Origin of the sequence: Paracoccus nototheniae (assembly GCF_004335005.1) — a bacterium.
Taxonomy (GTDB): domain Bacteria; phylum Pseudomonadota; class Alphaproteobacteria; order Rhodobacterales; family Rhodobacteraceae; genus Paracoccus; species Paracoccus nototheniae.
Map to the genome: position 1 here is coordinate 1 of NZ_RQRT01000036.1, position 43,090 is coordinate 43,090.

Consider the following 43,090-nt stretch of genomic DNA (forward strand, 5'->3'; position numbering starts at 1 on the left):
CCGGCGGTCAGGTGGGTCACGCGGCTGCGATCGGCCAGAGTCACATTCAGCGCCGGGGCCACGACGCCTGCCAGCGTGCGGGCTGCCTGATCGCGGCTTTGGGCGCGCATCAGGCCCATCAGCGCCGACATGGTGGTGTCTTGCCGCGACAGGCCCGTCCAGCGCAGCGCCGCCACATGGCCGATGGGTGTCACATCGCCCAGACCCGGATCAAGGCCCGGAACGACCGGCCCGTTGGCCGTATCGCGAAGCGTGATGGTGCGGGCGGGGGCGTCCAGCACGCGGATCACCTCGGTCCGGGTCTGGAAGCGGGTCCAGCCCTGCACGCCGCGATAGCGGTCGGGATTGCCGGGCTGAACCTCTTCGATGGCGATGTCGGCATTGTCCAGATCCAGCGGCGTCACGCCCCATGACAGCCGGGGATTGCGTCCCGACAGGACCAGCGGCAGGCCGGGCACGGTGGCGCCGATCACGCCGCCGCCCTGCAATTGCAGCCGCGCCAGGTAGAACAGCGAGGGCACCGTCAGCCCGACATGCAGATCATTGGCCAGAAGCGACGCGTCCGCCGCGGTGCGCTGCGGCTCGGCGGCGAAGGCATTGCCGCCGATGGGCTGGCCGGGATCGAGAAAGGTGAAGGGATCGCGCAGGGCTGCCGGGTCCAGCCGCCGTTCGGGGGCGCCAAGCCGTGCGCCCGGGAACAGACTGTCATAGGCGGGCAGTTCGGCAGGCAGACCTGCGCGGGCCACGATCTGCGGCCCCTGATCCGGCCAGGCCAGCGACAGGCGGGCACGCAGGATCTCGTCCGCGGCGGCGCCCGAGCCGGTGGCGGCCAGCAGCTTGAGGATCGCCAGCGAATCGGTCGGTTGCCAAAAGGTGATCACATCGGGGAACAGGAAGAATTCGGGTGCGCCCCGGCCCATCGCATCGGCATTCACGATGCCGATCCATTGGTTCACGCCTGCGGCATAGGCGTCCATCGCGGAGCGGGTGTCCGCGTCCTGCGCGTCCAGCGAGGCGCGGGCGCTGCTGTAAAGGCCCAGCCTGCGGGCCAGATCGTCGGCGGCCACGGCGCGGGGGCCCTGCACCTCGGCCAGCCGCCCCTGGGCCGCGCGGCGCAGCAGGGTCATCTGGAACAGCCGGTCCTGCGCATGGGCAAGTCCAAGGGCAAAGAACACGTCCTCGTCGGACTGGCCGAAGATATGCGGCACATTCTCGGTCGAGCGGACGATCTCGACCGGCGCCGCGATGCCCTCCACCCGATAGCTGGCGGTGTAATCGGGCAGCGACCGGATGGCGAAATACCAGATCAGCCCCGCCGACAGCACCATCAGCACGATCAGGCCGATGGTCAGCCGCAGAAGCCAGCGAAACAAGATCAGCATGCGGGGCAGGTCCTCGGGCGGCGGGAGGGCGGCGGCGCGGGTTGACCCCGCAGCGCGTGGATGGTGGTGTGTTGCATAGGACAGCCGCGCGGCCAGTTCAACGCATCCGCGCCTGTGAAAAAACTGAGGGAGACTGATGTGGCCAAGACGGCATTTCTGGGACTGGGCGTGATGGGCTTTCCGATGGCCGGGCATCTGGCGGCGGCGGGCCATGAGGTGAGCGTCTATAACCGCAGCGCCGCCAAGGCGGAGGCTTGGGTGGCCAAGCATGGCGGCGCTGCCGCGCCGACCCCGCGCGAGGCGGCGGCGGGCGCGGATCTGGTCATGGCCTGCGTGGGCAATGACGACGATCTGCGGCAGGTCTGTCTGGGCGATGACGGGGCATTCGCGGGCATGTCGGCGGGTGCGGTCTTTGTCGATCACACCACCGTGTCCGCGGCGGTCACGCGCGAACTTGCCGAAATCGCGGCGGCGGCGGGCATCGCCTATGTCGATGCGCCGGTGTCCGGCGGGCAGGCGGGGGCCGAGGGCGGGCAATTATCCGTGATGTGCGGCGGCGAGGCTGCCGATTTCAACCGCGCCGCCCCGGTGATCGACGCTTATGCCAAGATCTGTCGCCGGATGGGGCCGGTGGGCGCGGGACAGATGACCAAGATGTGCAACCAGATCGCGATCGCGGGGTTGGTTCAGGCGCTGTCGGAATCGCTGGCATTCGCACAGAAGGCGGGGCTGGACGTGACCGATGTCGTCGAGGTGATCAGTCAGGGGGCGGCGGGAAGCTGGCAGATGGTCAACCGTCATGCCTCGATGGCCGATGGGACGTTCGGCCATGGATTTGCGGTCGATTGGATGCGCAAGGATCTGGCGATCTGCCTGAAGGCAGGGGATGAACTGGGCGCCGCCCTGCCGGTCACGGCCCTTGTGGATCAGTTCTACAAGGACATTCAGACGATGGGCGGGGGCCGGTGGGACACCTCGTCGCTGATCGCGCGGTTGACCCGATAGGGGCACCGCAAGGATAGGACGGCCTGTGCGGCGCGGCGACGCGCCTTCCCGCAGGTCTGCGTCCCGCGCGGAGTGCCGCGCGGGCGCGAAGCGGAAAGGAAGCAAGGCATGTCGGAACGCATCATTCGCGGCCAGATCGAATTCGAAATCACCGGCGTCAACGAACATGAGGCCGAGGGAGAGATGCTGATCGCCGAGGGCGTTGTGAACTCGCTTGGCTCGGTTCAGGCGGGGGCGCTGATCTGGTTCGCGGATGTCGTCGCCATGAGCCTTGTGCTGGGCGGCGAGCAGCCGCAGGAGGGGATGGACAATTTCCCCGTCGCCCTGACCCTGAACGCGCATCTGCTGGCCAATCGCCGCGAGGGGCATCTGGTGGCGCGGGCGCGGTGGGTGCTGCGGGGGCAGGCGATGTCCACCGTGCGCACCGAAGTCCGCGATGATGCGGGACAGCTGCTGCTGGATCTGACCTCGACCCATGTGAATATTCGCTGATCCGGGCGCGGTTCGGCGCGCTGATCGGGAAGGTGGTCTGCGGGTGGAGGGAAGGGGGCCGCCTGCCCCCCTCTTGGCCTGCGGCCAATTCACCCCCCGGGGATAGTGTCGCCAAGCTGAAGGGTCAGACGGCGCTGCACCGCGTCGATCACGAACAGCCGCAACGCGGTCGCCAGTCCCACATTTGGGGGGCGGGCATGGTCGATGCGGCCGATCAGCGTGCTGCGGGTGATGTCGAGAGCCATGGCCTCGACTGCCAAGGCCTTCCAGAACGGATCTTCGAGCGAGACCGAGGTGCGGTGGCCGTCGATCGTCACCGAACGCTTGAGCGGCGGGGTCATCGCCGGCAGATCAATCATCGCCATCCTGCGGTGTCTGGTGGGCATCGAGGATCCGGTCGGCGCGGCGGGCTTCGGCCAGCCTTGCGTCGCGCAGGGGTTTCGGTTCGCCGTGGCGGGCAGCGTTGGTATCGCCCTGCTGGCGTTTTTCGGTGCGGGCGCGCTGTTTGCGGGCCTGACGCAGGTTGATGATCCGGGTCATGGCGTGCTTTTTCCGGGGATGCCCTTGGGGGTTGCAGGCATTCTGGGCGCGGAACCGGAAAGTGGCAAGAGGGCGCAATGGACAGGCCGGAACCGGGACCGTCCTGTCAGCCGGGTTTGTCTTTCTGCCTGTGCGCTGGCGGCGCGGCCCATGCCGGGCGATCTGGTTTTCGCTATTACGGGTCGGGAGGCGGCGCGCCGGGGTGTCCGGCGCGCCGCCCTTGGACGTCAGCCTTTGGGGCTGATCATGTCTTCCGGGCGCACGACGCGGTCGAAGGTCTCGCCATCGACGAAGCCCAGGGCGATGGCCTCTTCGCGCAGCGTGGTGCCGTTCTTATGCGCCGTCTTGGCGACCTTGGTGGCGTTGTCATAGCCGATCGTGGGCGCCAGCGCGGTCACCAGCATCAGCGATTCGCGCATCAGCTGGTCGATGCGTTTGACGTTGGCCTGCGTGCCCACCACCATATTGTCGGTGAAGCTGCTGGCCGCGTCGCCCAGAAGCTGCATCGATTGCAGCACGTTATAGGACATCATCGGGTTATAGACGTTCAGCTCGAAATGGCCCTGCGATCCGGCAAAGCCCACGGCGGCGTCATTGCCCATGACATGCGCGCAGACCATGGTCAGCGCCTCGGCCTGGGTCGGGTTGACCTTGCCGGGCATGATCGACGATCCGGGTTCGTTTTCCGGCAGGATCAGCTCTCCCAGACCGGACCGGGGGCCCGATCCCAGCAGGCGCATGTCGTTGGCGATCTTGAACAGCGATCCCGCCACCGTCTTGAGCGCGCCCGAGAACATGACCATCGCGTCATGGGCGGCCAGCGCCTCGAACTTGTTGGGCGCGGTGACAAAGGGCAGGTCGGTGATCGTGGCGATTTCCGCCGCGATCGCCGTGTCCCAGCCCTTTTTGGTGTTCAGCCCGGTGCCGACGGCGGTGCCGCCCTGCGCCAGTTCATAGATGTCGGGCAGGCAGGCGCTCACCCGCTCGATCCCCTTGCGGACCTGATGGGCATAGCCGCCGAATTCCTGACCAAGCGTCAGCGGCGTCGCATCCTGCGTATGGGTGCGGCCGATCTTGATGATATCCTTGAACTCGGCCGATTTCGCCTCGAGCGCGGTGGCCAGCTTGTCCAGACCGGGCAGCAGAACGTCCCGGGCCTGCATGGCGATGCCCACATGCATCGCGGTCGGGAAGGTATCGTTGGACGACTGGCCCATATTACAGTGATCGTTGGGGTGGACGGGCTTCTTGGACCCCAGCTGGCCACCCATGATCTCGATCGCGCGGTTCGAGATGACCTCGTTGGCATTCATGTTCGATTGCGTGCCCGATCCGGTCTGCCAGACGACCAGCGGGAAGTTGTCGTCGAACTTGCCCTGAAACACCTCGGTCGCGGCCTGTTCCATCGCATTCGCCAGATCCCCGGGCAGATCGCCGGTGGCGCGGTTCACGCGGGCGGCGGCCAGCTTGATCGCACCAAGCGCGCGGATGATCGGGACCGGCTGGCGTTCCCATCCGATGGGAAAGTTGATGATGGAACGCTGAGTCTGCGCGCCCCAGTATTTGGAGGCGTCAACCTCCAGCGGGCCGAAGCTGTCGGTTTCGGTGCGGGTCATGGTCATCGGGTCGCTCCCTCACGGTTTCGTGGGGGTTGTAGCGGTCGGGGCGGCAATAGGCAATTCGCATACCATGGTATGCTGGCGCAAACAGGCGCAGCCCTAGCCGTCCAGCGCCCGCATGGCGGCACGCAGGCTGGGGGTCAGGCTTTCCGGCAGGGGCAGGATCGGGCGGGGTGGCTGCGCATCGGTCAGGTCCATCAGTCGGGCGCAGGCATGGACCACGCGCAGGCTGCCATGGGCCTGAAACAGATCCCACATCGGGCGAAAGCGGGCCTGCCAGCGTCCGGTCTCAGAGCGGTCGCCCGATCCGGCCGCGCAGGACAGGGTCAGCGTCTGGTCGGGCCACAGGCCCGCCGCGACGCTGAACCAGCCATCCGCGTGGTTCAGCAGCGCATCGGGACAGCCCCAGTCCCCGCTGTATCCGATGATGAAGCCCTGGGGCAGATCGGCGCGCAGCTCCGCCAACTGGTTCGTGAAATCGCCGTTTGCCGGCAGGGGCATCTTGACCGCCGTGACCGTGGGCAGGCGGGCCAGACGCGCCAGCAGCGCGTTCGAAAAGGTGAAATGCGTGGTCGAGGGGTTGTTGTAGATGCAGATCGGCAGATCGGATGCGTCCGCCACGGTCTGAAAATGGTGAAACACCTCGTCTTCCGTCAGCGGCGTATAGGACATGGGCGCCAGCAGCAGCCCCGCCGCGCCCGCATCCGCCGCATGCCGCGCCAGTCCGGCCGAGAGGTCGCTGCGCAACGACCCCACGCCCGCGATCACCGGCACGCGACCGCCTGCAGCCTCCAGGGCGGTTTCCACGACCGTGCGGCGCTGATGGGCGTCCAGATAGGCATAGCCCCCCGTCGATCCCAGCACGCCGATGCTGTCCACGCCTGCCCGCGCCAGACGCAGGATCAGGCGGCGAAGATCGGCGGTCAGGGGCTGGCCCTGTTCGTCGGTGGGGGTGATCGGAAAGGCCGACAGGCCGCGCATGGTCATCGCGGGTTATTTCCGCCAGCGGTCCAGACGCACGACCTCGCCGCCGCCCGAGGGGGGCTTGTCGTCGCCGTCATCGGGAACATCCAGCTGGAATTCGGCGTCGGCCTCGGCATCCTCGTCGTCATCATCCTCGTCGCTGTCCTGCGTCTCGAATCGCAGGCCGAATTCGACCGAGGGGTCCACGAAGGTGCGCAGCGCGTCAAAGGGGATCTTCAGCGGCTCGGGCTGGTTGCCAAAGTTCAGGGTGATGGTGAAATGGTCGGGCTGGATGGTCAGGTTGTCGAACCAGTGCTGGATGACGATGGTCATTTCCTCGGGATAGCGGTCGCGCAGCCATGCGGCCATCTCGACCCCTTCGTCACGGGTGTCGAAGGTGATGAAGAAATGATGTTCGCCCGGCAGCCCGTCGGCGGCGACCTTGCGCAGCACCTCGGCGATCAGCCCCTGCATCGCGCGATGCATCATTCCGCCGTAATCCAGACCCTGCCGCGCCATGCCGTCCCCTTTCCTGTCCCCGTCCAAGCATAGGCATATGACCGGCGATGAAAAGGGGGGCAAGGGGGCAGGGCCGGGATTAGGCCGCGCATCCCCCTTGCCGGTCAGGCGGCGCGGTCCAGAAGCGCCCGCCGCAGGGCGCGCAGGTCGGCGGCCATGGTCGCCGCCGGTTTCGGCCCGAACCATTCCAGAGTGCCCTGCGCATCACGGGGCAGGGCGGGCAGGATCGCGCCGTAATCCAGCGCGCCCGCCATCAGCGGGCACATGCCGTCGCGCCGGCCCTGCGGGTCATGGACATTGGTGGGGTCAAAGACCGACAGGCGGTCGCGGGCGGTGACGGATTTCAGATGGACATGATCGACATGGCCCGCCAGCCGGGCAAGTGCCGCCACGGGGTCGGCACCCGATTCCCAGACATGCAGCACGTCGAAATTGATCCCCACCGCGGGGTGATCCAGCGCGTCCAGCAGATCCAGCGTCGCGGGCAGGCTGTCGGCCAGCGTGCCGGGATGGGTCTCGATGGCGATTGTCACACCCAGATCGCGGGCCATGTCGGCCACGCCGGACAGATCGCGCAGGATTGCCCGGCGCCCGTCGGGGTCCGCATCGGCGCTGCCGGTCGCGCCTGCGAACAGCCGCAGCCGCGGCGCGCCCCAGTCACGGGTCAGCGCCAGCAGGGCCGCAGCCTCGGTGCGCTGAAAGGCAGGCGTGCCAACCGGCAGATAGCCCGCCAGCATCGGCACCGCCGGGCGCTGCGGCAGGGCCGCCCATTCGGCGGTCAGCGCGCGGGCATGGGGGGCCCAGATCTCCAGCCCGTCAAAGCCCTCGCGCAAGGTATAGCGGGCCAGATCCCGGGCGCTGACCGTCAGATGCCGGAAGGCGACCGAGGCGGCGTTGATCCTCATGCGCCCGCGCCCTGCCAGCGGTCGAACCATTGCGCCAGCGTCGCCTTGATGCCGCGTTCCAGCGTGGCCAGCCGGTCCAGATCCTGCAACGCCTGCATCAGATCGCAGCCGTCGCCCGTGCGGGCAAAGGCCACGGCCCGCAGATGGACGGCGTTCAGCCCGCCATGCAGCGCGGCGATCCGGTCGCAGCATTCCTCGAACGCGTCATGATCCGCGCCCTCGATATCGCCAAGGATCGCCAGCGCATGTTCATAGGCGTATTTGCGGATGGCGATGACCGGCAGTTCGCGCAAGGCCGGTTCCAGATCGGCGCGCGGCAGGTCCGCGACATGGGCCTGAAGGATGCGCCGGATGCCGTCGATCAGCGGCGTGGCCTGCGGGTCGAAGGTCGCGTGATACATCCGGGCGATGGCATCCGGCGTTGCCGGATGGGCCAAGGCGCTGTCAAAGGCAAAGCCACCCGCAACGGTGGGTCGCAGAAAGGCCGCGCGCAGATCGCTGGCGGGCAAAGGCCCCTCCCACCGGAAATCGGGATCGCGCATCAGCCATGTGTCGGGATCGGCGGTGGGTTCCAGCAGGGCGTAATGGGGAAAGGGGTCTTGCGCGAACTTGTTGTCGCGCTGCGGCAGCAGGGCCATGTCGATCATCGGCATGACATATTGCCCCGGCCGCCACCCGGCCAGCAGCGCGTGAAGATGATCCAGATTGACCGCCTTGGGGGCTGCATCGTCATACCAGCGCGTGACCTGCAGCCCGAACAGCTGTTCCGCCCAATGCAGGTAGAAGCCATGATCGATATCCGGCGCGTGATAGGACAGGCGCATCCGGTCGTCGATGATCACCTGCCCGTCCCACAGGCCCAGATACAGGGGCCGGTGGTCGATCCCGCCGCGATCCTTCAGCGCCTGACACAGGCAGCTGACGACGCAATGGACCTTGATGTCGATGGGGTCTTCGTCGTCGGTCTTCGCCGGGGTGACGCCCGCCAGAGCCTCGGCCAGTTGTTGCACCGTCAGGCCGGGCGCGCGGTCGAACGTATCCTCGGCCATGGCGATGCCCTGTTCGTCCAGATGCAGCATCAGCGTCATCAGCGCGGTGGAATCAAGACCAAGGTCATGGCCCAAGCGCGCTGCGGGACCAAAGGCCGCCATGCGGGGATTGGCCATCGGTCCGGCAAGGATCGCGCGCAGGCAGGCCATCGCGGCCTCGGGCGTCGGGATGGGGCGGGGATCGGTCATCGGGCGGCCTCTTTCTGGTCCGGCAGGGGGGATGCAGCGGGGCTGGTTTCGGATAGCGTTGCGGGGGGCAGCAGGGTGGTGGCCAGATCGCGCCGCGCGATCTTGCCATTGGCGCCGCGCGGCAGAGAGGGCAGGCGGATCAGCCGCGCCGGGCGCTGGCGCGCGGACAGGCGGGCGGTCAGATGGGCGTCCAGATCGGCCTCGGACACGTCGCCCGCATAGGCCAGCGCGGGACGCTGATGGGCGACAGGATCGGGGATGGCAAAGGCAACCGCATCGGCGATGCCCGGCAGGGACAGGGCCACGGCCTCGATCTGCGCGGGATAGACGTTCAGGCCCGCCACATCGATCACCTCGGCCCCGCGCCCGGCAAAGATCAGATGCCCGCGCGCGTCGATCACGCCCAGATCGCCGGTCTGGACCGGCGCGCCCGCGCCATGGACCACGATGGCGTCGGGCGTGTCGGTTCCGGCGGTCAGGCGGATATGGGGCAGGGGCGCGCCCATATCCTCGGGGGTGCGGGGATCGGGGGCGATGGACAGGCATCCCACCTCGGAACAGCCATATTGCTGGAAGAGATGCCCGGCAGCGGCCCGGATCGCGTCGAACCATGGCTGCGGCAGCACGGTCCCCGAGGACATGGCCGCGTGCAGGCCACCCATGCCCCCCTTGCGGGGACCAGCCAGCCGGGCCAGCACATGCAGCAGCGGGGGGGCGGCATAGATCAGCGGGTCGGGGATCTGCGCCAGCCTGCGCAGGATCGCGCGCGGATTGGCGCCGTCCAGCACCACCGGCACATGGCCGCGCGCTTGGGCCACCAGCACCCCCGCGATCAGCCCATAGGAATGGGTGACCGGCGCTGCGATCACCGGGGTCATGCCTGCTGCCTGAGGGAAGGCGCGCAGATAGGCGTCGATCTCGGTCTGGATGGCGGCCCAACTGCGGGCAATGATCTTGGGCGCGCCGGTGGTGCCGGAACTGGTCTGGATCAGCACCCCGCCCGGCGCGTGGGGCGCGTCCTGCCCCAGATCCTGCAGCCCTCCTTTCGTCAGCATCAGGTTGCAGCCCGCCCGCCGGGCCAGATCGCGGGCCTGCTGGGCCGGAACCTCGGGGTGGATCGGATGGCACGAGGCCCCCGCTGCCCGCAGCCGCAGGATCTGTGACAGGCAGGCGGCGCTGTCGGGCAGATGCAGCGCGATGCGGGTCCGGTCGGGATCGCGCCCGGCCATCAGGTCGGGCACTTCTGGGGCAAAGGGATCGACGGTGACATCGTTCAGCCGGAAGATCGCGGACATGGCAGGGCCTTTCAGCGGATTGGGAACAAGATGGGTCGCGTCATGGCCCAGCAGCCGCGCGGCAAGGCTTTCGGCGGGAAACAGGGGCGCGTCGGTGGGATGGGGCGCGATGGTGGGCAGGGCGGCGCGGGCCAGTTGCCAGAAGGCGGGCTCGGGCATCAGGCCGGTGTCGTGCAGCAGATCGGCCAGATCGGACAGGACATGGGTGATCAGGCAATCCATCACCAGATCGCGCAGATCCGCCGACCCCGCCATGCGGTGATAGGTGCCGGGCGGGGCCTGATCGATGTCAGGCTCGATCGCGCCCAGATCGGGGGCCAGATCGGGCCGGGCCAGCAGGCGTGGCACATATTCCAGACTTTCGCTGAAATCGCGCGCCACAAGGCCGGTGGGCCAGCCGTCGTCATGGGTGATCAGCAGGTTCTGGCCATGCGCCTCCAGCGCGATGGCGTGATGGGTCATCAGATGCCAGACCGGCCGCAGCACCGCCAGCAACTGGCCGACCCATGCCCGCGTGCCATGCCGGGCCAGCCAGTCGGCGATCAGGGGCCGGCCGTCCGGTTCGCGCAGGCCAAGCGCCGACAGCGGCACGGCGCCGACGGGCGGCGGATTGCGCCGGATCGCGGCCAGCCTGCCGCCAAGCGCCCCGCGTGCGACGATCACCGCGCCATGTTCGGGCAGGATCGCCAGCCCCGCCAGCGCCGGATCGCTGGCCACCACCCGGCCCAGCCAGTCCGAGATCGCGGGCGCCACCGCCACCGACCACGGCACCAGATCGCGCCGGGACGAGGTCACGCCCACCCCAAGCGACAGTTTCAGATGATCGCCGCCGTCCCGCGCCGCCAGCGTCCGCAAGGATGCGGTGGCCTGCATCGCCGGACCCTCGTTGGTCAGGGGCGCCAGCCGCCCCTCGGCCAGCAGCGCGCGGACCGTGGGGTCGGCCTGCATCTGTCGCCATTGCCAGGGATGGACGGGGATCGCGCCGGGCGGCGCCCAGCCTGCAGCAGGATCGCTGCCTGTCCGCGTCACCAGCGCCGGATCGACATGCAGCCACAGGGGCCGGATCGTGGCCGCGCCCTCGGAGCCGAAGGCGGCGTTGTCGGCGTCGGAAAACCCGGTGCGGGCCTTGAAGCCGGGGTGATAGGGGTGCCCTTCGATCAGCGCGGCCTCCAGCGCCAGATCGGTCAGGCGCAGGCGGTTCGCCGCGACCGGACCTGCCGCGCGCAGGAACCGCGCGCTGCGCCGCATGGCGCGCAGCAGGGTCTGCGGGTCATGGCCCGCCGCCGCCAGCCCCCGGCCAAGCGCGCCGATGGTGACCGGGCGGCCCTGATCGTCGCAGGGATTACCAAGCAGTCGGACGCGACCGCTGGCCTGCAGGCGGTGGGGCGCGCGGATCGCCAGCCCGCCGATGATCCAGCCGCCCCGGACGGGGTGCAGGATGCCCTCGAAGGCCAGCGCCTCGATCGTCTGGCGCAGGGCGCGGGTTTCGGGGCGGCTCTCAGGCGACATGGCGCAGGGCCTTGTGGGCGATGAGGGCTGGCAGGGGATTGGGCACGCGGATCATCGGCGCGCGTTCGTCGGGCATCAGCAGTTCATCGACGCCGCCCAGCTGTGTCAGCAGGTTGCCCTTGGCGGGCAGATGCGGCTGCGACAGCCAGCGCCCGGCCAAAGCACCCCCATGCCCCGGCAGCCGCGACAGGCCCGCCAGATGCACGGCCAGCGCGCGCAAAGCCCGATCCTCGGGCCACAGCCCGTCCAGCGCCATGCGGTGAATGACGCCGAAGACCTGATTGACGATCAGGCTGTAGGCCAGCGCATCCTCGGCATCGGCACGGGGATAGACCAGTTGGGGAATGGCGCGCAGGGCGTCGTCGGCCCTGTCATCGGCGACATAAAAGCCCTGATTGTCGCGGATGTCGCAGCGGCTTGGCAGGCCAAGGGTCAGGTCCAGCAGGGCGTTCTGCTGATGCGCCTCGACCGCGATGCCGGTCGCATCGTAGAGGCGCAGCAGCGGCGCCACCGCGCAATCCAGATAGGCGTCGAACCATGCGGCGGGATCATGCCCCGCCATCACCTGCGCCAGCAGCGAGCTGCGGCCCGGCAGCGGTTCCGCCACAAGACCCGCGACCTGCAGCACCCGGCCCCCCCGTGCGCCGCGATATGGGTTCTGGCGCAGGATCACCTCCAACCCCGATTCGGGGCGGTCGGGCAGGGCCAGCGTCATCCAATGCGGATCGCCGATCAGCCGCAGCGGCCCGAACCGTCCCGCCAGCCCTTGTGTGCGTGCCGACATGGCAGCCCCCGCCAGCAATTCGTGCCGCTTGTTCACCCGCTGCGAATTGGTGATCGTGACCGGCAGCGAGGCCTTGATCTGCCACGGGCTGTCGCCCCGCCACAGCGTGCGCACGGATGAGGTCGCCCACCAACCCGGGCCGACCGGACCCAGATCGCGGATCGCGCCCCGGTCCAGCAATTCGGCGATCTGCGGATCGCGCCGCGCCCGGTCCCAGGTCAGCGGATGGGCGGGCAGCAGCGCCCGGCCCGGTCCGGGGTCGATATCCATCCCCGGCAGGGCGCGCGCCAGATCCGGCGCAGTCGCCTGCAGCATCTGCAGCGGCACCGACAGCGCGTGAAGGCGCAGCGCGCCACGCCAGTCGGGGGTCATCGCCCGTTCCTCGGGCAGGGTCATGCCGGACAGGGTCTTGGGGCAGGGATGCATCCAATGGCCAAAGATCACCGCCTGTTCGGCGGTCAGGAAATCGTCGGAGGGCTGGCGTTCGGCCTGACGCGCGGCGACCAGCGTGGCGATCCGGGCGCGGCTGGCGCGGGTCTTGCGGGCCAGCGCCTTGCCTTGGGCGCCATGATCGCGCCCCAGCTGCCGCAAGATCATCTCCAGCGCCTCCGCCGCGCTGATCGCGCGGCTGCCCGGAGGGCCGTTCCATGTCAGCGCCCCAAGCGGCGGCAGGCCCGAGGCCATCGCCATGGCCACATCGATGCGGATGGCGCCGCCTTCGACCAGCAGATGGTCCAGCCGGGCGCCCAGTTCCCGCTGCTGACAGATCAGCAGGGCGCGCAGGCTGGCCAGCGCGGCCACGGCATCGGGATCGGTTTCTGCAGCGGGGTCGGGCCTTGGGGACGGGGTCGGGCAGGGGGGGACGGACAGGGTCATCAACGCCTCGGGTCGCGGCCCGACAGGGGCCGATGTGAGCAAGAGGCTGGCAGATGCTGGCTAAACGGGCATATGATTCTTTATCAAAAGAGTCAACTTAGAGCACGTGGTAAATGGAAAACCATGCGGAAAGCCGCTGACGATCATCGTCATCGTTTCGCAAGTCTTTGACATGGGGGGATTAGGTGCAGGATTCTGTTGCCAGGCTCCTGCGGGCCCCGCCTTACGCTGCTAGGCGCAAGGGCTTAGGTTTCGATCTCTCGAACTGCTTACGCAGCCAGAGCGATCGGAGCACGGTTGTCGTTGGCAACTGTACAATTTGCACCGATATCGGTAGTAGCTCACCGAGACAAAGCATAACCCCTTTAGACGTTCGTCGATCCTGTTTCGACCCCATTGTCCCCCAACGAGGGTGATCTGGTGGAGTCGCCGGGTACCGCCCCCGGGTCCGATCCGCTTATTACGAGCGCGTTTATGTCCATAGTCCGGATTGCTCCGGACCCCTTAGATATAGGCCATCGCGACCGCCGCCGCAAGATGGGGTGGCAGCCCGATCACGGGACCGACAGCGCGCGGAACCACCGGCGCGGCTGCCGGGTTTGGACCCCAGATCAAGACCAAGCCAGATCAAGACCAAGCCAGATCAAGACCAAGAAGGAGAAACCGATGTTCCTGCGCAGCCTGACTGCCGCCGCCCTGATCGTGACCCCCGCCGCCGTGATGGCGCAGGACGCGATGCGCGGTGCACCCCCCGCCGATGCGATGCCCCTGTCCGAGATCGTCGCCGGGATCGAGACCGATCTGGCCGCCGAACTGGGCTATATCGAGGACGTGCAATGGGATGATGACGGCTATTACGAGGTCGAATACCGCACTCAGGATAACCGCGAGGTCGAGATGCGCGTCGATCCGGTCACCGGCGACACCATCGCCCGCTGATCCGCGATCACCGGATGTCGAATATCAAACGGGCGGCGCAAAAAGCGCCGCCCGTTCTGCATGGGAAAGGGGGCATCGCCAACCCCTTCGCATTATGGCATCGCCCGGCGGGCGATCAGGTTTCGTCGGCGATCTGACGACGGGCCTCGGTCGTCAGGGCGGCCATCTGGGCGCGGATCGTCGCGGCATCGGCATGGCCCACCAGATCGGCCTCGACCTTGCGGAACACGTCTTCCTCGCCCGGTTCGTCGAAATCGGCGCTGACGACCGACATGGCATAGCTGCGCGCCTCGTCGCCGGTCTTGCCCAGCAGGTCTGCGGCCCATTCGCCCAGCAGGCGGTTGCGCCGTGCCTCGGCCTTGAAGCGCAGGTCGGCATCATGGGCGAATTTGCTTTCGAAGGCGCGTTCGCGGTCGTTGAAGGTGGACATGGATCACTCCTGACTGTCTTGTGTCCCTGATATGCCCATCGGGGCCTCTCGTCGCAAGCCTCGTATTGCCCCCGGGTGGCATTCTGCGCTAAGCGGCATCTTCAGGGATACGCGAAAGGACGGTGGGGCCATGGCACCGCGGCGCAAGAAGGTTTACGAAGGCAAGGCAAAGATCCTGTACGAAGGGACCGAGCCGGGCACGCTGATCCAGTATTTCAAGGATGATGCCACCGCCTTCAACGCGCAGAAACGCGCCACGATCGAAGGCAAGGGCGTGCTGAACAATCGTCTGTCCGAGTTCTTCATGAACGGGCTGACGAATATCGGCGTGCCGAACCACTTCATCCGCCGCATCAACATGCGCGAGCAGCTGATCCGTCAGGTCGAGATCATCCCGCTGGAAGTGATCGTGCGCAATTTTGCCGCAGGCTCTCTGTCCAAGCGGCTGGGTCTGGAAGAAGGCACGCTGCTGCCCCGTCCGATCGTCGAATACAGCTATAAGAACGACGAGCTGGGCGATCCGATGGTCTCCGAGGAATATGTGATCGCCTTTGGTTGGGCGACGCAGCAGGATCTGGATGACATCATCAGTCTGGCGCTGCGTGTGAACGATTTCCTGTCGGGGGTCTTTTATGGCGCGGGAATCAAGCTGATCGATTTCAAGATCGAGATCGGCCGGGTCTGGGACAATGATTTCATGCGCCTGATCGTGGCCGATGAGATCAGCCCGGACAGCTGCCGGTTGTGGGACGTCAAGACCGGCCAAAAGCTGGACAAGGACGTCTTCCGCCGCGACCTGGGCAATCTGACCGATGCCTATACCGAGGTCGCCCGCCGTCTTGGCCTGATGCCCGCCAATACGACCAGCCTGAAACCGACCGCGATCAACTGAAAGGACGCCTCATCATGAAAGCACGTGTCACCATCATGCTGAAGGACGGCGTTCTGGACCCGCAGGGCGAGGCGATCCGCCACGCCTTGGGCGGTCTGGGCCACAAGGACGTGTCGGGCGTGCGTCAGGGCAAGCTGATCGAACTGGACCTGACCGCCACCGACCCTGACACGGCCCGCGCCGAGGTCGAGGCGATGTGCAAGGGCCTGCTGGCCAACACCGTGATCGAGAAATATTCGATCGAGATTGCGTAAGCTTTCACCTGACGTTGCGGCAACCTGCGCTTATCGGCAGGTTGCCTGCTGCACCCCGTTGCAAAACGGGACGGTTTCACGCCCAATATGCGGATGACGAACGTGACCTCATCCCCTGCCGATCCCGCCGCCCCGGTCATCCAGATCACCGGGTTGCACAAGGCCTATGGCCAGCTCGAGGTGCTGAAGGGCGTCTCGATGACCGCGCCGCGCGGGCATGTGATCAGCCTGATCGGTTCGTCCGGGTCCGGCAAATCCACCCTTCTGCGCTGCTGCAACCTGCTGGAAAACAGCCAGGCGGGCGATATCCTGTTCGAGAACGAGGCCGTGCGCTGGAAGGGGCAGGGCCAGAACCGCGCGCCTGCCGACCGCGCGCAGGTCACCCGGTTCCGCACCAACCTGTCGATGGTCTTTCAGCAGTTCAACCTGTGGGCGCACATGACCATCCTGCAGAACGTGATGGAGGCCCCCGTGACCGTGTTGGGCGAGGATCGCGGACTGGTCGAGGCCCGGGCCCGCGATCTTCTGGCCAAGGTCGGCATCGGTGACAAGGCCGATGCCTGGCCTGCGCAGCTGTCGGGTGGCCAGCAACAGCGTGCGGCCATCGCCCGCGCGCTGTGCATGGAACCGAAAGCGCTGCTGTTTGACGAACCCACCAGCGCGCTGGACCCCGAATTGCAGCAAGAGGTCGTGCGCGTGATCAAGGATCTGGCGGGCGAACATCGCACGATGATCCTTGTGACCCATGACATGCGGCTGGCCGCCGATGTCAGCGATCATGTCGTGTTCCTGCATCAGGGCGTGATCTGCGAAGAAGGCCCGCCGTCGCAGCTGTTCGGGAACCCGCAGACCGACCGTCTGCGCGGATTTCTGTCCGCCTCGATGGCCCAATAAAAAACCCAACAGGAGAAGATATCCATGAAATCCCTGACCATTGCCGCCGCCGCGCTGGCGCTGACCGCAGGACTGGCGCCGCTGGCGTCGCTGGCCCAGACCACCGTGCGGATGGGCACCGAGGGTGCCTATGCCCCCTATAATTTCATCGACGACGCCACCGGCGAGGTCACCGGCTTCGAGATCGAGCTGGGCAACGCGCTGTGCGAACGCGCCGGTCTGGAATGCACCTGGGTCCGCAATGACTGGGATTCGATCATCCCCAATCTGGTCTCGTCGAACTATGACACGATCATGGCGGGCATGAACATCAACGCCGAACGGCAGGCGGTCATCGCCTTCACCCAGCCTTACACGCCTGCGACGCCCTCGGCCTATGCCGCCCTGTCGGCGGATGTGGATGTCGAAAGCGCCATCGTCGCGGCACAGACCTCGACCATCCAGTCGGGCCATGTGGCCGAAACCGGCGCGACGCTGCTGGAATTCCCCAATCCCGACCAGACCATCGCCGCCGTCCGCAATGGCGAGGCCGATGCCGTGCTGGCCGACCGCGACTTCCTGGCCCCCATCGTCGAGGAATCCGGCGGAGAGCTGGTCTGGGTCGAGGGCATGGATCAGGTCGTTCTGGGCGAGGGCATCGGCATGGGCCTGCGCCAGTCCGACACGGAATTGCTGGAAACCTTTGACGCGCAGATCACCGCGATGAAGGAAGACGGCAGCCTGAACGAGCTGATCGTCAAATGGTTCGGCGAGGATGCGCTGATCTTCGAATGATCTGACCTGCCGCTGCGGGTCTGTCCCGCGGCGGCCCTCGCGGGGCCTTCCATGTTTGCATATTGCACCGATCCATCCCTGCTCGAAGGGCTTGCCTGGCTGTCATGCTATCTGACGTCGGGGACGCATCTTCTGTTCTATGCCAGCTTCGGGACGGTGCTGATGCTGCTGGCGGTGACGGCGCCCATCGCCTTGCTGTTCGGATTCGGCGGCGCGATGGCGTCGCGGTCCCGGGTGGCGGCGCTGCGCTGGTTCGGGGGGCTTTACACCTCGATGGTGCGGGGCATTCCCGACATCATCTTTTTCCTGTTCGTGCCCATCGCGCTGGATCAGGCCTTCGAATGGCTGCGCCATCAGGTGCTGTGCCATACGGACGCGCCGGTCCGTCAGGGCAATGATTTCGTGGTCTGCGCGGCGGCCAAGCTGCCGCTGAACACCGCCGCGCCGTGGGTCCACGATGCCTATGGCCTGTTTCTGGCGGTCATCGCCTTTTCCGTGGTCTTTGGCGCCTTTGCCGCCAATGTTCTGTCGGGCGCCATGAATGCCGTGCCCCGCGCGCAGCTGGAAACGGCCGAGGCCTATGGCATGACCACAGCGCAGGTGAACCGGCGCGTGCTGATCCCGCAGATGTGGACCTATGCCCTGCCGGGGCTGTCGAACCTGTGGATGATCCTGATCAAGGCGACGCCGTTGCTGTTCCTGCTGGGGGTCGAGGATATCGTCTATTGGGCGCGCGAACTGGGTGGGTCCAAGACCAGCGCCTTTACCTATCCCCACCCCGACTGGCGGCTGTATTACTTTCTGGCGATCCTGGTCTTTTATCTGGGCATGACCTGGATCTCGGGCCGGGTGCTGGGCCGGGTGACGCAACGGCTGTCGCGGGGCCAGGCGACAATGGGCGGCGATGCGGCCCGCGCCGGGGTGACGGCATGAGCTGCGTCCAGACGATCATGGATTACGGCCTGCGGTCGCTTGGCATCGGCGAACGCCTGCTGCCGCGTGCCGATTACACCCTGTGCCAACAGGCGACGCTGATCGGCTCGGGGCTGATCTGGAACCTGTATTTCGCCTTTGTCGCTCTGTCCGTGGGCTTCGTGATCGCCACCGCGCTGGCCCTGGCCAAGACCAGCCCGAATGCGTGGCTGCGCAAGCCCGCAGATGCGTTCATCTTTGTCTTCCGGGGCAGCCCGTTGTTCATCCAGTTCTTCATCGCCTATGAATCGCTGGTGCTGCTGCCGCGCGCCGGGATCGATCTGTTCGGCCTGACCGTGCAGACCAGCTGGCTGACGCGGGCCTGGGCCGGGGCGCTGATCGTGCTGATCCTGAACACCGCCGCCTATAGCGCGCAGATCTTTCACGGCGCCCTGATGTCGGTGCCGCGTGGCGAGGTCGAGGCCGCCGATGCCTATGGCCTGACCGGCTGGAAGCGGTTTCGCCGGGTGATCTGGCCCACTATGCTGCGTCTGGCATGGCCCAGCTATACCAACGAGGCGATCTTTCTGTTCCACGCCACGACGCTGGTCTATTTCTCGGGCTTTCCGGCGTTCCAGCAAAAGGGCGACGCGCTGTATTACGCCAGTTATTTCGCCGACCGCACCTTCAACCCCTTCGTGGCCTATCCCATTGCGGCGGCTTATTTTGTCGCGGCGACCTTGGCTTTGATCTGGATATTCGGCAGGGTGAACCGGCGGCTGAACCGCCATCTTCCGGGCGCGGCCCGCCGCATCCGCTATCGCCCCTTATTGATGAGATAATCCATGGAATGGCTGCGCGAACATCCCGAGGTCAAGACGATCCGCATGGCGGCCGCCGACCTGAACGGCGTCGCGCGGGGCAAGCGGATGCCGGCGCGCTATGCCGGCAAGCTGCTGGAGGAAGGGACCAAGTTTCCCTATTCCGTCCTCAATCTGGACATCTGGGGCGAGGATGTCGAGGACAGCCCGCTGGTGTTTGAATCCGGCGACCCGGACGGATTGCTGCTGCCGACCGAGCGGGGCTTTCTGCCCATGCCCTGGCTGGATGCACCCACGGGCCTGCTGCCTTTGTGGATGTTTCACCCCGACGGCACCCCTTATGACGGCGATCCGCGTCAGGCGCTGGCGCGGGTGGCCGAACGCTATGTCGCTGCCGGGCTGACGCCTGTGGTCGCGACCGAGCTGGAATTTTTCCTGATCGACGACAGCGGCAAGACCCTGCGCGTGCCGCCCAGCCCCAAATCCGGCAAGCGCCGCACCGGGGGCGAGGTCTTGTCCCTGCGCGCGCTGGATGCGTTCGACCAGTTCTTTACCGCGCTCTATGACGCCTGCGAGACGATGGACATCCCCGCCGACACCGCCATCTCCGAGGCCGGGCCGGGCCAGTTCGAAATCAACCTGATGCATCAGGCCGATCCGCTGAAGGCCGCCGATGACACATGGCTGTTCAAGATGCTGGTCAAGGGCATCGCCCGGTCCTATGGCTTTGCTGCCAGCTTCATGGCCAAACCGTACGAGATGTTCGCGGGCAACGGAATGCACATGCATTTCTCGATCCTCGACCGCGACGGCGTGAACATCTTTGACAATGGCGGGGAAGAGGGGACGCAGGCCCTGCGCCATGCCGTGGCGGGCTGTCTGCGCGCCATGCCCGGATCGACGCTGCTGTTTGCCCCGCATGAGAACAGCTATGACCGGCTGGTCCCGAATGCCCATGCCCCCACAGGCATCGGTTGGGCCTATGAGAACCGGACGGCGGCGATCCGCATCCCGTCGTCGAACCCCAAGGCGCGGCGGATCGAACATCGCGTGGCGGGGGGCGACGTGAACCCCTATCTGACCATCGCCGCCATTCTGGGCGCCGCCCTGATCGGCATCGAGGAGGGGCTGGAGGCGCCCTCCCCCTTCAAGGGCAATGCCTATGACAAACAGCTGGCACAGCTGCCCGGCGATTGGGGCGCGGCGATCGAGGCGTTCGATCAATGCCCCGACATCCGCCGCATCCTGCCCGCCCATCTGGTCGACAACTATCTGATGACCAAGCGGCAGGAGCTGCATTACATGGCCGAACTGTCGGACGAGGAAACGGTCGAGCTGTATCTGGACACGGTCTGAGGCACTTGCGGTCAAAGCGGGGCTGACTGGCTGAGCGAAGAGGTCTGGCGCGGCCCTAGGGGGCGGCGTCGCGGGCGATGTGGTCGCGGGCGACCGACATGGATTTCAGGATCGCATGGGCCTGATCGCCGGGTTGCAATTGCAGCTGATCGGCGGCGCGCCGCGTGATGCGGGCCAGCAGCGTGTCGGACCCCACAGCCAGCCGGACCATCACCGCCGGGCCTTCGCCCGGGCGCTGGTCGATCACCTGCACGGGCAGGATGTTCTGCGCCGACAACCCCTCGGGCCGGGCGCGCGACAGGATCACGTCATGCGCCATGATCCGCACCCGCAACCCCGTGCCCGGTGCCGCATCGACAAAGGGCAGCCACAGCGTGCCGGTGGCGGTGGTCAGTTCCGTCATCCCGTCATCGTGGTGGCGCCGCACGGTGGCGTGCAGCATCGCCGCCGCCTCGCGCAGGCCGACCGCGCGCAGGGCCGCCGGGTCGGACAGCACGGCGGCGGTGGGCCCTTGGGCGACCATCCGGCCCTTGTCGATCACCACCATCCGGTCGGCCAGCGCCTGCGCCTCGGTCATGTCATGGGTGACCAGCACGACCGGCATGGCCAGATGGGCGCGCAGCGACAGGATCTGCGCGTGCAGCCCCGCGCGCGTGGCGCGGTCCACGGCCGAGAACGGCTCGTCCAGCAACAGCGCCTGCGGGCGCCGGGCCAGCGCCCGGGCGATCGCCACGCGCTGTTGCTGGCCGCCCGACAGTTGCGCGGGGCGGCGGTCGGCCAGACCGCCCAGTTCCACCAGATTCAGCAGCCGCAGCGCCTCGGGCCGCCTTTGGGCGCGGGGCAGATCGCCCATGGCGCAGGCGACGTTCTGCGCCGCCGTCAGATGCGGGAAGAGGGCATAGGATTGAAACACCACGCCCACCCGCCGAAGGTCGGGCGACAAGGCCACCCCGGTCTGCGTGTCCAGCCAGACCGCACCGCCCGCCACCACCCGCGCGTTTGCCGGGCGCCACAGCCCGGCGATGGTGCGCAGAAGGGTCGTCTTGCCCGACCCGGACGGCCCGACCAGCGCCATGAGCTGCCCCGGCTCGACCCGGAAGGCCAGATCCAGCGGAATCGCACCCTTGTCGCGGGCCATCACCTGCAGCGCCATCAGCCCAGCCTCCGCCCGATGCGGGCAGACAGCAGAGTCGTCGCCATGATCGCCGCCAGCGAGACGCCCACCAGCGTCGCCGACATGATCGCCGCCCCCCGGTCGTCAAAGCCCTGGACGCGGTCATAGATGGCGATGGCAATGGTCTTGGTCTCTCCGGGGATGGACCCGCCGACCATCAGCACGATGCCGAATTCGCCAAGCGTATGGGCAAAGGTCAGGACCAGCGCGGTCAGCACGCCGGGCCATGCCAGCGGCAGCTCGATCCGCCACAACCGGCGCAGGGGCGACATGCCGCAGCAGGCGGCGGCCTCTCGCAGATCGGGGGCCACGGCCTCGAACCCGCGTTGCGCGGGCTGGATGGCAAAGGGCAGATTGAAGATGACCGAGGCCAGAACCAGCCCCGGAAAGCTGAAGACCAGCTGCCCGCCAAAGACCTGGCCCCATGCCTGCCCAAGCGGAGAGCCGCCGCCAAAGGCCGTCAGCAGGTAAAAGCCAAAGACCGTGGGCGGCAGGACAAGGGGCAGCATGATCAGCGCCTCGACCAGCCTTTTGCCGGGAAAGCGGTGATAGGCCAGCGCCCGCCCGGCCAGAATGGACACCGGCAGCAGGATCGCCACGGTCCATCCGGCAAGGCGCAGCGACAGGGCAAGGGCGGTCCAGTCCATCCCCTAATCCTGCGGCAGATCAAAGCCGTAACGCTGCATGACCGCGCGCGCCTCGGGGCCCTGCAGATAGGCATAGAAGGCCTGCGCGACCGGGCCTGCACCCTGCAGCAGCACCATCCGCTGGCGCAGCGGCTGGTGCATGTCCTGGGGGATCAGCGCGACATCGCCCCGCCCGGCCAGTTCGGGGGCCAAGGCCAGCGACAGGGCGATGATCCCGCCCGAGGCCTCGCCCGACAAGGCGAATTGCGCCGCCTGACTGACATTTTCGCCAAGGACCAGCGTGGGGGAAATCGCATCCCACAAGCCGCGCGCCATCAGCGCCTCGCGGGCGCGCAGACCATAGGGGGCGTGGTCGGGATTGGCGATGGCAAAGCGGGTGATCCCGCCCGCCCGCAGCATCGCCGCCAAATGGTCCATCTGCGGATCCGGCGTCAGATCCCCGCCCTTGGGGGCGATCAGGACGATGCGGCCAAGCGCGTAAAGATCGCCCGCGTCTTGGGTCAAGCCATCCGCATGCAGATCGGCCACAAAGGATTCGTCGGCGGCCAGAAAGATCTGGAAGGGCGCCCCCGCCCGGATCTGGCGCGCGAAATTTCCGGTCGAGCCAAAGGTCAGCCGCACGCGCATCCCGGTCTGATCGGTGAAATCCCCGGCGATCCGGGTCAGCGCGAATTGCAGATCCGAGGCCGCAGCGACCACCGGGGCATCCTGCTGCGCCTGTGCCAGATGCGGCAACAGCAGACCGGCCAGCGATGTGGCCAGCATCAGGCGGCGGGACAGGGCGGGCATGGCAGGCTCCGGGTTGCACGGTCCGGGCTATATCAGGCCAGCGGGGCAGAGGTTTCAAGCGTTATTTCCGCCGGGAAATAACGCCCGGCAGGGCGGCCTTTGGACCCGTCCGCGATGATAGGAATGCCACAGGCGTCAGCTTGTCGGTGTAAATTCACCCTGCGCTCTTCCGATAGTTGAGGGAACTGATCTAGACTGTTCACTTAACAACCTGCAGGAGTGGGTGAATGCGTTGGTACCGTCGCAGCTGTGACACCGTCCGCAAGGCTGTCGTCACCGTGGGACTGATCGGGGCCGCGGTCACGCTGCAGGCTTGCGCCATCGATCCGCAAAGCCTGCTGACCACGCCCGCGCAGTTGCAGCAGCGCACCCCCTTTACCGCCGTCGCGCCCCAGCAGGCGTGGATCAACGCGCCGGGCGTGGTGATGGTGATGCAGCGCGGGTTGCGGGGCGAATCCGAACAGCGCGTGGCCTTGGACAACCGGACCACGGTGCCGGGGGAAAACCTGCTGATCCTGCGCGCGCAGGATTTGGGCGGCCGGGCTGCGCGCCTGAACTTCGAGGCGCTTCTGCGCCGGATCGGCGGGGCGCCCGCGCCCTTTGCCACGGTCAGAGCCGGCGATCTGACCGCCGACGAGGACGAGATCGGCCCCTATTTCTGGACCGAGCAGCGGTTCGGCGACGATGTCGTCTGCGTGCTGGGCCTGCGCCGGGTCACCTCGTCGCAGCGTCTGCTGCCGGGCAATGCGACGGTGATGGACATCGTGCTGCGCAACTGCGTGCAGGGCAGTGCCCAAGATGCCCTTGCGCCGCTGTTCAGCGGCAGCATCACCGCGCCGCCCGTCACCGGTGCGGTGCTGGGTGAAACCCGCGTGCTGTCGCCCCTTGCCGCCCCCATGGTCCGCTAAAGGCCGCCCCCTTGCACAAGGCCCTCTTCCCATGACCCAAGGCCGATCGCTGTCCCGCTGGTTCCTGCCCTTGTGGCTGGTGGCGCTTGTGCCGGTGATGATTCTGGCCTCGGTGCCGACCTCGAACGCGGCGCAGGCGATGCTGGGCGTGGCCTCGGTGGTGATCGTGACGGTGCTCAAGCCCTTTGCCGCCCATATCGTGGCGCGCATCGCGCTGATGAGCATCGCCAGCGTCACGGTCATCCGCTATATCGTCTGGCGCATGACCTCGACCCTGCCGGATGTCGAGTTCGGCGTGTCCTTCATCCTTGCGGTTCTGCTGCTGCTGACCGAGATCTATTCGATCTTCGTCTTTTTCCTCAACGCCTTCATCACCGCCGATCCGGTCGTGCGCGATCTGCCGCCGCAGGTCCGGGCCGAGGATCTGCCGACCGTCGACATCCTTGTGCCGTCCTATAACGAGCCGATCGAGATGCTGTCGATCACCCTGTCGGCGGCCAAGAACATGATCTATCCCGCCCGCCTGCGCCGGGTCGTGCTGTGCGATGACGGGGGCACGGATCAGCGCTGCGAATCCCCCGATCCCGACCTGTCCAAGGCCGCGCGCCTGCGCCGGTCGCAGCTGCAGCAGCTGTGTCAGGATCTGGGCGTGATCTATTCGACCCGGGCGCGCAACGAACATGCCAAGGCCGGAAACATGAGCGCGGCTTTGGCCCGGCTGGATGGCGAGCTGGTCGTGGTCTTTGACGCCGATCACGTCCCCTCGCGCGATTTTTTGGCCCGGACGGTGGGGTATTTCACCCAGGATCCGCGCCTGTTTCTGGTTCAGACGCCGCATTTCTTCATCAACAAGGATCCCATCGAGCGCAATCTGGGCCTGAAATGCCCGCCCGAGAACGAGATGTTCTATGGCAAGATCCATCCCGGTCTGGACCGGTGGGGGGGCGCGTTCTTTTGCGGATCGGCGGCTGTCCTGCGCCGGAAGGCACTGGACAGCGTCGGCGGTTTCGCGGGCGAGACGATCACCGAAGATGCCGAGACGGCTTTGGAAATTCATTCCAAGGGCTGGCGCAGCATGTATCTGGACCGCGCCATGATCGCGGGCCTGCAGCCCGAGACCTTCGCATCCTTCATCCAGCAGCGCGGACGGTGGGCGGCGGGGATGATGCAGATGCTGATCCTCAAGAACCCGCTGCTGCGCAAGGGCCTGAACCCGTTGCAGCGGCTGTGCTATATCAACTCGATGTCGTTCTGGCTGTTTCCGCTGATCCGGCTGGCCTATCTGGTCGCGCCGCTGACCTATCTGTTCTTCGGGGTCGAGATCTTTGTCACCACCCTGCGAGAGGCTGCGGCCTATGTGCTCAGCTATATGGCGGTGGTGCTGCTGGTCCAGAACGCGGTCTTTGCGCGGCAACGCTGGCCGCTGATTTCCGAGATCTACGAGATCGCGCAGGCGCCTTATCTGGCCGGGGCGATCCTGCGCACCGTGCTGCGCCCGCGCGCCGCCAAGTTCAACGTGACCGCCAAGGACGAGACGCTGGCCGAGGATTACATCTCGCCCATCTATCGCCCGCTGCTGATCCTGTTCGGCCTGACGCTGGCCGGGGTGGCGGCGCTGGTCGCGCGCTGGATCGCCTTTCCGGGCGACCGCAGCGTGCTGACCGTGGTGGGCATCTGGGCGATCATCAACATGCTGCTGGTCAGCATCTCGTTGCGCGCGGTGTCGGAAAAACAGCAGCGCCGGGCGTCGCCGCGTGTGGCGATGCAGGAAAAGGGCAGCCTGCGATGGGACAGCGGCCCGGCGATGCCGGTCACCGTCTTTGACGCCTCGACCAGCGGTGTGGGGTTGGAGATGCGCGAAAGCGCCGCCGCAGGCCGCCCCCGGCTGCCCGCGATCCGGGGCGAGGTCGTCTTTCGTCCATCCTTTCCCCATGCCCCGCATCTGGAACGCGACGTGCGGGCGGTTCTGCTGAAAACCTCGACCGCCGCCAGCGGGGCGACGGTCCTGAACCTGCAATTCGTGTCCGAACAGGATATCGACGTGCGCGAGGCGGTGGCGCATCTGATCTTTGGATCGTCCGAACATTGGCTGGAACAGCGCCGTCAGACCCAGCAGGGCAAGGGGCTGATCGCCGGGCTGTGGTATGTGCTGTGGCTGACGCTGACCTCTCTGCCCAAGACGGTGCGCGATTTCGCGAAAGAGCCGGCGCGCAGGCGCCGGGTCGCCCTGACGGCGGGGCAAGGGGCCATTCCTGCGCATCTGGTGGCCTTTGGCGCCGATTTCGACACGCCCGAACATCGCGAGGAACGCGTCATGACGCCCGAAGAGATGATCGGGGGGGTGCGGCCATGATCCGGCATCCGCGTCGTTTCGGTCTGTGGCTGCTGGCGGGCTGCGCCGTGCTGGCCGTGGCGCCCGCCCCGCTTGTGCGGGCGCAGGATGCCGCCCCGCCGACCATCAGCCTGCCGGGCGCCGCTGGCAATCCGGCGCCGCAAGATGCGCCCGACCAGACCGCGCCCGACCAGACCGCGCCCGTTCAGGCCGCGCCCGGGCAGCCCCCGGCAGCTCAGGTCTCGCCCGGCCAACCGGCCCCTGCCGCGCCCGGCCCGGCGGACAGTCCGATGATCCAGCTGCAGCCCCGCGCCACCGAGGCGCCGGTGGGCGATGCCCCCGTGCCGGTGCCCGTCGAACGCGACCGCGCGCTGCAGGCGCTACCCACCGGTGACGACTGGCTGCTGCCCCTGATCGCGCCGACCGCCAGCCTGCCCAAAGAGGTGCGCATCGGTCAAAGCCTGCCCGCCCCCGGCATCCTGCGCCTGACCGGAGAGACGGCCTCGACCCAGCTGATGCTGGATTTGCCCGCCAGCATCATCACCCCCACCGAATTGCGGCTGGCGCTGCGGTCGGGCGTCGATGTGCTGACCGAGACGGCGGTGCTTGACGCGTCGATCAACGGGGCAGCTCCGGTGCAGATCCCGCTGCGCAATATCGGCGGGTTCCAGACGGTGACCCTGCCCGCCGCCGGGCTGACCGCTGGCCCCAACACCATCGCGCTGTCCGTCACCCAGCCCCACCGCATCTTTTGCGGCCCCGAGGCCAGCTTCGACGTCTGGACCGAGATCGACCTGTCGAACAGCGGCGCCGCCTTGCCCGCCGATGCCCTGCGCCCGGATGCCGAAGGTTTCAGCCACGCCCTGCGCGCGCAGCTGGCGCGCAGCGGATCGCTGGACCTGCTGGTTCAGGACGGGATCGATCCCGCCATCCTGCGGCAGGCATCGGACGCGGTGATGGGCGCGCTGTCGGGCGAGGGGCGGCTGGCCGTCACCTCGTTCTATGGGATCGATGCGCCGCGCTTTGCCGCGGTGGCGCTGATCGCGTCGGATCGCAGCGGGGTCAGCTATCGCAAGGGGGCGACCGGGGCGATCGTGCTGCAGGTCGAATATCAGGGCGATGTGCTGCCCGACCTGACCGACGCGCTGCCCGCGCTGGACCCGACGCGCCAGGCGGCGGGCAAGATCCTGCCCGGCCAGCCCACGCCCCTGTCGGGGCTGGGGACGGGCGACATTCTGGGCAACACCCATTATTTCCGCAGCGATATCCCCTTTACGCTGCCCGACACATGGCTGCTGCTGGCCAATCAGAAAGCGCGGCTGACGCTGCGCTATGGGTTTTCGCGCTCGTTGGCCGAGGGCGCGATCCTGCTGGTCAAGGTCAACGACCAGACCGTGCGCCTGCTGCCGCTGGACCGCGACGGCGGGCAGATCCTGCCGCCGCTGCCGGTCAGCTTCAATGCGAACCTGCTCAATCCCGGACGCAATATCCTCAGCTTCGAGATGATGGTTCCCGGCGCCCCCGCGACCGAGGCCTGCCCGATCCGCAGCACCGACATGCTGGTCGTGCTGGGCGACAGCACGCTGGACATCCCGGCCTCGCCCGCGATGGTGCTGCCGGGACTGGCGGCGCCGTTTTCGGGGCTGATGCCCGACCGGGTCGGCGTGCCCGAAGCCGTGGCCGCCGATCCCGGCCTGCAGGCGCAGGCGATCCGGCTGGCCTCGGGCCTGTCGCAGCCGCCGGTGCCCGATCCCGCCGTGTCGCTGACCGTCGCCCGGCTGAGCGAGCTGAACCTTGTGCCGCTGGACGATGCCGGGGTGACGCAGGGCCAGGTCCAGCAATTGCTGTTCCCGCTGCAACAGCCCGCCGCCACCGATCCGGTGACCGAGGCCGCCGCGCCCGCCGCCGCCCCGACCTTCCGGCTGGAGATGCCCGAGGATCAGGCCGATGCGGCCCCGGTCGGGGTCCGGGGGCGGATCAGCGGATGGTTCGGCGGCGCCTTCACCTCGCAGGGGCGGCTGTGGCGCGATGCCAATGATTTCCGCCAGACCGCCTTTCTGGGATCGCAACAGACGTTGCAGGACTGGATGGGCGGACGCACCGGCACCGCGCTGTTGTGGCGCCCCGATCCGGCCCAGCCCGGCGCGCTGTGGCTGGTCCTGTCGCCCCGCGTGCAGATCGACGATGTGGCCGACCATCTGGACCGGCTGATCGCCAACCGCACCGCCATCGGCGAGGCGGCAGTCCTGCGCCCCGACGGGGTCTGGGACATCTGGACCCCGATCCGCCCGCCGGTGCTGCAAGGCAGCCTGTGGAGCGGCGATCTGCGCACGATCCTTGGAAATTATGCTTCCTGGTCGCCGTTTCTGTTTACGCTGGCACTGCTGGGTCTGGCGCTGATCTCGGCGTTGCCGGCGCTGTTTTACGTCCTCGCCACGCGCGAGCGGAGGGATCGCAGATGAACCGACGTGCCTGCCTGAGCATGATCGCCGCCGCATCGGCCCTGTGGGCCACGCGCGGGGCCGCCCAGACCGGTGATGCGGTGCGCACGCTGGCGCATCGCGATCACCCGTTGCAGCAGGCATGGGCGGCGTGGAAGGCGCTGTGCCTGACGCCCGACGGACGCATCGTCGACGGCTTTCAAAGCGGCGCCAGCCATTCCGAGGGGCAGGGTTATGGGCTGGTTCTGGCGGCGCTGTTCGGCGATCTGGCCAGTTGCCAGTCCATCGTGACATGGACCGAACGGCATCTGGCGATCCGCGACGATGCGCTGCTGGCATGGCGCTGGCGGCAAGAGACCTCGCCTCAGGTTCCCGACCGCAACAATGCCAGCGACGGCGATCTGTTCTATGCCTGGGGGCTGATGCTGGCCGCCGATCAGGGCGCCGATGCCGGTTTGCGGACCCGCGCGATGGCGATCACGCAGGATCTGGACCGGCTGTGTCTGGCCGATCACCCGGACGGGGGCGGCGGGGTGATCTTTCTGCCCGCCGCGACTGGCTTTGTGCGCGATGCGGGCGTGGTGGTGAACCCGTCCTATTACATGCCGCTGGCCATGTCGCGGCTGGCCGAGGCGGCGGGAACCCCGCGTCTGGCGCAGGCTGCGCGCGACGGGATCGCCCTGATCGACAGGCTTGGCGCCGCCGGGCCGGTGCCCGATTGGGTGCTGATCGATGCGGCAGGCGTGCAACCCGCGCCGCCCGAGTTTTCGCCGTTGTCGGGATACGAGGCGGTGCGCGTGCCCCTGTTCGCGCTGTGGTCGGGCCAGGCGCAAAGCCCCGCCGTGCGCGCCTATATTCAGACCACCTCGGGCGGTGACGGGCAGGGCACGCCCACCCGGATCGACCCCCGGACGGGCGAGGTCAGCGAACGCAGCGCGCATCCGGGCTATCGTGCGGTGGCGCGTCTGGCCGATTGCGCGGCGGGGGGCGGGGTCGGTTCGCTGATGCCGCGTTTCGACGCCAACCAGCCCTATTATCCCGCATCGCTGCATCTGATGTCGCTTGTCGTGCAGGTCACGACCTATCCAAGGTGTGTTCCCCTATGACCCGATCCGCAGCCTTAGCCCTTGCCGCCCTGATCGCCCTTGCCGGGGGCATGGCGCAGGCCCAGACCGCTCCCGACCCCGAGGAATTGCTGGCCCTGACCTTTTATTACCAGCAGCAGGATCAGGCCTCGATCCGGTCCGAGCTGCAGCGGTTGCAGGTCCGCTATCCCGGCTGGCAACCGCCCGAGGATCTGGCCCGTCTGACGCAGGATGGCCCGGGCCCCGAGATCGACACCATCTTTCGCCAGATCGGTGCCGGGCAGTTCGATCAGGCCCGTGCCACCATCGACGCCACGCGCACCGCCTTTCCCGACTGGACCCCCCCGGACGAGATGATGGCCCTGCTGGACACGAACGAGGGGCAGGGCCTGCTGGACGCGGCCCTGAACGCCAATGATCTGGAGCGGGCGCTGGCGCTGGCCGGGGAACGGCCGGGTCTGTTGCGCTGCGACCGGGTCAACAACGCCTGGCGCATCGCCGAGGCGCAGCAGGCCGCCGGTCAGACCCCCGAGGCGCTTGGCACGTTCCGCGCCGTGCTGGGCGCCTGCGTGAACCCGCCCGACATCATCGCAACGCTGGAAAAGGCCAGCGCCATCGCCTCGGTCGAAGACATGCAGGTGATGTTCGCGCAGGCGATGGCGCGGTTTCCCGACATGGTCCAGACCCTGCAGCCGGTTCAGGCGCGGCTGACCGGCAGTGACGCGGCAGGGGCCGCCGAGGCTCCGGCCACGGCCACCGCCACTGCGGCCCCCGCGCCGTCCGCTGCAGCCACTGCGGCCCCAACACCGGCGCCTGCGCCAGCCGCGACGGCGACCCCGGCGCCAGTTCCGGCCCCCGCGCCGGCAGCGACCGCCGCGCCTGCGCCCGCCCCGCAAGCGGCACCGGCGCAACAAGCGGCCCCCGCGCCCTCGGGGGGCGGTGGGTCGGCCAATGCGATCTATCAGCAGGCATGGCAGACCTATAACCTCGACCGCCCGATGGAGGCCGTGGCCCAGTTCGACGCCGCCCTGCGCGGCAGGCTGGACCCGACGCAGCGGCGCGATGCGCAATATGGCATGGCACTGGCCTATCTGAAGATGGGGATGCCCGACAACGCCTCGCGCATTGCCGCAGCGACCGATCTGACCCGCACGCAGCGGGTGGATGTCGAACGCCAGATTCTGGATCAGCGTGGGGTGGCGGCCTATAACCGGCGCGATTACCGCCGCGCGATCGAATTCTTTGACGCGATCGAGGGGCTGACCGGCAGCCTGCGCCGCGATCTGGCGGTGCTGCGCGCCTATGCCTATCTTAACAGCAATCAGCGGGACCGGGCGCGGCGCGAATTCACCCGCCTGCACAACGAACTGGCCACGACCGAGACCCGGCGCGGGCTGGCGGCGCTGCAATAGCGTGCGGCCCCACGAACCGGCCCGCCGTCTCTGGCTTGCCCGCTATCGCAGCCCGTCCAGCCGCAGCTCCATCGTGATCTGGCGATAGTCGGCGATGCCTGCTGTCGAGTTGCTGTCGGTCACCCCCATGCGCAGCGATGCGCCGGGGCGCAGCTGGGCCGTCAGGGTCAGTCCGTTCACCCGGTCGCGGCGCGGCACGCCCAGAAAGGCGCCGCCCTGCAGGTCCTGCGTGAAGACATCGAGCCCCACCGGACGGCCCCGGATCAGCCAGCTGACCCCGCCCCCCATGCGGGTGCGCAGGGTGGTGGTGCCGTCGCGGGGCTGGCCCAAGGTCAGCTCGGCCCGGCTGGCCAGCAGGGGCCAGACCGAATCTGCGGACAGGGTCAGGCGGTTCTGATCCTGCCCCGCCCCCGACACGCGACTGATGCGGACCCCCAGCTGATGCGCGCTGGTCCCGGTCGCCACGATCCGCGACAGCTGGGCCGAGCGTTGATAGGCCGTCCCCCGGTCCAGTTCCCGCCAGTACCGCGCCGCCGTTGCGCAGAGGTCCAGAAAGGTCCAGCCGCTGAGGTGGTTTTGCGAACAGGCCGAGATCATCGCATCCGCCCGCCCGATCCGGTGTTCGGGCGACCAGCCCAGCTCGACCGCGCCCCGGACCTCAATCAGGCGACCGGTCTGCCAGGCGTGCCGCGAAATCCCGCCCGCCGACAGCCCCGCCACCAGCCCGGATTTCGCGGCCAGCCCCGGCGCGGCCTCGAATTGCAAGCCGTTGAAGACGAAACGGTCCTGAAGCAGGCCGCCATTGATATTGCCGTCCCATGCCAGCAATGGCGCGACCGAGACATCGCGCGCCACTGGCACCAACCCGCCGCCATCGGCGTAATAGCCCTGCCGCACCATATCACGCCGCATCCGGGCAAGGCCTGCGGGGGGCAGGGCGCCCGCCTCCAGCGCCTGCGCATGGACCCGCAGGCGCAGGCGTTCGGGGGCGGCGGTTTCGGCCAGACGCAGACGGTGGGTGATGTCGGCCAGTGCCGGGGCAGGCGATAGCAGGGCGGTGGCAAGGACCAGCCCGCGCAGCAGCCCGCCCCTGTGGCGCGTCGGCCCGATCACCCCGCGCGGCAGCTTACGGGGTGCCATTCGGGGCGGCGTCAGACCCGGCATTTGGATCGGCACCGACAAAGACCCCGTCCACCGTCACCCGATGCCCGCCGTCCCGCCCGGTCGCCGTATACAGCCCCGAGGTGGTCATCCCGTGCCGGTCGTCGCGATAGGTCGGGCTGCCGCCGACAGAGCCGCGCAGATAACCGGGGATGTCATAGGTTTCGGCCACGTCGGGATTGCGCACGCTGATCGTCGTGGCCCCGCCATAGGCGCCGGTCACCACGTTGAAGGGCAGACCCCGCGCCTGCAGTCCGATCTCGACATCCGAACGGGCGGAAACCTCGGTGCGGATGTCGATATCGGCGGTGCCGCGGTCGAAATCCAGCATCAGGTTTTCCAGCCCCTCGCTGTGGCGACCCGACAGCAGCGGGCCGTCATCGATGGTCACCCAGGCAAAGCTTTCGCCCTTGAAGAAATACTGCCCGCCGGCCGTCACCAGCTCGCCGTCGCGCAGGTTCTCGAAAGGCGCCTGATCGGCGGTCAGGCGCAGCAGGCGGGTGGCGCGGTTGCCATTGCGGGGATCGACCTCGGCGATCACCTCGATGGTCATCTGACCGGCATATTGCGCCTCGGTCAAAGCGATCAGGTCGCGATAGCCGGCGGGTCCGGCGGGGTTGCCATCCTCGAACGCCGCCAGCACGGCGGCATCGCCGGGCCGGGACCGGTCCATGCGGGTTCGGGAAAAGCCGTTATGTTGGGTCTGATAGGCCTCGAACGGGCCTGTGCCGACCGGCCGCCCCTCGGGCGGGGGGGGCGTCACCGGGGTTTCGGACCCGCCACCGCCGCCGCTTCCACCGCAGGCTGTCAGCAGGGCCAGCGCACTGGCGGCGAAAAGGCTGCGGGTTGTCATGAGGGCGTTCCGATACCGGTAAGGACAAACCAATCATATCCCGGAACCGCACACGCTCAAGTATACTAAACCGAATATCCCTCAACCGGGGCAATTCGGTCGCAGCCAAGCCGGGGACAGCCCCGCCCCCGGCGCCGTCAGGCGGCCTGCAGCAGGGGGGTGACGGTGGCGCGGTTGCGGCCATCGGCCTTGGATTGATACAGCGCCAGATCGGCCAGCCGATAGCCGTTGATATAGCTGAAGGGCTTGCCGTCAAAACAGAATCCGCCGACGCTGATGGTCGAGACGCGGCCTTCTGCGGGGTCGCCATAGGGCACCTGCACAGCCTGGCGGAACCGCTCTGCCACCTGATGGCCGGTGGAAAACCCCGAGGTGCGCACAATCACCGCAAATTCCTCGCCGCCGATCCGCGCGGCAAAATCGCCACCCCGGATCGTGCGGGTGATCGCCTGCGCGATGGTGTGCAGCACGCGGTCGCCTTCGTCATGGCCGTATTCGTCATTGATCTGCTTGAAATGATCGACATCCAGCAGCAGCAGCATGACGTCATCGGCGCCCGATTCTTCCAGCTCTCGGGTATAGGCATCCAGGGCGCGGCGATTGGGCAGGCCGGTCAGCGCATCGGTGGCGGCGGCCATGGCCAGTTCGCGTTCCCGACGGCCCCGGCGCTGTTCGGTTTCCAGCATCTTGCCAAAGACAAAGATCAGGATGGCGGTCAGCAGCGTGATGAAGATCATCTGCTGTTCATCCCAGATCCGGAACCGCACAAAGGCCAGAAACGTCGGCAAGGTCGAGGCGACGCTGAGCAGAACCCAGGCCCGGCGGCCGCGCGTGTGGGTCGTGTTGTAGGCCGCATACCAGATCCCGGCGAACAGCGCCGTCGTCACGATCAGCCCGCTGCCCCAGATCGCGCCCTCGCCGCCGATCAGCAGGCGGGCGACCACCGCCAGGCAGACCGCGACAAAGGCCGCCAGCGGCCCGCCAAAGGCCATGGCCATGCCGACAAAGGCGCCGCGGGCGTCGGTCTGGATGCCGGGCCCCAGTTCGACCGGCTGCAGCATCACGATGATGGCGGCGGCCCCGAAGGCCAGCCCGACGCTGACATGACGCAAACCGCGATGAGTGATGCGCTTTTGCACAAGGCTGTAGAAAATCGTGCAAAGCGCCATGACGCCCAATGTGTCGGCCAGGATCAGGAAAGGATCGTACATCACATCACCATTTACGAACTGTACAAACCGTTTCGCACATTATGATCATTTAACATACCTGACTTATAGACAGGTTTTGTCTGCTCAAAGGCCGAATGGCCTCGTTTCCCTTGGCGTCAGGCGGCTCGGACCGACCCTCGATCGAGGCTTCATGCGTCTTATGTCTGCCGCAACGGCAGGGTCGGTCCCGCCATTGGCGGGCTTGCCTTCCGCACCACATCGTGCAGTTTTGGCAAAAGCCGGGTTCTGACAGCAGCAGCGCCCTGCCGCATCGTCACGCGCCCGGGGTGACGGGCCTTCATGGATGGGCCGGATGTGATGGGCCTGACGTGATTGGGCCGGGTGTGATTGGAATGACGCGGATGACCCACGAGGACAAGGACGGCCTGCGCGGGATCTGTGTCCTTGGCCTGAATTACACCGACCAGTTGACCATTGCCGGGGGCGACCGTCTGGTGCGGGCGCTGCGGGCCTCGGTTCTGGCGATGTTGCGGGCGACATTCGGGGCCGACCGGGTCTATGAGGCGCCCTCGTCGGGATCCTTCGTCATCACGCTGCAGGGGGCGCCGCGCCCGGCGCTGGCGGCTTTGGTCCGCACGGCGCTGGACAAGGTGCCCGGCTGCCGGATGCGCACCGGCAGCGTCCATTTCTCGACCACCGCCCATTCCGGGGTGATCTGGTCGGGCGACAGTCTGGGCGTCGGAGAGCTGACCCGCATCGCCGCCGCCGCCTGCGCCGCCGCCTATGCGCGGGGCGTCGATCTGGTCGAATATGACAGCCCCGACACGCCGCAGCTGCAGGCCGATATCCAAAGCGCGCGGCTGTTGTCGGATGCCGTCTCGGCGATGGATGAATCGCGGCTGATTCTGTATGCGCAGCAGATCGTCGATACCGATCCAGACAGCACGGGTCGCCATTACGAGGTGCTGGTCAAGATGCAGGACCGCAAGGGTCAGGAACATTCCCCCGCCGCCTTCCTGCCGCTGGTCGAACGCACCAGCATGATCTGCACGATGGATGACTGGATCATCCGGCATGCGATTCTGGGTCATGCCGCCGTGCTGGCCCAGCATGACGACATCCATATCTCGCTGAACATGTCGGGGCGCACGCTGTCGGATGCGGGGTTCGGTCAGGGCATCGTGCAGATCGTGGCGCAGGCGGGCATCGATCCCGCCCGCATCCAGTTCGAGATCACCGAAACCTCGGCCATCCACGATCTGCCCAGTGCCAAGATCAATGTGCGCACCCTGCGGGATCTGGGCTGTTCGGTCGCGCTGGATGACTTCGGGGCCGGGCTGTCGGGGTTTTCCTATCTGACCGATCTGGACGTGAACTGTGTCAAGATCGATGGCGGGCTGGTGGCCAATGTCGTCTATCCCAAACGACGAGAGCTGAAGATCGTCGAGGCGCTGGTGGCGCTATGCGCCGATCTTGGTCTTGATGTCGTGGGCGAACATGTCAGCTCGGCCCAGATCTATGACATCCTGACCGAGCTTGGGGTGCGCAAGATGCAGGGCTATTTCATCGGCGAGGCCGTGCCCTATGCCAGCATCTTCGGGCCTGCGCCGGATCAGGCCGCCCCCGGGGGTTAGACGGCGCGGGCCCGGCTCAGATCCGTTGACCCCGTACCCAGACCCCGCGCACCGCGCCTGCGGCGCCAAGGCGCGTCACCCGGATCACATCGGCGCGCGCGCCCACGGCCAGCCGCCCGCGATCGGCCAGATCGACCGCCGCCGCGGGCGCCGCCGTGACCGTGGTCACCGCCCGCGCCATGTCGCCCCACAGATCGCCCAGCTGCAAGGCCGCCGACAACAGCCCCGAGGGGACGTAGTCCGATGACAGGATGTCCAGCAGATCCGCCCGCGCCAGATCCGCCGCCGCCACATTGCCGCTGTGCGATCCGCCCCGGATCAGGTTCGGTGCGCCCATCATCACCTTGATGCCGTGATCGCGGCAGGCCCGCGCGGCCTCATGGGTCGTGGGAAATTCGGCGAAATGGCAGCCGTGACCGGCGCTGACCGCGACCTGAGGCGCGGTGGTGTCGTCATGGCTGGCCAGCACTGCCCCATAGCGCCGCGCATGGGCGACCGCCGCAGCCTCGTGCGCCTCGCCCACGCGGGCGCGCAGGGCCTGCTGATGGGCGATATGGGCGTGAAATTCGGCCTCGGACAGGCCCTTCTTGCCGATGACATAGTCGCGCAGCTTGGTGATGTCGCGGAACTGGCGTTCGCCGGGCGTGTGATCCATCAGGCTGACGATGCCCACCCGGTCATGGGGGCCGAATTTGGCCATCTCTTCTGGCAGGGTCTGCGAACAGATCTCGGCCCGCAGATGCAGGAAATGGCTGATCCGCAGGGCGCCTTTCGCGCGCAGGTCCAGAATCTCGTCGGCCAGCGCGCGGGCATATTCGCGATAGCCCGCATTATTCGAGGTCACCACCGACCCCACCCGCAGCGCGTCAAAGACGGTGGTGATGCCGACGCTGGCCAGTTCCGCGTCATGGGCGATGATCGCGCTTGCATGGGGCCAATCGACGCCGGGGCGGGGCTGCATGTGGCGTTCCAGATTGTCGGTGTGCAGTTCCACCAGACCGGGCATGACCAGATCGCCATCGCAATCCAGCGCGCCGGGCGGGATCGCCGCGCCCTGTCCGATCTCGGCGATGCGACCGTCGCGCAGGACAAGATGGCCGTGAATGACCTCATCGGGCAGAACGAGGCGGGCATTGGCAAGGATCGTGTCGGTCATGCGAAAGGGTCCAGTCTTGAACGTCGGGGTCAAAGCGGGTGATCTGGCAGTCAAGCGTCACACGGGTGTGACAGTTTCATCGTAAGGCCGGGAAGATGCAGGATTTCACCAGATATGCCGTCTATTACGCCCCGGAACCGGGGCCTTTCGCCGATGCGATGGAGGCATGGCTGGGCTGGGACGGGGCGGCGGGCCGGGCCGTGGCTCAGCCCGACCTGCCCGGTCTGCCGCGGCCTGTGGCCGATCTGACCCGCAGCCCGCGCAAATACGGCTTTCACGGCACGATCCGCGCACCCTTCCGCCCCCTGGTCCCCGAGGCGCAGCTGATCCGCGCGCTGGACGTTCTGGCCGCCACGCAGCCGCCGGTGCGCTGCGAGGGGCTGGAGATCCATGATCTGCACGGTTTTCTGGCGCTGCTGCCGCAAGGCTGCGACGCGGCGCTGTCGGCGCTGGCCGAGGCGGTCATGCGCGCCACCGACCCCCTGCGCGCCCCCCTGACCGATGCCGAGATCGCGCGCCGCCGCCCGGAAACTCTGACACCCCGCCAGCGCGCCCTGCTGGATCGGTGGGGCTATCCCTTCGTGATGGAAGAGTTCCGCTTTCACCTGACCCTGACCGATCAGCTGCCCGCCCCGCAGGCGCAGGCGACAGCGCAGGTGTTGCGGGCGCATCTGGGGCCGGTGCTGCCGCGCCCCTTCGTGATCGCCGATCTGTGCCTGATGGCCGAGGATCGGGCGGGCCGGTTCCATCTGCGTCATCGCAGCGCCCTGTCGGGCTGAAGCGCGGCCAGCAGACGCGCGGCCCCCTGTTCGGGGCTGTCGTCGTTCACGACCGTCAGATGGTCGATCCCCGGCGGCATGGCAAAGCCCGCGCGATCCAGCCGGGCGGCAATGTCGGTTTCCGTCTCGCGGCCCCGGGCGGCCAGACGGCGGGCCAGCAGGGCCACGGGCGCGGTGACCAAGACCATCCGCAGCCCCGGCAGCCGCGCCATCGCCTGCGGCAGCGCCGCGCGGCTGCCGTTGAAGATCACCGGCCCCGAGCCCGCCAGCTGATCGCGGGGGATGCCATAGGACAGCCCATGCGCCTGCCAGTCCAGCGCGAACAGCCCGTCCCGCTGCATCCGGGCAAAGGCTGCCTGGGTGACGCCGTCGAAATCCTCGCCCCCCGCATCCGAGGGGCGGGTGATGACCCGCCGGGCCAGCCGCAGGTCGGGCCATGCCGCCAGCGCGCCCTCGATCAGCGTGTCCTTGCCCGCGCCCGAGGGGCCGACGATGGCGGCGATCATGCGCGCGGCCCTGATCGCGTGCACCGACGCGGGCGCAGGTCTAAATCCGGACCGACGGGCCGGGTGACGGGTCGGGGAATAATGGGCCGGGCGCCGGGCCGGGCGCCGGGTCTGGTGAGGGGCGACAGCGGATGGCGGCGGGCACCGGACAGCCGGACAGGCGGGATGTCGGACCGGGCGGCGTCGCCCGTCGCACGGGGCAGGGGGGCCAAACCGGGGCGCGCCGGGGCCGGGAACTTGGGGGCGCAAACGTTCGCGGGGCTGCCACGCCGGGTGATTGTCCCGGTCAGCGTCAGGTGGATCGGGCCGTCTGGGGGCATCATGCGGGCCTTGGTCTGTCGGGGTTGCGGAAAACGCGCGGGACAGGTCTGTGATAGCCGGGGACAGGCCCGGATGGCCAGCGCCGGGGTGATCATGGGTCCGCAGGTGCCATCGGTCCGCATGGTCAGTGGAAATCCCTGCTGGGAAACAGGCGGCCCGCCTGCGTTCGGGGATGCTGGGCGGCACCGCCCCGGCTGACGACCGGCCGGCGCGTCTCGTCCGCGCGGCCGTCGTTCGACTGGATCATCGTCGGGCGTCCAAGGGTGGTCAGCCGCGCCGACAGATCCTCGATCGTCTCGGCGATGACATGCACGACCGGGCCGTCGCGTTCGATCCGGCCCCGCACGCGCAGCAGGCGGCCCGCCACGACAGCGCTGCGGAAGGTCTCATAGACGCGGGACCAGACGACGACGTTCGACACGCCGGTCTCATCCTCCAGCGTCAGAAAGATCACTCCGGATGCGGTGCCGGGGCGCTGGCGGGTGATGACAAGGCCGGTCACCGTGACCCGGCCCGGTGCGGCATGGGCCAGCCGGTCATGGGGCAGGCTTTCGGGCAGGCCGGGGCGCAGGATCGCCAGCGGATGGGCGCGCAGACTGAGACGCAGGGACAGGTAATCCTCGATCACCGCCTCGCCCAAAGACATCTGCGGCAGGTGGACCGCAGGCTCAACGCCCCCTTCACCATCGGCACCGAACAGTGGCAGGGGCCTGGGTGCCCGCAGCGCACGGGCCGCCCACAAAGCCTCGCGCCGGGGCAGGCCCAGGGCGGTGAAGGCGTCGCCCTCGGCCAGCCGTTCCAGCGTGTCGGGGCGCACGCCCGCGCGGCGCCAGACGCTTTCCACATCGGGATAGCCATTGGCGCGGGCGGCGATGATCCAGACCGCATCCTCGGCCCGCAGCCCCTTGATCTGGCGAAAGCCAAGCCGCAGCGCCAGCGTCCCGTCCGTGCGGCGTTCCAGCCGGTTGTCCCATGCGCTGAGATTGATGCAGACGGGCCGCACCTCGACGCCCCGGTCGCGGGCATCGCGGACCAGCTGCGCGGGGGCATAGAACCCCATCGGTTGGGAATTCAGCAGCGCGCAGGTAAAGACCGCCTGATGATGCCGCTTGAGCCAGGCCGAGATATACACCAGCCGCGCGAAGCTGGCCGCATGGCTTTCGGGAAAGCCATAGGAACCGAACCCTTCGATCTGGGCAAAGCAGCGGCGGGCGAAATCCTCGTCATAGCCGCGCTGCAACATGCCGGTGACAAAGCGGTCGCGAAACCCCCCGATGGTGCCCATCCGCTTGAATGTGGCCAGACTGCGGCGCAGCTTGTCGGCCTCGGCCGGGGTAAAGCCCGCGCCGACGACCGCGATCTGCATCGCCTGTTCCTGAAACAGCGGCACCCCATAGGTACGCGCCAGCACCTTGTTCAGCGCCGGGCCCAGATCCTCGACCGGTTCCAGGCCGCGCCTTCGGGCCAGATAGGGATGGACCATGCCGCCCTGAATGGGGCCGGGCCGCACGATGGCCACCTCGCAGACCAGATCGTACAGGTTGCGGGGCCGCATCCGGGGCAGGAAGTTCAGCTGCGCCCGGCTTTCGACCTGAAACACCCCGACCGCATCGGCCCGGCACAGCATGTCATAGACCGTTGCGTCACGCTGCGGGATGCTGGCCAGATCATGGGACACCCCCTCGTGGTCGACCAGCAGGCCAAAGGCCTTGCGGATCGCGGTCAGCATCCCAAGCGCCAGCACATCGACCTTCATCAGGCCAAGCGCGTCGATATCGTCCTTGTCCCATTCGATGACGGTGCGATCCTGCATGGCCGCATTCTCGATCGGGCACAGCTCGTCCAGACGACCATGGGTGATGACGAAGCCGCCGACATGCTGGCTGAGATGGCGGGGAAAGCCGGTGATCTCGGCCACCAGCCGCAGGGTCATCGCCAGATGCGGATCATCGGGGTCCAGACCGGCGGCGCGCAGCCGGTCCGCCTTGGGCGCGTCCGAGGAAAAGCCCCAGATCTGCCCCGACATGGCCGCCAGCACATCCTGTCCCAGCCCCATGACCTTGCCCACCTCGCGGATCGCGGCGCGGGCGCGGAAATGGATCACCGTGGCCGTCAGCCCGGCCCGGTCGCGGCCATAGCGGTCGTAGATGTGCTGGATCACCTCTTCGCGCCGCTCATGTTCGAAATCGACGTCGATATCGGGCGGCTCGCCGCGTTCGCGGCTGATGAAGCGTTCAAAGATCAGTGTGATCGATTCGGGCGGCACCTCGGTGATGCCCAGCAGATAGCAGATCACCGAATTGGCCGCCGAGCCGCGCCCCTGACACAGGATGCCGCGCGATCGGGCAAAGGCCACGATGTCATGCACGGTCAGGAAATAGGGCGCATAGCCCAGATGCGCGATCAGCCCCAGTTCCTTGTCCACCCGCGCGGTCATGTCCTCGGGGGCGCCCTTGGGATAGCGCCAGCGCAGTCCCGCGGCGGCCAGCCGGGCCAGCCGGTCCTGCGCGGGTTCGCCGTTCAGCGCCTCGTCGGGGTAATGATAGCGCAGATCGTCCAGCCTGAAGGTGCAGCGCGCGGCGATGTCCAGCGTGCGGGCCAGCGCCTGCGGGTGGCGATGAAACAGCCGCATCATGTCGGCGCCGTCCTTCAGCCGCCGTTCGGCATTGGGCAGGCGGCGCAGGCCCAGGTCGTGGATGGTGCAGCCAAGCCGCAGACAGCTGAGCACATCGGCCATCGGGCGCCTGCTGGCGCGGTGCATCAACACATCGCCCACCGCGACCAGGGGCGCCCCCGTCGCCTGCGCAAGACCGGCCATCCGGTCCAGCCGCGCCTGATCCTGCCCGTCATAGCCGGGCGCCGCGCCCAGATAGACGCAGCCGGGAAAAGCCTGCGCCATGCGGGCGATGTCGGCGGAGACGGGGCTGGACTGCGCGGGTCTTGGATCGCCGGGCCCTGAATCGGCGGGCCCTGAATCGGCGGGCGTTGAACTGCCGGGCATCGAACTGTCAGGCATCGAACTGTCAGGCAGCGGGCTGTCTGGCAGGAGACTGTCTGGCAGGGGGCTGGCCAGCGGATCGGGGGGGCGCGCGATCAGGATCAGGCCCTGACCCCAGTCCATCAGATCGGCGGTCACGATATGGCATTGCCCCTTGGCCGCCCGCCGCTTGCCGACCGATAGCAGCCGGGTCAGCCGCGACCATGCGGGCAGGTCGGTGGGCAAAGCCAGCCATTCGACCGCGCTGTCGGTCAGCACCAGCCGCGCCCCGGCGATCAGGCGCGGCAGAGGCTGGTCCGGGGGGAAGGGGGCCGTGGCCTCGGACGGCTGCGCCCTGGTCTGGCGGCTGGAGTGATCGGTGATCTGCCGGGACCGGATCACCGGCCCCTGTCCGGTCTTGCCTTGGCCGTCGAACTTGGGGCCGTCGAACTTGGGGCCGTCGAACTTGGGGCCGTCAGACTTAGGGCCGTCAGACTTAGGGCCGTCGGATTTGGGCCCGGTGTTGTTTGGGGCGGTTTTTCGGGTGGCAGCATGTCCCGGCGCGGTTCCGTTTCCGGCCTGCATCCCGCGCTCTGCCTGCGGCCCACCGCCTGCTTGCTCACCGCCTGCCTGTGCGCTGCCTTCTTGTGCGCTGCCCTCTGTCCGTGTCCCGCGTTCGGTCTCGGCGTCGCGGCCCGCTTGCATCCCTCCTTCAGCCCCGGCGGCCCCGGCCTCTGCCAGCGCCTCATCGCGCAGGCGGGTCAGTTCCTTCAGCGCCGAAAAAGCCCGGACCACGCCCGCCACCGAATTGCGGTCGGTGATCGCGATGGCGGTCAGGCCCAGCTCGGCGGCGCGGGTCACCAGTTCCTCGGGATGCGAGGCGCCGGTCAGGAAGGTGAAATTCGTGGTCACGCAGAGTTCGGCATAAGCCGGGCCAGGTGATGGAGGGCAGGCGCCGGTTGGGCAAGCTTCGGTCGGGCCGGAGATATCCGGTGCCGCCATCCCGTCCGGCCCATGGTTCGATCCGTCAGAATTTGCCCGCCGCGATCCGCCCCCCGGGGGTGTGACGACCCCGCCCGGCCCCGTCGCGGTCCTCATGCGAATTCCCCCTGCACCGACCAGTGGTCCTTGCGGGGGGTGTGGAACATCCACAGGCGCGGCCCCTCGACCGTCTCGATCCGCCAGTAATTGCGCAGGCCGCCCTGCCATGCGGGATCGTCCAGCCACCATTCGGGGGCGATCCGTTCGGGGCCGGTGGCGCGCAGGGTGGTGAACTGGGTCCGGCGCCAGCGGAACCGTGTGGGGGGATGGCCGGTCGCGGCGGTCACCGGCTCGGGCGGGAAG

At 67.8% G+C, this 43,090-nt stretch carries 37 protein-coding genes, 1 other RNA gene and 1 pseudogene; 17 read left to right on the forward strand and 22 right to left on the reverse strand.

All coding sequences use genetic code 11. The features are described 5' to 3' along the window. Window positions 1–1,382 (reverse strand): penicillin acylase family protein (locus tag EG885_RS13370; protein ID WP_131575384.1); only part of this gene is annotated, 1,382 nt, incomplete at its 3' end. Window positions 1,383–1,520: 138 nt separating this feature from the next. Here EG885_RS13370 and EG885_RS13375 point away from each other — a divergent pair. Both EG885_RS13375 and EG885_RS13380 read left to right on the forward strand, forming a co-directional pair. Beyond that, a complete protein-coding gene (locus EG885_RS13375; RefSeq protein WP_131575386.1) occupies window positions 1,521–2,387 on the forward strand; it encodes an NAD(P)-dependent oxidoreductase in 867 nt (288 codons plus the stop codon). A 108-nt stretch (window positions 2,388–2,495) separates the two neighbouring features. Next, window positions 2,496–2,879: a PaaI family thioesterase gene (locus EG885_RS13380; RefSeq protein WP_131575388.1), complete on the forward strand. Its 384-nt coding sequence runs from the start codon at window positions 2,496–2,498 to the stop codon at window positions 2,877–2,879. Between the two features lie 89 nt (window positions 2,880–2,968). Here the strand turns inward: EG885_RS13380 and EG885_RS13385 are convergent, their stop codons facing one another. The 10 genes from EG885_RS13385 to ssrA all read right to left on the reverse strand — a co-directional run bounded on the left by EG885_RS13385 (window position 2,969) and on the right by ssrA (window position 13,667). Beyond that, on the reverse strand, window positions 2,969–3,238 hold the full coding sequence (locus EG885_RS13385; RefSeq protein ID WP_131575390.1) for a ribbon-helix-helix domain-containing protein: 270 nt from the start codon (window positions 3,236–3,238) through the stop codon (window positions 2,969–2,971). Further along, window positions 3,231–3,419, reverse strand: a complete 189-nt coding sequence (locus tag EG885_RS13390; RefSeq protein ID WP_131575392.1) for a DUF4169 family protein — start codon at window positions 3,417–3,419, stop codon at window positions 3,231–3,233. Before EG885_RS13390 ends, EG885_RS13385 begins: the two co-directional genes overlap by 8 nt. 227 nt (window positions 3,420–3,646) lie before the next feature. Further along, entirely contained in the window at window positions 3,647–5,041 is a 1,395-nt protein-coding gene (fumC, locus tag EG885_RS13395; RefSeq protein ID WP_131575394.1) for a class II fumarate hydratase, read from the reverse strand. Between the two features lie 96 nt (window positions 5,042–5,137). Next, complete coding sequence (locus tag EG885_RS13400) at window positions 5,138–6,025, reverse strand: dihydrodipicolinate synthase family protein (RefSeq protein WP_131575396.1); 888 nt, start codon at window positions 6,023–6,025, stop codon at window positions 5,138–5,140. A gap of 6 nt (window positions 6,026–6,031) precedes the next feature. Next, window positions 6,032–6,520 (reverse strand): SspB family protein, encoded by a 489-nt coding sequence (locus EG885_RS13405; RefSeq protein WP_131575398.1) that lies wholly within the window; start codon window positions 6,518–6,520, stop codon window positions 6,032–6,034. 104 nt (window positions 6,521–6,624) lie between these two features. Continuing rightward, window positions 6,625–7,425, reverse strand: a complete 801-nt coding sequence (locus EG885_RS13410; protein WP_165571136.1) for a sugar phosphate isomerase/epimerase family protein — start codon at window positions 7,423–7,425, stop codon at window positions 6,625–6,627. Continuing rightward, entirely contained in the window at window positions 7,422–8,663 is a 1,242-nt protein-coding gene (locus EG885_RS22740; protein WP_165571137.1) for a DUF6005 family protein, read from the reverse strand. The genes EG885_RS13410 and EG885_RS22740 overlap by 4 nt, the downstream gene beginning before the upstream one ends. Continuing rightward, window positions 8,660–11,467, reverse strand: coding sequence for an IucA/IucC family protein (locus tag EG885_RS13415; protein WP_131575402.1), 2,808 nt, complete (start codon window positions 11,465–11,467; stop codon window positions 8,660–8,662). The genes EG885_RS22740 and EG885_RS13415 overlap by 4 nt, the downstream gene beginning before the upstream one ends. After that, a complete protein-coding gene (locus tag EG885_RS13420) occupies window positions 11,457–13,127 on the reverse strand; it encodes an IucA/IucC family protein (RefSeq protein WP_131575404.1) in 1,671 nt (556 codons plus the stop codon). The genes EG885_RS13415 and EG885_RS13420 overlap by 11 nt, the downstream gene beginning before the upstream one ends. A 184-nt stretch (window positions 13,128–13,311) precedes the next feature. Continuing rightward, window positions 13,312–13,667: a transfer-messenger RNA gene (gene ssrA, locus EG885_RS13425) on the reverse strand. A 126-nt stretch (window positions 13,668–13,793) separates the two neighbouring features. Here ssrA and EG885_RS13430 point away from each other — a divergent pair. Further along, window positions 13,794–14,066 carry a PepSY domain-containing protein gene (locus tag EG885_RS13430; protein ID WP_131575407.1) on the forward strand — a complete coding sequence of 91 codons (273 nt, stop codon included), beginning with the start codon at window positions 13,794–13,796 and terminating at the stop codon, window positions 14,064–14,066. A gap of 115 nt (window positions 14,067–14,181) precedes the next feature. Here the strand turns inward: EG885_RS13430 and EG885_RS13435 are convergent, their stop codons facing one another. Then, window positions 14,182–14,496 (reverse strand): DUF1476 domain-containing protein, encoded by a 315-nt coding sequence (locus tag EG885_RS13435; protein ID WP_131575409.1) that lies wholly within the window; start codon window positions 14,494–14,496, stop codon window positions 14,182–14,184. A gap of 130 nt (window positions 14,497–14,626) precedes the next feature. On the opposite strand from EG885_RS13435, the gene purC reads away from it, so the two are divergent. The 7 genes from purC to EG885_RS13470 all read left to right on the forward strand — a co-directional run bounded on the left by purC (window position 14,627) and on the right by EG885_RS13470 (window position 20,399). Continuing rightward, window positions 14,627–15,388: a phosphoribosylaminoimidazolesuccinocarboxamide synthase gene (purC, locus tag EG885_RS13440; RefSeq protein WP_131575411.1), complete on the forward strand. Its 762-nt coding sequence runs from the start codon at window positions 14,627–14,629 to the stop codon at window positions 15,386–15,388. A gap of 14 nt (window positions 15,389–15,402) precedes the next feature. Next, window positions 15,403–15,642 (forward strand): phosphoribosylformylglycinamidine synthase subunit PurS, encoded by a 240-nt coding sequence (gene purS / locus EG885_RS13445; protein ID WP_131575413.1) that lies wholly within the window; start codon window positions 15,403–15,405, stop codon window positions 15,640–15,642. Window positions 15,643–15,744: 102 nt separating this feature from the next. Further along, window positions 15,745–16,536, forward strand: a complete 792-nt coding sequence (locus tag EG885_RS13450; RefSeq protein WP_242679652.1) for an ABC transporter ATP-binding protein — start codon at window positions 15,745–15,747, stop codon at window positions 16,534–16,536. A 24-nt stretch (window positions 16,537–16,560) separates the two neighbouring features. Then, complete coding sequence (locus EG885_RS13455) at window positions 16,561–17,310, forward strand: transporter substrate-binding domain-containing protein (protein ID WP_131575417.1); 750 nt, start codon at window positions 16,561–16,563, stop codon at window positions 17,308–17,310. A gap of 51 nt (window positions 17,311–17,361) precedes the next feature. Then, on the forward strand, window positions 17,362–18,243 hold the full coding sequence (locus tag EG885_RS13460; RefSeq protein WP_131575419.1) for an ABC transporter permease: 882 nt from the start codon (window positions 17,362–17,364) through the stop codon (window positions 18,241–18,243). Continuing rightward, window positions 18,240–19,064, forward strand: coding sequence for an ABC transporter permease (locus EG885_RS13465; protein ID WP_131575421.1), 825 nt, complete (start codon window positions 18,240–18,242; stop codon window positions 19,062–19,064). The genes EG885_RS13460 and EG885_RS13465 overlap by 4 nt, the downstream gene beginning before the upstream one ends. A gap of 3 nt (window positions 19,065–19,067) precedes the next feature. Then, on the forward strand, window positions 19,068–20,399 hold the full coding sequence (locus EG885_RS13470; protein ID WP_131575423.1) for a glutamine synthetase family protein: 1,332 nt from the start codon (window positions 19,068–19,070) through the stop codon (window positions 20,397–20,399). 55 nt (window positions 20,400–20,454) lie between these two features. Here EG885_RS13470 and modC read toward each other — a convergent pair whose 3' ends face one another. From modC to modA, 3 genes are read right to left on the reverse strand one after another with little or no spacing between them, the layout of a single operon-like run. After that, on the reverse strand, window positions 20,455–21,552 hold the full coding sequence (modC, locus tag EG885_RS13475) for a molybdenum ABC transporter ATP-binding protein (RefSeq protein WP_131575425.1): 1,098 nt from the start codon (window positions 21,550–21,552) through the stop codon (window positions 20,455–20,457). Beyond that, window positions 21,552–22,220: a molybdate ABC transporter permease subunit gene (gene modB, locus EG885_RS13480; protein ID WP_131575427.1), complete on the reverse strand. Its 669-nt coding sequence runs from the start codon at window positions 22,218–22,220 to the stop codon at window positions 21,552–21,554. Before modB ends, modC begins: the two co-directional genes overlap by 1 nt. Window positions 22,221–22,223: 3 nt before the next feature. Next, window positions 22,224–23,009, reverse strand: coding sequence for a molybdate ABC transporter substrate-binding protein (gene modA, locus EG885_RS13485; protein ID WP_131575429.1), 786 nt, complete (start codon window positions 23,007–23,009; stop codon window positions 22,224–22,226). Between the two features lie 227 nt (window positions 23,010–23,236). Between modA and EG885_RS13490 the strand changes: the two genes are divergently transcribed. The 5 genes from EG885_RS13490 to EG885_RS13510 are packed head-to-tail and all read left to right on the forward strand — an operon-like array spanning window position 23,237 to window position 31,187. Continuing rightward, a complete protein-coding gene (locus EG885_RS13490; RefSeq protein ID WP_131575431.1) occupies window positions 23,237–23,917 on the forward strand; it encodes a hypothetical protein in 681 nt (226 codons plus the stop codon). A gap of 31 nt (window positions 23,918–23,948) precedes the next feature. Continuing rightward, window positions 23,949–26,270, forward strand: a complete 2,322-nt coding sequence (gene bcsA, locus EG885_RS13495) for a UDP-forming cellulose synthase catalytic subunit (protein WP_131575433.1) — start codon at window positions 23,949–23,951, stop codon at window positions 26,268–26,270. Then, window positions 26,267–28,711, forward strand: a complete 2,445-nt coding sequence (locus EG885_RS13500) for a cellulose biosynthesis cyclic di-GMP-binding regulatory protein BcsB (protein ID WP_131575435.1) — start codon at window positions 26,267–26,269, stop codon at window positions 28,709–28,711. Before bcsA ends, EG885_RS13500 begins: the two co-directional genes overlap by 4 nt. Then, a complete protein-coding gene (locus tag EG885_RS13505) occupies window positions 28,708–29,796 on the forward strand; it encodes a family 8 glycosyl hydrolase (RefSeq protein WP_131575437.1) in 1,089 nt (362 codons plus the stop codon). The genes EG885_RS13500 and EG885_RS13505 overlap by 4 nt, the downstream gene beginning before the upstream one ends. After that, window positions 29,793–31,187, forward strand: coding sequence for an outer membrane protein assembly factor BamD (locus EG885_RS13510; protein ID WP_131575439.1), 1,395 nt, complete (start codon window positions 29,793–29,795; stop codon window positions 31,185–31,187). Before EG885_RS13505 ends, EG885_RS13510 begins: the two co-directional genes overlap by 4 nt. A 42-nt stretch (window positions 31,188–31,229) precedes the next feature. On the opposite strand, the gene EG885_RS13515 is transcribed toward EG885_RS13510, so the two are convergent. The 3 genes from EG885_RS13515 to EG885_RS13525 form a co-directional block, all read right to left on the reverse strand. Next, window positions 31,230–32,327 (reverse strand): hypothetical protein, encoded by a 1,098-nt coding sequence (locus EG885_RS13515; RefSeq protein ID WP_131575441.1) that lies wholly within the window; start codon window positions 32,325–32,327, stop codon window positions 31,230–31,232. Continuing rightward, window positions 32,314–33,201 (reverse strand): viral aspartic protease, encoded by an 888-nt coding sequence (locus tag EG885_RS13520; protein ID WP_131575443.1) that lies wholly within the window; start codon window positions 33,199–33,201, stop codon window positions 32,314–32,316. The genes EG885_RS13515 and EG885_RS13520 overlap by 14 nt, the downstream gene beginning before the upstream one ends. A 137-nt stretch (window positions 33,202–33,338) precedes the next feature. Further along, window positions 33,339–34,412, reverse strand: coding sequence for a GGDEF domain-containing protein (locus EG885_RS13525; protein ID WP_131575445.1), 1,074 nt, complete (start codon window positions 34,410–34,412; stop codon window positions 33,339–33,341). A 362-nt stretch (window positions 34,413–34,774) separates the two neighbouring features. Here EG885_RS13525 and EG885_RS13530 point away from each other — a divergent pair, with 362 nt between their 5' ends. Further along, entirely contained in the window at window positions 34,775–36,007 is a 1,233-nt protein-coding gene (locus tag EG885_RS13530) for an EAL domain-containing protein (RefSeq protein WP_131575447.1), read from the forward strand. A 16-nt stretch (window positions 36,008–36,023) separates the two neighbouring features. On the opposite strand, the gene EG885_RS13535 is transcribed toward EG885_RS13530, so the two are convergent. After that, entirely contained in the window at window positions 36,024–37,163 is a 1,140-nt protein-coding gene (locus tag EG885_RS13535) for an alpha-D-ribose 1-methylphosphonate 5-triphosphate diphosphatase (protein WP_131575449.1), read from the reverse strand. A 95-nt stretch (window positions 37,164–37,258) separates the two neighbouring features. On the opposite strand from EG885_RS13535, the gene EG885_RS13540 reads away from it, so the two are divergent. Then, complete coding sequence (locus EG885_RS13540) at window positions 37,259–37,942, forward strand: DUF1045 domain-containing protein (protein ID WP_131575451.1); 684 nt, start codon at window positions 37,259–37,261, stop codon at window positions 37,940–37,942. Here the strand turns inward: EG885_RS13540 and phnN are convergent. The 3 genes and pseudogenes from phnN to EG885_RS13555 form a co-directional block, all read right to left on the reverse strand. Beyond that, complete coding sequence (gene phnN / locus EG885_RS13545) at window positions 37,918–38,448, reverse strand: phosphonate metabolism protein/1,5-bisphosphokinase (PRPP-forming) PhnN (RefSeq protein ID WP_131575454.1); 531 nt, start codon at window positions 38,446–38,448, stop codon at window positions 37,918–37,920. The two genes, EG885_RS13540 and phnN, sit on opposite strands and share 25 nt — an antisense overlap. A gap of 445 nt (window positions 38,449–38,893) precedes the next feature. Next, on the reverse strand, window positions 38,894–42,748 hold the full coding sequence (locus tag EG885_RS13550; RefSeq protein WP_379107523.1) for an error-prone DNA polymerase: 3,855 nt from the start codon (window positions 42,746–42,748) through the stop codon (window positions 38,894–38,896). Between the two features lie 92 nt (window positions 42,749–42,840). Continuing rightward, a pseudogene (locus EG885_RS13555) lies at window positions 42,841–43,090 on the reverse strand (Y-family DNA polymerase); the annotation flags it as partial.

Coding starts and splice junctions, on each gene's coding strand:
- EG885_RS13380 (WP_131575388.1), top strand. CDS start 2,496: ATGTCGGAACGCATCATTCGCGGCCAGATCGAATTCGAAATCACCGGC.
- EG885_RS13385 (WP_131575390.1), bottom strand. CDS start 3,238: ATGATTGATCTGCCGGCGATGACCCCGCCGCTCAAGCGTTCGGTGACG.
- EG885_RS13390 (WP_131575392.1), bottom strand. CDS start 3,419: ATGACCCGGATCATCAACCTGCGTCAGGCCCGCAAACAGCGCGCCCGC.
- fumC (WP_131575394.1), bottom strand. CDS start 5,041: ATGACCATGACCCGCACCGAAACCGACAGCTTCGGCCCGCTGGAGGTT.
- EG885_RS13400 (WP_131575396.1), bottom strand. CDS start 6,025: ATGACCATGCGCGGCCTGTCGGCCTTTCCGATCACCCCCACCGACGAA.
- EG885_RS13405 (WP_131575398.1), bottom strand. CDS start 6,520: ATGGCGCGGCAGGGTCTGGATTACGGCGGAATGATGCATCGCGCGATG.
- EG885_RS13410 (WP_165571136.1), bottom strand. CDS start 7,425: ATGAGGATCAACGCCGCCTCGGTCGCCTTCCGGCATCTGACGGTCAGC.
- EG885_RS22740 (WP_165571137.1), bottom strand. CDS start 8,663: ATGACCGATCCCCGCCCCATCCCGACGCCCGAGGCCGCGATGGCCTGC.
- EG885_RS13415 (WP_131575402.1), bottom strand. CDS start 11,467: ATGTCGCCTGAGAGCCGCCCCGAAACCCGCGCCCTGCGCCAGACGATC.
- EG885_RS13420 (WP_131575404.1), bottom strand. CDS start 13,127: ATGACCCTGTCCGTCCCCCCCTGCCCGACCCCGTCCCCAAGGCCCGAC.
- EG885_RS13430 (WP_131575407.1), top strand. CDS start 13,794: ATGTTCCTGCGCAGCCTGACTGCCGCCGCCCTGATCGTGACCCCCGCC.
- EG885_RS13435 (WP_131575409.1), bottom strand. CDS start 14,496: ATGTCCACCTTCAACGACCGCGAACGCGCCTTCGAAAGCAAATTCGCC.
- purC (WP_131575411.1), top strand. CDS start 14,627: ATGGCACCGCGGCGCAAGAAGGTTTACGAAGGCAAGGCAAAGATCCTG.
- purS (WP_131575413.1), top strand. CDS start 15,403: ATGAAAGCACGTGTCACCATCATGCTGAAGGACGGCGTTCTGGACCCG.
- EG885_RS13455 (WP_131575417.1), top strand. CDS start 16,561: ATGAAATCCCTGACCATTGCCGCCGCCGCGCTGGCGCTGACCGCAGGA.
- EG885_RS13460 (WP_131575419.1), top strand. CDS start 17,362: ATGTTTGCATATTGCACCGATCCATCCCTGCTCGAAGGGCTTGCCTGG.
- EG885_RS13465 (WP_131575421.1), top strand. CDS start 18,240: ATGAGCTGCGTCCAGACGATCATGGATTACGGCCTGCGGTCGCTTGGC.
- EG885_RS13470 (WP_131575423.1), top strand. CDS start 19,068: ATGGAATGGCTGCGCGAACATCCCGAGGTCAAGACGATCCGCATGGCG.
- modC (WP_131575425.1), bottom strand. CDS start 21,552: ATGGCGCTGCAGGTGATGGCCCGCGACAAGGGTGCGATTCCGCTGGAT.
- modB (WP_131575427.1), bottom strand. CDS start 22,220: ATGGACTGGACCGCCCTTGCCCTGTCGCTGCGCCTTGCCGGATGGACC.
- modA (WP_131575429.1), bottom strand. CDS start 23,009: ATGCCCGCCCTGTCCCGCCGCCTGATGCTGGCCACATCGCTGGCCGGT.
- EG885_RS13490 (WP_131575431.1), top strand. CDS start 23,237: ATGCGTTGGTACCGTCGCAGCTGTGACACCGTCCGCAAGGCTGTCGTC.
- bcsA (WP_131575433.1), top strand. CDS start 23,949: ATGACCCAAGGCCGATCGCTGTCCCGCTGGTTCCTGCCCTTGTGGCTG.
- EG885_RS13500 (WP_131575435.1), top strand. CDS start 26,267: ATGATCCGGCATCCGCGTCGTTTCGGTCTGTGGCTGCTGGCGGGCTGC.
- EG885_RS13505 (WP_131575437.1), top strand. CDS start 28,708: ATGAACCGACGTGCCTGCCTGAGCATGATCGCCGCCGCATCGGCCCTG.
- EG885_RS13510 (WP_131575439.1), top strand. CDS start 29,793: ATGACCCGATCCGCAGCCTTAGCCCTTGCCGCCCTGATCGCCCTTGCC.
- EG885_RS13515 (WP_131575441.1), bottom strand. CDS start 32,327: ATGGCACCCCGTAAGCTGCCGCGCGGGGTGATCGGGCCGACGCGCCAC.
- EG885_RS13520 (WP_131575443.1), bottom strand. CDS start 33,201: ATGACAACCCGCAGCCTTTTCGCCGCCAGTGCGCTGGCCCTGCTGACA.
- EG885_RS13525 (WP_131575445.1), bottom strand. CDS start 34,412: ATGTACGATCCTTTCCTGATCCTGGCCGACACATTGGGCGTCATGGCG.
- EG885_RS13530 (WP_131575447.1), top strand. CDS start 34,775: ATGACCCACGAGGACAAGGACGGCCTGCGCGGGATCTGTGTCCTTGGC.
- EG885_RS13535 (WP_131575449.1), bottom strand. CDS start 37,163: ATGACCGACACGATCCTTGCCAATGCCCGCCTCGTTCTGCCCGATGAG.
- EG885_RS13540 (WP_131575451.1), top strand. CDS start 37,259: ATGCAGGATTTCACCAGATATGCCGTCTATTACGCCCCGGAACCGGGG.
- phnN (WP_131575454.1), bottom strand. CDS start 38,448: ATGATCGCCGCCATCGTCGGCCCCTCGGGCGCGGGCAAGGACACGCTG.
- EG885_RS13550 (WP_379107523.1), bottom strand. CDS start 42,748: ATGGCGGCACCGGATATCTCCGGCCCGACCGAAGCTTGCCCAACCGGC.